Origin of the sequence: Streptomyces sp. NPDC059499, from assembly GCF_042749285.1 — a bacterium.
Lineage (GTDB): Bacteria > Actinomycetota > Actinomycetes > Streptomycetales > Streptomycetaceae > Streptomyces.
Genome location: NZ_JBHYTT010000013.1, coordinates 1 through 45,538, shown reverse-complemented (window position 1 = coordinate 45,538; position 45,538 = coordinate 1). Strand labels below are relative to the sequence as shown.

Below are 45,538 nucleotides of genomic sequence, written 5' to 3'. Positions count from 1 at the left end.
CCGCGCCCGCCCCCCCGTCCCCCCGCCCACTACTCCCTCGGCTCGCCATCCTAGCTGCTCCCCGTCGTGCGGGGTTGTGGTTCCACGGGGGGGGCCCCCGCCGTGCAACCGGCCGTCATCAGAGGTGCCGCACCGGCCTCAGGTGCCGACGATGCTGGTGATGCCGTTCACCGAGTAGACGGCGTTGAACGTCGGGACCATGCCGACGGCGATGAGACCCGTGCACCCTGCGGTCACGGTGGTCACCTTCAGCCCCTGCGTCGCCTGGGACGAGAGGATCTTGGTGCTCGTGGCGGTGAGCTTCTTGGTGCTGTTCACGTAGGACGCGTAGACCGAGCCCTCCACGGTGAACTCGCAGGTGAGGACCTTGAGCTTCGCCTTGATGTTCTTGATGTGGCCGACGGTCTTGCCCGCGGCGGTGTCGTAGTCCTCCGCCCAGATACCCCAGGGCATCGTGGTGACCGGCGTGACGGGCCCGACGCTGCTCGTGCAGGGGGAGGAGGTGGTTCCGAAGGTCGCCGCGGTGATGCTGGCGATGTTGGCCGGGTTGCCCGTGGCGGTGAACGCGCTGCCGCTCGCGGCCGCTGTCGTACACGTCATGGGAATGCTGTTCACCGAGAGGATCACGCTGGTCGACGAGGCCGTGAACGCGGCGGGGTTGGACGTGACCGTCCATGTGGTGGCGGGGAAGGCCATGGCCTGAGTCGCGCCGAGCGCGAGGGCGGCGGAAGCGACGCCGGTGGTGACGGCAAGCTTCTTGAGGGTGTTACGCACAGTTAGTTCCTCCGATTCGACAATGCGAGTGCACTGTTGCGGGGATTCGCGCGACAGATCCTGCATAGGCACAGGAAGCGCGGCGGTGAACCGAGTTGCGTGGGGGGCCGTGCTGTTGAGTCAGCCACATACATTCTGTGACAGGGCGTGACGTTACTTGCGGGAAACTTAGAACACAATCCCGGCGCCGAAATTGCCTCGGGCCATTCTTTTTCCTCGTCCGCAGGTCACTAATCGGCATGGACCGCTTATCACTTGGTGCGCAATATCCGCCGCCGGGGGACGGGGTACAGCCGTGGCCCTCCCGCCGGCGACCGCTCCGGCGGGCACGTACAGGGCGGCACATAACCCTCACCGGGCGTCGTCGGCGCTATCAACTCCCGCCGCGCAGCCTCCATTGCCGCTCGTTACCCAGGGTTACTTTTCTGTCCTCGGGAGAGTACGCGTCCGAAAATATTGTCCGGAAGTGAGCAATGCCGCCCCCACCTGCACCGCAGCACCACAATGAGGCGAAAGTAAGTGCCCCTTGCACGACGATCCCGTTCAAGTGGTGTGCACGTCGGCTTACTTGGTCTAACTTCGTCGCCGACGTCGGTATACACCGGTTCGGTTCCGTGGGAGCGCTTCCCCCATTGCCCCGCCCACGCGTGCACCGGAGAGCAAGGGGACAGCCATGCCGAGACTCATACAGCCGTCGGACACCGGTGATCCGCTGGGACCGCTCCCTCAGGAGTTCGCCGCGATCATGCGACCCGAACTGCCCAGCCTGATCAAGGAGATAGGCATGGAGGTCACGCGGGCATATCCCGAGTACGCGCGACTGCTGAACGGACCCAACGGCAAGACGATCCGGGTCGGAGTGGAACAGAGCCTGTCCTCGTTCGTCGACCTGGTCGCCGAGCCCTCCTCCCCGACGACGCTCCGCGACGACATGTGCCGAAGGTTCGGGCGGTTCGAGGCGTACGAGGGCCGCACGATGGACACCCTCCAGGGCGCCTACCGGCTGGGCGCGCGGATCGCTCTGCGCCGGGCGAAGAAGGTCGGCCGGAGCTACAACTTCTCCCCGAGCCTGATGCTCAGCTTCGCCGACGCGCTGTTCGCCTACGTCGACGAGTTGGAGTCGTTGTCCCGCGAGGGCTACGTGGAGGTGCAGGCCCAGTCCGACCAGCAGAGCGAAGCCATGCGCCGCCGGCTCCTGCACCTGATCCTGGCCGGCCGCCCGGTGCCGCGGACCGCCATCTCGGAGCTGTGCGAGCAGACCGGCTGGGCGCTGCCCGAACAGGTGACGCTGATCGCCGTACGCGCGCCAACCGGCGTGGACCCGGCCGACCTCGCCCGCGACGTACTGGCCGATCTCGGTGACCCACAACCGCACTTACTGGTCCCGGGGCCGATGGACGACGCGCGGCGGCACATGCTCGAACGCGCGCTGATCGGCGCCCGCGCCGTCATCGGGCTGACCGTGCCGACGGCTTTCGCCTCCGACTCGATCCGGTGGGCCCGCCGCGTCGTCGAACTCATCGACTCGGGCGTCATCGACGACACACCGGTCGTCCCCTGCGAGGACCACCTCATCACCCTGTGGCTCCTGTCCGACCCGGCTCTCCTCGACCAGCTCGCACGGCGCGAACTGGCCCCGGTCTCCGGGATCAGCTCAGCCCGGCGCGAACGGCTGGTCGAGACCCTGCGGATCTGGCTCGACACCCGGGGCACCGCTGCGCAGATGGGCGAGCTCCTGGACGTCCATCCCCAGACGGTCCGCTACCGCATGCGCAATCTGGAGTCCATCTTCGGCGAGCAGCTGACCGACCCCCGGAGCAGGTTCTCCACCGAAGCCGTCCTGCGGGCACTCCAGTTGCGCTCACGCGGCGAGGAGTCGCTCACCTGACGTGGCGAAGGATCCTGATCACAGCCTTCCGTACGCGTCAACTTACCTGCAGGTAAAGCGAAATAGACGGTCAGTCCCAAACGGTTGCTACACGGAGACGTTCTCAACGAGAAACCCGGAACTGCGTCCCGTACATATGGAGGAGTAGGCAGCCCACCCGGCAGCCGCCGCGCACCGCCTCCTGGCCAACCATCCGAGAGGGAACCCCCAATGACCGCCTCACACCTGCTCGTCCCCGTACCGATCCCGGACCGGGTCGCCGCGCTGATCGGGTCCTGCATCCCGCCGCACATCCTGCAGGCGGAGTTCGACGCCGACTGCGCGGCCCGCGAGGTCCGCAGGTTCCGTGGACCGCGCCTGGGGATCGAGGACCAGGCCGACCGTGAGCAGGCACTGTCCGAACTGGCGCGGGCCAACAAGATGCTCGCCGCCCATCACCCCCGGCTCGCGGTACTGCCGGGCGGCGCCTGGTAGTGCCTTGCGGAGAGGCGACGACACCCTTACCTTACTCAGAAGTAAGTTTACTTCGGAGTAAGGAACTGGCGTGCCCGACGACACCAGCGGCAACCTCACCGACGACCTGGCCGGGCTCGACTTCGCGGCCGTCTCCCCCGAGGAGTTCGCGCGGATCATCAAGGGCCTGTCCGCCGAGCAGCTCGGCGAGGTCATGCGCGGAGAACTGCGCACCCGTGTACTGCGCGAGGTCTTCGGCCGGATGCGGCAGCAGTTCCGGCCCGAGACGGCCGGTGGGCTCAAGGCCCTGATCCGCTGGAAGATCACCGGTGAGACCGACGAGGTGTACGAGACCTCCGTGGCCGACGGCCGGTGCACCGTGAGCGAGGGCCGCTCCGACGGCGAGCCCCGTACGACGCTGGTGCTGGGCGATGCGGCATTCCTCAGACTCGTCTCCGGCAACGCCAACCCCGTGACGATGTTCATGACGCGCAAACTGAAGATCGCCGGTGACGTCGGTCTGGCTTCGGGGCTCACCCGCTACTTCGACATCCCGAAGGCCTGAGCCCGTGAGCTACTTCTCCCTCGCCCTCACCGAGGAACAGCAGGATCTCCGCAACTGGGTGCACGGCTTCGCCGCCCAGGTGGTGCGCCCGGCAGCCGCCGAATGGGATGCCCGGGAGGAGACCCCGTGGCCCGTCATCCAGGAGGCGGCCCGGATCGGTCTGTACGGATTCGAATCGCTGGCGGACATGTACGGGGACCCCAGCGGACTCTCCCTCCAGATCGCCAACGAGGAGCTGTTCTGGGGCGATGCCGGAATAGGCATGGCGCTCTTCGGCACCTCGCTCGCGGTCGCCGGGATCTTCGCTTCCGGCACTCCTGACCAGCTCGCCGAGTGGGTCCCGCAGTGCTTCGGCGACGAGGACGACCCGAAGGTCGCGGCCTTCTGCGTCTCCGAGCCGCAGGCCGGATCGGACGTCTCCGCCATGGCCACGAAGGCCCGTTACGACGAGGCCAAGGACGAGTGGGTGCTCTCCGGCCAGAAGGCGTGGATCACCAACGGCGGGATCGCCGAGGTCCATGTGGTCGTCGCCTCGGTCGACCCCTCGCTCGGAGCCCGCGGACAGGCGGCGTTCATCGTGCCGCCCGGCACCGCGGGCCTGGAGGCGGGCCGCACCGTCAAGAAGCTCGGCCTGCGCGCCTCGCACACCGCGGACGTCTTCCTCGACGACGTCCGCGTGCCGGGCCACTGTCTGCTGGGCGGCAAGGAGAAGCTCGACGCCCGCCTCGCCCGCGCCCGCGAGGGCGGCAACGCCAAGGGGCAGGCGGCGATGGCGACCTTCGAGGTCAGCCGTCCCACCGTGGGCGCCCAGGCGCTGGGCATCGCGCGGGCCGCGTACGAGTACGCGCTGGAGTACGCGGGACAGCGGGAGGCGTTCGGCCGGCCGATCATCGAGAACCAGTCGATCGCGTTCGCGCTCGCCGACATCCGTACCGAGATCGAGTCCGTACGTCTGCTGATCTGGCAGGCAGCCTGGATGGCCCGCAACGACCGGACCTTCGATGCGGGCCAGGGCTCCATGTCGAAGCTGCGCGCGGGTGAACTCGCCGTCTCCGCGACGGAGAAGGCCGTCCAGATCCTCGGTGGCGCCGGGTACAGCAGGGAGCACCCCGTGGAGCGGATGTACCGCGATGCCAAGATCTACACGATCTTCGAGGGGACCAGCGAGATCCAGCGCCTGGTCATCGCACGGGCCATCTCCGGGCGCCACATCCGCTGAGCGCCTGCCGCTCAGTCACCGACCGGGGTGAACCGCACCGGGAGCGATCCCGGGCCCCTGGTGAACACTCCCTGCTCGGCCGGTACGAAGCCGTCGGCGAGCCGGAGGTCCGGCATCGCGTCGAGCAGCTGGTTCACCCCGGTCTCCACCTCCGCCCTGGCCAGCAGCGCGCCCACGCAGAAGTGCCGGCCGAGTGCGAACGCCAGGTGGTCGGCCGCGGCGGAGAACGCGGTGGTGCTGGTCAGGTCGGTGCGGAAGATGTCGAAGCGGTCCGGGTCGCGGTAGCGGTCGGCGTCGCGGTTGGCCGAGCCGATCAGGCAGGTGACGGTGGCTCCTGCGGGAACGGTGCCGCCGGTCAGCTTCACCTCGCGCGCCGTCTGCCGCATGATCATGTGGACCGGCGGGGTGTGGCGCAGGGTCTCGGCGAAGGCCCGGTCGATCAGTGACCGGTCCGCCCGGACTGCGGCAAGCTGCTCCGGGTGGGCCAGCAGATTGGCGAAGATCGAGGCGATGGCCTTGTCGGTGGTCTCCCCGCCCGCCGCGAGGAGCAGGCTGCAGAAGGCCTTGATGTCCTCGTCGCTCATCCGGACGCCGTCGACCTCGGCGGCGCAGAGCGCGGAGAGCAGATCGTCGCCGGGTGCCCGCCTGCGCTCCTGGATGACCGGGATCATGTAGGCGGCGAACTCCTGGCGGGTCCGTTCGCCGGCCGCCGCGACGTCGGGGTCGCCCGCGAGGTTGCCTAGGAAGGCGATGACGGTGGTGTACCAGCCGTGGAAGCGTTCGTGGTCGGTCCGGTCCAGGCCGAGCATGTCGGCGATCACCAGGACCGGGAAACGGGTGGCGAAGGACTCCACGAGGTCGGTCTCGCCGCGGTCCCGGAACGCGTCGATCAGCTCGCGTGCGTTGCGCTCGATGACGGGCAGGAACTTCTCCTGGAGGTCCGCGCCACGGAAGGCGGGGGCGACCAGGGCCCGGCGCACGGCGTGCTCCCGGCCGCTGAGCTGGAGGATCGTCCGGCCGTGGACGGGTTCGAGCTGCCAGTCGTAGTTGTCCGTGGTGAACTCCTGGGCCTTGTCCTTGAAGATCCGCTCGACGTCCTCGTACCGGGAGACGAGGTAACTGTCGGTGGCCTCGTGCCGGAGGAGCGGAGCGCTCTCGCGCATCGTGCGGTAAGCCCCGTAGGGGTCGGCGGCGAAGGCGGGAGAGAGAATATCGGGCAGTGGCAACGCTTGGGACACGTGTGACTCCTGTGGGGCAGACATCAGTACGTTCCGGGGTTGTGAACGAGCTTTCCCTACAAGGCTATTGACCGGCTGTCCGATCCACACCCCCCGGGGGAACGTCATGCACACCTCATCCAGCCGGCCACGCGCGTCCGTGCTGTTCGTCACCGATCTCGCCTACGAGGCGCGCGGCCGCCGCTACTGCGACGAGGACATCTTCCTGACGTCCAGGCTGCGCGAGGAGTTCGACGTCGCGCTCTGTCACCCCCGGGACGCGGAGGCGCTGCTGGACGGGTTCGACGCGGTGGTCGTGCGCAACAGCGGCCCGGTGCTGCACTACCAGGAGGCGTACGACGCTTTCTGCGCGCGGGCTCGGGAGCGCGGGACCCTTGTCTACAACACGCTGGACGGCCGCGGGGACATGGGCGGCAAGCAGTATCTGGTCGATCTGAGCCGTGCCGGATTCCCGGTGATCCCCACCGTGGACCGTGCGGCGGATCTCGGGCTGCTGCCCGAGGCCTCCGAGTACGTGGTCAAGCCGAAGCTCGGGGCGGACTCGGTGGGCCTGCGGTTCACCCGGGACCCGGAGCTGCCTGCGGGAACCGACGGCACCCTGCTCGTCCAGCCGAGGATCGACTTCCGCTACGAGGTGTCCTTCTACTTCGTCGACCGGGACTTCCAGTACGCGCTCAACGCGCCGCACCCCGATCGGCGCTGGGTACTGGAGCCGTACACCCCGAGCCCGGCGGATCTGGCCTTCGCGCGTCGCTTCGTGGAGTGGAACAGCCTCACGCACGGCATCCAGCGCGTCGACGCCTGCCGGACGGCGGAGGGCGAGCTGCTGCTCGTCGAGCTGGAGGACCTCAATCCGTACCTCTCGCTCGACCGTGTCACGGAGCCTGTCCGGGAGGCGTTCGTGGCCCGGATGAAGGCCTCCGTGCAGGAGCTGCTCGCCTGACCCGTCCGGCCTTCGCCCGCATGCGTGGGGCGGGCACCGGTGTGAGGGTGCAAGCGTGACCACTGCCAGCGAGACCGCCCCCGCCGCGCAGAGTGCCGCCGCTCCGCCCGTGCTCGACCCCCGCCGCAGGAACATCGTCTTCGCCACGATCGTGCTCGGGATCCTGCTGGCGGCCCTGGACCAGACGATCGTGGGGACGGCACTGCCCACCATCGTCTCGGACCTCGGCGGAGCGGCCCACATGTCATGGGTCGTCACCGCGTATCTGCTGGCGGAGACCGTGGCGACGGTCCTGGTCGGCAAGTTCGGTGACATGTTCGGCCGGAAACTGATCTTCCAGATCTCGGCGATCATCTTCATCACCGGCTCGTTCCTCTGCGGCCTGGCGTCGAACATGCTGCTGCTGATCATCTGGCGGGGCCTGCAGGGGATCGGCGCGGGCGGCCTCATGGTCACGTCGATGGCGCTGATCGCCGATGTCATCCCGCTGCGCGACCGGGGCAAGTACCAGGGCGCGATCGGCGCTGTCTTCGGTGTGGCCACGGTGGTCGGGCCGTTGCTGGGAGGGCTGTTCACCGACCATCTGACCTGGCGCTGGGCGTTCTACGTCAATGTGCCGATCGCGATCGTGGTCGTCATCGCCGCCGCCCGCAACATCCCGGCGGTGAGGGCGGCCGGACGGCCCGTCATCGACTACCTGGGCATCGCGCTGGTCGCGGTCGGTGCCAGCGCGCTGATCCTGGCGACGAGCTGGGGCGGCAACGAGTACGCCTGGGGTTCCCCGGCCATCATCGGCCTGTTCGTCTGCGGTCTCGTCGCGCTGGCCCTGTTCTGTGTGGTGGAGGCGCGGGCGAAGGAGCCGATGCTGCCGATGCGGCTGTTCCGGAACCCGGTGTTCACGGTCTGCTCCATCCTGAGCTTCATCGTGGGCTTCGCGATGCTCGGCGCGATGATCTTCCTGCCGACGTATCTGCAGTACGTGGACGGCGACTCGGCCACGCTGTCCGGGGTGCGGACCCTGCCCATGGTGATCGGGCTGCTGGTGGCCTCGATCTTCAGCGGCAACGTGGTCAGCAAGACCGGCCACTACCGGATCTTCCCCATCGTGGGTTCGCTCGTGATGGCGGTCGGTCTCTTCCTGCTCTCCCGGATGGGCCCGGACAGCGGGGTCTGGCTCGAGTCGCTGTACATGCTGGTGCTGGGCGCGGGCATCGGCCTGTCGATGCAGGTGCTGACGATCGCGGTGCAGAACACCGTCGACTACGCGGACCTGGGCACGGCGACCTCCGGCGTCACCTTCTTCCGTACCCTCGGCAGCTCGTTCGGCACGGCGGTGTTCGGCACGATCTACGCCAACGCGCTGACGCCGAACCTGACGGAGGGGATCGCCGAGGCCGTGCGGGCCGGCGGTGACCCCGCTGTACTGGCGCGGGCGGCCGAGAGCCCCCAGGCCCTGCACGCGCTGCCCGCCGAACAGTCGGCTCCACTGGCACAGGCGTACGCGGACACGCTGCACACGGTCTTCCTGTGGACGGTCCCGGTCGCCCTCATCGGATTCGTCGTGTCGCTCTTCCTGAAGCAGGTGAAGCTCCGCGACACCGCGCGGGCGAACTCGACCGACATGGGCGACGGCTTCGCCCAGCCGAGCTCCGGGGACTCGGCGAAGGTGCTCGAGTTCGCCGTGGCCAGGATCCTGCACGCGGCGGGTCCCGACACGGCCCGGCGGATCGTCGCCGACTCCGACACACGCCTCGACATGGCGGGGGCCTGGGCGGTGATGCAGGTCGACCTCTTCACCCGGATGGTCGGCCACGCCAGCCTGAGTCTGATCGCCACCCGGCACCGGATCCCGCCGGAGGTGCTGGTGCCTGTCTTCGACCGGATGATCGAGGAGGGCTACCTGACCGGGAACGGCCACCTCTTCACCCACACGGCGGCAGGCCGGCGGGAGGCCGCAACGATCTCCGACGCGTGGGGGCGCTGGCTCAACGAACGTCTGGCCGAGGACGGCGCCCGGCCCGACGACGGGCAGCTGCGGGCGGCGGTCGATGTGATCGCCAAGCGGATGCTCGCGGAGGACCTGGCGCAGGAGCTGGCACCGGGACAGCGCGCGGTGGCGACGGTCTGATCCGGGCGAGGACCTGGCACCGGGACAGCGCGCGGTGGCGACGGTCTGATCCGGGCGAGGACCTGGTCAGAGCTCCCAGGACCGCAGGCGCTCGCCGGCCTCCCACTCGGGGCGGAGCAGCGCGAGGGCCGCCAGGTCGTGGCGGCGGCCGCGGTGCAGGCAGGCCGAGCGGCGTACGCCCTCGTGGACGAAGCCCGCAGCGGTGAGCACGGAGAGGGCCCGGGTGTTGTCCGTGTGGGTGAACGCTTCGACCCGGTGCATCGGCAGTTCGCCGAAGGCCAGGTCGGTGAGCGCGTCGAGGGCGGCCACGCCGTGGCCCTTGGCCCGGTGTTCGGGGGCCAGCATCAGGTAGACCTCGGCGGTGCTGTCGGCGGGCTGCTGGTCGTGCAGCGCTATGAGGCCGATCGGGGTGCCGTCCGGGAGGAGAACCAGGAAGTCGTCGCGTGAGTCGTCGTCGAGGTTGCGCTCGATGCGCTCACGGAGCCCGTACAGCGAAGTGGGCCAGGCCCCCGTCTCATGTGCGGCCGACGGGTCGGAGCGCCAGTGCTGGACCAGCTCGGCGTCCTCGATCTCCAGTGGGGTGAAGGCGAGGCCCCGGCCGCGCCAGCAGCGTGCTCGTTCGTCGTCCGGGTCCGGCGTGCTGTCGCTCATGCGCGGATCGTACGGGCGGCGGCGCGGCCGGGTACAACGGGTTTCTCAGTCGACGAAGACCGCCTCCGAGTAGACCCACAGCCCCTCGTGGCGGACGAATCGGCTCTGCTCGTGGAGCGAGTCGGGAGTGCCGTCGTAGGTGTAGCGGGCGCGGAAGGTGACCGTGCCCGTGGAGTGGAAGGCGCTGCCCTCGGTCGTGTCCAGGATGTCCAGGCCCGCCCAGCGCATCGCCGGGTCGAAGTCGACGGCGGGCGGACGGGTGTCGGGGTGCCAGGTGCGCAGCAGGTACGCGGCGTCCCGGACGACGAACGCCGCGTACCGGCTGCGCATCAGTTCCTCGCAGGACCGCGCCTTGGCCGTGCCTGCGTGCAGGCGGCCGCAGCAGTCCCCGTAGGTGGCCGGCAGGCCGCACGGGCACGGGGACGCGGGGGTGATCTCCGGGGCGCTCGCTCCGGGGGCGACCGTTCGCCGCGGGCGTGAGGGGCGTCGTGACATGTCTCCATTGTGACCCGCGTTCCGGAGTCCTTCGCGGACCGGGCGGCGGGTCCGGCCGTCAGGGCTTGCGTGCCACGCCCGCGTAGCCGGGGATCGGCTCGTCGCCCGGGACGTCGATGACCTCGCCGAGTTCCGGATGCCAGTCGGCGGAGAGCGAGACGCCCGGCTCGACGAGCTCGAGCCCGTGGAAGAACTCCGTGAGTTCGGCGCGCGAGCGGGGCCGCAGGGTCATGCCGCGCGCCTTGTACATGGCACGGGCCTGGGCGGCGCCCTCCGGGTTGAAGTCGCCGGTGGTGTGTGACAGCACCAGGTAGCTGCCGGAGGGGAGCTGTTCCACCAGCCGGTCGACGAGTTCGGCGGCGCCGTCCCCGTCGTCCAGGAAGTGGAGCAGTGCGAGCAGGGACAGGGCGACCGGCTCGGTGAAGTCGAGGACCTTGCCGGCCGCTTCCAGGATGGACTCGGGCCGGCGGGCGTCGGCCTGGATGTATTCGGTGGCGCCCTCGGGGGTGGAGCGCAGCAGGGCAGCCGCGTGCGCGAGCACGATCGGGTCGTTGTCGCAGTAGACGACGCGCGCGGCCGGGACGGCCTGCTGGGCGATCTGGTGGAGGTTCGGCTCGGTGGGTATGCCCGATCCGATGTCGAGGAACTGGTGGACGCCGTTCTCGGCGAGCCATCGGGTGGCGCGGTGCATGAAGGCCCGGTTGACCCTGGCCATGTCGCGGCCGCGGGAGTCCAGCGCGAGCAGTTGCTCGGCCATCTGTTCGTCGACCGGGTAGTTGTCCTTGCCGCCGAGGAACCAGTCGTACATTCGCGCGGGATGCGGCTTGCTGGTGTCGATCTCGACGGCTGAGGGGTCAATCCCGGTCATGGCGCGCTCCGTTGGTCGGCGGTAACGGCGAACAGCGTGTCCTGCGAGCATATATGGCGCTATGTCAGGTGAGGAGGAAGTCGGCCTGACCTGCCTTGGCCCCCTGGATGAAGGCGGCGATCTCGCCGTTGGAGTAGATCAGGGCGGGGCCGTCGGGATCCGCGGACTGGCGGACCGCCACTCTGCCGTCGGCCAGCTTCATGGCCTCGATGCAGTTGCCCCCGTTACCACCGCTCCACGGCTTGTACCAGCCTTCGGAGCCGAGATCGGCGGCCGGCATGCCGTTGTATATATGGTTCATCACAGCTCCTTGCGGAAGTCCCTGAGGATTTCCTTCGTGCGTTGTGCAGTTGCGGCCTGAGCCGCCATACGGTCCATGACCTCGAGGTAGGAAGCCACCTCGGGGCGCGCGTCGAAGTACACGGCGCCGGTCAGGTACTCGCTGTACACCATGTCGGGCAGTTCGGGGACGGCGAAGCGGAAGAGGACGAACGGCCCGTAGGTGCCCGGGTGGTGGCCGGTCGCGAACTCCGCGATCTGCAGCGTCACGTTGGGCAGGGCCGTCGCCTCGAGCAGCCGGTCGACCTGATCCCGCATGGCGTCGGGACTGCCGACGGGACGGCGCAGGACGGTCTCGTCCATGACCACCCACAGCTTCGGCGCGTCCTCCCTGGTGAGCAGCGACTGCCGCTCCATCCGCAGCGCCACATGGCGCTCGATGTCCTCGGGCCTGGTCTGGCCGACAGCCCCGGTACGCATCACGGAGCGCGCGTAGTCCTCGGTCTGGAGCAGACCGGGAACGAAGTGCGGCTCGTAGGTACGCAGGAGGCTCGCGGCGCCCTCCAGGCTGACGTACATGCTGAACCAGTCGGGCAGCACGTCGTGGAAGCGCTGCCACCAGCCCGGCTTGTTGGCCTCCTCCGCGAGTTCGACGAAGGCGTCGGCCTCCTCGTCCGAGATCCCGTAGGCCTTCAGGAGGAGCTGGACGTAGGGGATCTTCAGACCGACCTCGGCCGTCTCCATCCTGCGTATCGTCCCGGGAGCGACACGAAGCACCTTGGCAGCCTGGTCGCGGCTCAGACCGACGCGCTCCCGCAGGTCCTGCAGACGCTTGCCGAGAACGACCTGGCCCACGGTCGGGGCGGACCGCGGTTCGCTCACTTCAGACCTCCCGATGCGCTGTTTGCGAGCAGTGTGCCATGCGCTCGGCTCCATGGACACAGCCACTCTGAATTTTTCAGAGTGCCTCTTGCCAAGTGTTCATGTCAGAGGGAGAGTTGGGGGGTGAACCAGTTCACGTAGTCGCGCCCGACCTCCTTTCACCACGGTGCGAAGCGTGACGCAGCCCCCACTGTGAGGAATTGGTCGTGGCACCTGGCAGTGCGCTCATCCCCCGGCTCATGGACCTCAGCCCCGGGACGGAAGCGCTCCGTTACTGCTTCGCGCTGTCGGCGCACCCCGAATCGGTGGCGGGTGCGCGGCGGCTGACACGGGCCCGGCTGGCCGAGTGGCGGCTGCACGGCGACGCCTACGACGCGGCGGTCCTGATCGTCTCCGAGCTGGTCACCAACGCCGTGGTGCACACCGCCAGCGCGCGCGTGGTGTGCGAGCTCCGCTGCTCCGACGGCCGGTTGCGCATATCCGTGCAGGACCAGGGACACCAGCCGGGCGGACCACGGCTGTCCCTGCAGGCCGACGACGAGCACGGGCGAGGGCTGCTGCTGGTCGATTCCATGAGCTCCGCCTGGGGTTCGTGCGACACAGGGAACGCATCGGGCCGCATCGTCTGGGCGGAACTGCAGCACAGCTCGGAGCAGCCATGCTGAAGAACGCCCTGTCCCAGCTGCTCGGAGCGCGTAGGTCCCGGACGGGTGGCAACGCCGACGGTCGTGTGAAGCTGCCGCTGCCGCCCGCGCTCTCGGCGAGCCTCGGCTACGACGCCGTGGGCGTGCCCGCTCGGTACGGATTCCGGTTGATGTCACATCTGCCGCGTGCCGGATGCGTGTTCGCGGATGCGGACCAGTGGTGGTGGATCGTTCCGTCGGGTTCGGATCTCGATCTGGACTGGCCGGAACAGGCCTCGTACGCCACCGGCGCCTACGTCCCGGCCGGCCGCCCCCGGCTGATCCACGCGCCGGACAGCCGCACCCCCTATACGCCGCCCATTCCGCTTTTCCTCATGGTGTGCCAGGTCACCGGGGTCGCACCGTCCTGGGCGGCGGCCGGCCGGCCGAGGGCCGTACCCGCTCCCTGAGGCCTGGAGTCCTCGGAAGCGGGCGGGGCCGGACGGTCAGGGGCGGTCGAGGTACGCGAGACCCGGGTGGACCTGGGTGTATCCGTCGACGAGGCGGCGGGCCACCGATACGGAGTCGACCAGCGGATGCAGGGCGAACGCCCTCACGGCCGCGGCGCGCGAACCGGTCTCCGCCGCCTCGAGGACCGCGCGTTCCACGGCCTTGACCGCGGTGACCAGGCCGACCGCGTGGTACGGGAGCGGGTCGACGGAGACGGGGTGTGCGCCGTTGGCATCGACCAGGCAGGGCACCTCGATGACGGCGTCCGCGTCGAGCACCGAAAGGGTCCCGCGGTTGCGGACGTCGAGGATCAGTGAGGTCCGTTCGTTACGGGCGACGGCCCGCATGAGGGCGAGCGCGACCTGTTCGTAGCCGCCGGACTCCAGATCGCTCTCCTCGCGTTCACCGGCCCCGGCCACGTCCCGGTTCTCCGCCATGTACGTCGCCTCGCGTTCGGCGCGCGTGCGGTCCCAGGTGGTCAGCGCCGGTGCGTCCGGGTCCTTCATCCGCGCGTAGAAGCCCTCCTGCTGGTCGCGGAGGAACGCGCCGCGGGTCTGTTCGGCGTCCTGATAGGCGCGAACCGCTTCCCGGTTGAAGTAGTAGTAGTGCAGGTACTCGTTGGGAACGGCGCCGAGGGAGCGCAGCCAGTCCGCGCCGAAGAGCCTGCCCTCCTCGAACGAACCGAGCAGCGCCGGATCGGCGAGCAGCCGGGGGAGCTCGTCGCGGCCCTCGATGTGCAGCCCGCGGACCCACCCGAGGTGGTTGAGCCCCACGTAGTCGATCCACGCCCGGTCCGGGTCGGCGCCGAGGACGCGGGCGATCCGGCGGCCGAGGCCCACCGGCGAGTCGCAGATCCCGATGACCCGGTCGCCGAGGTGCCGTGCCATGGCCTCGGTGACCAGGCCCGCCGGATTGGTGAAGTTGATGACCCACGCGTGCGGCGCGAGCCGGGCGATGCGCCGGGCGAGCTCGACCGCGACGGGGACGGTGCGGAGCCCGTACGCGATGCCGCCGGCTCCGACCGTCTCCTGGCCCAGAACGCCCTCGTCGAGCGCGACGCGTTCGTCGGCTGCGCGGCCTTCGAGGCCACCGACCCGGATGGCCGAGAAGACGAAGTCCGCGCCGCGCAGGGCCTCGTCGAGGTCGTCGGTCGCGACGACCGCGGGTGCGTCATGGATGCCGCGGGCCTGTTCGGCGAGGACCCTGGCGACGGCGGTGAGCCGGCCGGTGTCCGTGTCGTACAGGGTCACCCGGGACACGCGGCCCTCGGCGTGATCGCCGAGCAGCGCCCCGTACACGAGAGGCACCCGGAATCCGCCACCGCCAAGAATTGTCAGCTTCACGCTGCTCGATGGTACGGGGGTGGATGCCTGCCGGGGCGCGACGCCCCGGGCCCGGAGGCCCGGGGCGCCCGATGCGTCAGTAGCCGTTCCACCAGCGGGTCACGGCCTGCCAGATCCTCGCGGGCCCGCTCCGCTGTGCGGGAATCGTGGGGGCGGCGACCGGTGCGGGCGACGGATCCACCCGGTGCGCGGCGGCCGGTTCGGCAACCGGGCCCGCGCCGGGGGCGTAGCCGGGTCGCGGTCCCGGTCCGCCGGCCGTCGCGGGCCTCGGTACGGCCGGCGACGACACCTCCCAGTCGGTGCGGGGCCGCGGCCGTGCCGACATCGATGTCTGCGGGTCCGCGTCGACCTCCTGTTGCGGGCTCGGCGCGAACTTCACCGGCAGGTGCACCAGATGGCGGCCCATGATGTTGCCGACCCAGTCCAGCTCGCTCTCGTCGACGGCGAGTTCGAGGTCCGGCAGCCGCATCAGCAGGGCGTCGACCCCGACATCCGCGATGGCACGCCCGATGTCCTGGCCGGGGCATTCGTGCGGGCCGCCACTGAAGGCGAGGTGGGCGCGGTTGCCCTCCATGTTCGCGGTGAGGTCGGGCCGTACCGACGGATCGGTGTTGGCCGGCGCGATCCCGACGAGGAGCGCGTCACCCGCCTTGATCTGCTGGCCTCCGAGCTCCGTGTCGCCCACGGCCCAGCGGCCGAAGACGGCGGTGAACGGCGGCTCGTCCCAGAGGGTCTGCTCCACCGCTTCGGGCACGGTCATGTGCCCACCGCTGAGCCGGGCGCGGAAGCGTGGGTCGGTCAGCACCATGCGTACGACGTTGGCGATCAGGTTCGCGGTCGATTCGTAGGCGGCGATGAGGATGAGCCGCAGGTGTTCCGCGACCTCCACGTCGGTGAGCCCCGCGGGATGCTCGACGAGCCAGCCCGCGAAGTCGTGGGCGGGGGCGGCACGCCGTCGCTCGACGAGCCTCGTGAGCGCGGAGAGCACGTAGGCGTTGCTCTCCACGGCCGTGGCGGTGCCCCGGGTCATGTCGCGGGCGGCCTGCACCAGCCGGTCGTTGTACTCCTCGGGCATGCCGAAGATCGCGCACATCACCATCATCGGCAGATGGTCGGCGAACTGGCCGACGAGCTCGGCGGAGCCCTTCTGGCAGAAGTCGTTGACGAGGCGGTTACTGAAGCGGTTGACGTGCCGACGGACGCCGCGGGTGTCGATCCGCGCCATGCTGTCCGTGACCGCACCGCGCAGTCGCTCATGGGCGTCGCCGTCGGCGAACACGCAGACCGGCTGCCAGGTGAAGATCGGGGCGAGCGGGTGGTCCGGAGCGACACTGCCGTCCTGCAGTGCGCTCCAGCGGCGTGAGTCCCGGGAGAACTGCGAGGGGGTCCTGGTCATGTGGAGGTTCTCGCTGTGGCCGAGCACGAGCCAGGCGGGTACGTCTCCGTGCAGCAGCACCGGTGCCACCGTGCCGTGTTCGGCACGCAGCTTGCCGTAGAGGCCCGCGGGGTCGTTCTCCGCCTCGGGCCCGTAGAACCGGCGCAGTCCGCCAGGGCCTCGGCCCGTCCCGTGGGCCGGGCACTCCGGCGGCGGCACCGGCCCCGTGGCCGCTCCGGGTTCGTGGTGGAAGGGGGTTGTCACAGTCGCTCCAGGGATCGGGCTTCCAAGGTCGGGCGCGGGGGGTGCGGGGCGGGGTGCGCGCAGGTGGGGGCCTGGGGCAGCCGCGTCCCGCCGTCAGGCGAGAGGAACGGCCAGGCTGTGCAGATAGCGCATCAGGGTCATCAGCACATCGCGGCTGGAGGCACGCAGGCGGGCGTCGCAGTCGATCATCGGGACCTCGTCCGGCAGGTCGAGGGCGTTGCGCAGCGCCTCGACCGGGTGGTGGGGCGCGTCGGGGAAGGTGTTGACGGCCACGACGAAGGGCACACCGCGCTCCTCCAGCCGGCCGATCACGTCGAAGCTGACCTGGAGCCTGCGGGTGTCGATCAGGACGACGGCTCCGAGGGCTCCTTCGAACAGTCCGTTCCACAGGAACCAGAAGCGCTCCTGGCCGGGGGTGCCGAACAGATAGAGGATCAGTTCCTCGCTGAGGCTGATCCGTCCGAAGTCCATGGCGACGGTCGTCGCGGTCTTGCTCTCCACGCCGACGTTGTCGTCCACTCCGACGCCGGCCTGGGTCATGGTCTCTTCGGTCGTCAGGGGCCGGATCTCGCTCACCGAGCCGACCATGGTCGTCTTGCCGACCCCGAAGCCGCCGACGATGACGACCTTCACCGCGGCCGTGGCCGTGGTGGGAAGGACGTCCTCGCTGCGGGGGCCCGTGATCGTGTCAGAGCTTCTGAAGTCCATGCATCACCGCTTCGAGGAGGGACCGGTCCGGAAGTGCGGCGCGGACGATGGGCGCGCGCGATTCGATCAGTTCGGTCGCCAGGAGTTCCGTCAGGAGGGAGGTGACCACGCTGAAGGGCAGGCTCAGATAGGCCGAGATCTCGGCGACGGACAACGGCGCCCTGCAGAGCCGCAGGATCGCGGCCTGCTCGGGCTGGACCGTGGGTGACGGTTCGGCCTGCGCGACGACCATGGTGACCAGGTCGAGCGCCGCCCTTTCACCGTCGGTCTCACCGGTGATCACATACAGCCGTTCCGGGTCGTTCAGTGCCGGATCGACCTTTCGGCGTTCTCGTCGGGGAGCACTCATCCGGCCTGCCCGTCATGTCGGGGCGGGCTCGTCAGATGGGCTCCGATCCGGACGACCATGTCCCGCATACGGGCTCCGACCAGTCCGGCATCGACGGTCTCGCCGGCCAGCACCGCGAGGTAGGCGCCGGTGCCGGCGGCCATCAGGTAGAAGAACCCACCGGTGACCTCGATGACGACGAGCTTCATCAGACCGTCGCTGTAGGGGATTTCGGTGGCGACCGCGGCGGCCAGACTCTGCAGTCCGGCGCAGGCCGCCGCGAGGCGGTCGGCGACGTCGGGGTCACCGCCGTGCCGGGCGATGCGCAGGCCGTCCGAGGAGAGCACCACGATCTGATGGATGCTCGGTACGTCGTCGGCCAGTTCCTTGAGCATCCAGTCCATGTTTCCCCGCTGCTGGATCACTTCAGGTCTCCCTTGTCCCACGCATCGTCAGAGTCTTCGCCGGTCTTCGGTTCCTGAGGCACGCCGTTGACGGCCTGGGTGAAGGCCTCCAGCCAGAGACCGGGCGGCGGTTCCTGGCCGCCCGGCCGTCCGCCGCCGTGACCGTTCGATCCGTTGTGCGCTCCTGCGGCGGGCTCCGCGGCCGGGGCCGCATGCTGCTGCGGGAGGTTGTGCGAGCCGAGCGGGGCGCGACCGCGGCTGCGGCGTTGGGGAAGCCCGCCCTCGGTCCACTCGGTGACCACGATCTCGTCGTCACCCATCGCGGACGCCGTGGCGGCGGGACGCGACGAGGACGCGGAGGAGGTTCCGGGTACGGGCGCGGACGCGGATCCCGCCAGGGGTGCGCCGACCGACGGTACGGGTCCGGTGGCCGCGGAGCGTGCCCTGCGCTTGCCGGGCGGCGGTACGACGTGCTGGAGCTGCGACATGTCCAGCGAGCTCTGGGGCCGGGAGGTGGCGCCGATGCCGTGCGCGATGCCGGGAGCGGGCCCGGTGGTGATCATGTCGCGCGGAACGATGAGGACGGCGCGGACACCGCCGTACGCGGACTGCCGCAGGGAGACCTGGAGTTGGTACATCCTGGAGAGTCGGCCGACGACGGCCATGCCCAGTCGGGGGGACTCCCCCAGGTCGTTCATGTTGATGCCGGCCTGGGCCTGGGCGAGCATGTTCTCGGCCCTGGCGCGGGCCTCCTCGCTGAGGCTGACGCCGCCGTCCTCGATCTCGATGGCGATGCCGGTCTGCACCTCGACCGCGGTGACGTGCACCCGGGTCTGGGGCGGCGAGTAGCGGGTCGCGTTGTCGAGGAGTTCGGCACAGGCGTGGATGAGCGGTTCGACCGACGTGCCGACGATGGCGACCTTGGCGATCGAGTGCAGGTCGACGCGCTGGTACTCGAGGATCCGGGACATCGCTCCGCGCAGCACGCTGAACAGCGGTACGGGCTTGGGCCACTGGCGGCTGGGGCGGGCGCCGCCGAGCACGGCGATGGAGTCGGCGAGACGCCCGATCAGCGCGGTGCCGTGGTCGATGCGGAGCAGGTCGTCGAAGACCTCGGGGTTGCGCCCGTGATGGTCCTCCATCTCCCGCAGCTCGCTCGCCTGGCGATGGACGATCGCCTGGACACGGCGGGCGACACTGACGAAGGCGCGCTGCGCGGAGTCACGCATCGCCTCCTCGTTGTCGATGATGTCGAGGACCTGGAGGACCAGGGCGCGTTGCGCCTTGGGGAGGTTGCGGTAGGCGTCGTCGGCGTCGACGACGTCGCGCATCACCTCCTGCGGCGAGTTGCTCGCGCGCAGCCGGCGGATCGCGGCGGGCAGGAGTTCCTTGGTCAGCTGTACGGTCTCCTGGTCGTGGGCCGCGAGGCGGTGTTCCAGGAACGCGATGCGCTGTTCGTACTCCGCGCGCTGGACGCGCATGGCGCGGCGGCGGCGGTTGAGCTGGACGGCGAGCACGGCGACCACGACCGTGGCGGCCGCACCGCACCAGACGACTGCCGTCCGCGCGCCCCCGGTCAGCGGCACCGCACCGGCGGCGGTGGCGCAGGCCATCAGCAGTACGGGCAACAGCGCGGCGCGGACAACGGGAATGTCTCTGTTTGTCGGCGGTTCTTCAACACGAACCATCTAAACCCTCTGGCGGTTGATTCGGCAGGTATACGCACTTGTGCGGACAGTTATGAACAAGTGCTCGAATTCATATCAACTCGACTTCACTGAGCGTGAGCCTAGCCAGATCAGAACAGCGCTTCGGCATATTCGCCCAACCCCCTGCACGAGCACTCCGGCGGTAATACACTCACCAGGTTTTGCACTCAACGCCGTCGCGCGTGTGCAGGGAGTAATGGAATACAGAAATCGGCCGAAACCAGACCCGCTTGTCCTTCTGTGCGGGACAAGCAGCGGACCGGCCGATCGCGTGAGGGACACCGGAAAGCTCAAGTTCCCCATGTGAAACGCACACTTGGGCGAATATTCGAGACGCACACGAAACCCTGAGCACCGCAGGGCGGGACAAAGGCACATGCGATCGAATCGGATCGAAAGGAGCAGATTCGTGATCGACGGACGGATGTACGGGGAGGTCTCCGCTGCAGTACCGACGGCACGGGGCTACACCATCGAATCGCTGGACACCGGCCTCCGGCTGATGCAGCTGTTCCTCACGCAGGACTGCCTCACCGTGTCCGAGGCCGCCCGCCGCCTGGGCGTCGGCAGGTCCACCGCGCACCGCGTGCTCTGCACCCTGGAGGGCCGCGGCTTCACGGTCCGCGACCCGTCGGGGCGGGGGTACGAGGCAGGGCCCGAGCTGCTCCGTCTGGGGCTGCCGGCCGGCTTCGGCAGGGAGGTGCGCGCCCACCTCGGAGCCGTACTCGACGAAGCCGTACGGCGCACCGGGGAGACCGTGCAGAGCGCCGCTCTGATCGGGGATCAGGTGATCGTCACCGACGGCCGCGAGTCCCCGCACCCGGTGCGCGTGATGCTGGAGACGGGGCGGGCCCACCCCGCGCACGCCACCGCGGCCGGGAAGGTGCTGCTCTCCCGGATGACCGTCGACCAGGTCTGCGCCCTCTACCCGCAGGAGCGGCTGCCCGCGCTCACCGCGCACACCCTCGTCTCCCGGACCGGGCTGCTGGAAGAACTGGCGGAGGTCCGTGAGCTCGGCAGGGCCTTCAGCCGGGGCGAGTCGGTCCCGGGCCTGACTGCCGTCGCGGTTCCCCTGGCCGTAACGGGTCGGCGCGACCGGCTCGCCCTGAGCGCGTCCGCACCCGCCGACCGCGGCGACGACGCGGCACTCGCCGAACGGGCGGCGCAGCTCCGGCAGTCGGTCGCGCTGACGGTGGAGACGACCTGACGGGCCCAGGCGCGGTCGGTGGCGATCACCGGTGCGGCTGTCGCGCCCGGGTCAGCGGCGGGATCCGCCGATGCGGCCTTCCAGCTGCACGAGCAGCTCGCTGAGCTGCCCGCTGAGCCGTGTACGGGTCCGTTCGTCGAGGCCGGACAGGACGGTACGTTCGTAGGCGAGCTGCTGGGGCAGCACCCGGTCGACCAGCTCACGGCCCTCGCCGGTCAGCCGGACGTGTGCGACCCGGCGGTCCCGGTCGTCGCCGCGGCGGTCGACCAGGCCGCCCTCCTGCAGGGCGCGGAGCCTCTTGGTCACCGCGGCGCCGGAGGAGAAGGTCTCGCGGGCCAGGTCACCGGGGGTGAGCTCGCGGTCGGTGCGGCGCAGCGCGCCCAGCAGGTCGAATTCGGCGCGGGTCAGGCCCGCGGCGCGCAACGGCGCGTCCTCCGCCTGCTGGAGGAGGGCGGCACATCGGTTGATGCGGCCGATGAGTTCCATCGGCCCGGTGTCGAGCTCCGGATTGACGGCGTGCCACTGCCGTACCACCGAGGCCACGATGTCGTCGGTCACACCGCTCCGTTCTCCGGGGGCGGGATACTGCGTCCCCGCCGTTGTGCTGTGGCCGCGAGCGTACGGTGTCCCGCGTGCTCCGCCGCCAGCATCTCCTCCTCGGGCAGGGCGCGCTGCCACCATTCCCCTGCCGCGATGTCACCGGCGTCGCGCAGTTCGACGAGGGAGGACGTCAGCCGCCTGCGGGCCAGGTCGAGCGAGAGGGCGTCGGAGTCCGGGTCGGCGATCAGGTCCTCGGCACGGCCGCGCGCCTCCGCGGTTGCGGTGAGGGCCTGTTCGACGCGGCCCCCGGCACGGCGGTTGGGGACGGCGATCGCGACGAGCAGTCCGACCGCCGCTCCCACGAGCGTGTCCAGGGCGCGGTCGGCGATGAGCCCTCCGGCCGGGTGGGTGTCCGCGAATTCCATGACGAGCAGGGCCATCGGAGTGACAGCGACGGAACCGAGCCAGTAGTTCCGGGTGATCAGGGCCTCGGCGGCGAAGTTGAACGCCAGGACGCACAGGATGAGGGCGAGCGGGCCGATTCTTGCGACCGGGATGACGGCGGCGAGGACGAGGACGCCGACGAGGTTCCCCACGGTGCGCTGCACGGCCCGGCTCCAGGTGAGCGTCACGTTGGACTGGTACACGGAGGCCGCGGTGACGATGGCCCAGTACGGGTGGCCCACGCCGAGGGCCGAGGACGCGTAGCCGGCGAGTGCGCAGCCGATCAGCGTGCGGAGGGCGATCGGCAGGACCGGGGAGCCGGGGGCGAGTGCGCGCAGAAGTGCGCGCCGGGCCTCGCGCCTCCCCCGTCGGGTCCGCCGCCCCGCCCGTTCGGCGTCGATCCCGAAGAGGTGCCCGACGGCGCCGGGGGCGGGCGGAGGGTTCGGCACCGGCCCGCGTGCCCGCGTCGCCGCCGCCCATGCGCCCAGTTGCCCCGGGCCGGGTACGGGGCAGCGGGCGTCAGCGGTGGTTCCGGCGAGGGTCCGCTCCGCGTGGACCACGAGGCGTTCGAGTTCCTGTCGTACGGGGGTGGGGCGCCCGGCGGCGAGCAGCGACTGCCAGGCGGCGTGGACGGCGGCGACCGCGGCATGACGGGTGCGCGGGCCGGGCTCGGCCGCGTAGGCCGCGGCAGCGTCGAGTGCGCGGGCGGTGGCGCGCCGCTCCGGGCCTTCCCTGCGCCACAGGGCGGGCCCGGCGGTGACCAGCCAGGAGAACGCTCCCGCCGCCAGGGCCAGGGCGAGGTGCCCGGGGATCTGTCCGGGCTGTTGCGGAGCGAAGAGCGCGGCCGAGGTGACGAAGGTGAAGATCAGGTTGCCGGGCGGGCCGATGCGCGAGGCGTCGCAGAAGCTCTTCTGTACGGCCGCGAGCAGTGCGCCGACGGTGATCAGCACGGCGGTCGAGTCGGTGGCCGAGGCGGCGAGCAGGGCCACGGCGAGGCCGGCGACCATGCCGAGGACCACGCGAACGACGGTGTGCGCCCTGCGCGCGTACGGCAGGTTGTGCCCGTACAGCGCACAGAGCGAGCCGGCCATCGTGTACATCACGAGGTCGAGGCGGTCCATCGCGTACAGCAGCAGATTCGGCGCCGCGGAGGCGACGACCACGCTCAGCGCGGGCTTGAACCAGATCTCCGCCGGGCTGTTCAGCCGCAGCGTGCCGGTCACCGGCAGCCTGCGGACGGACGGCTTCCGGGGGCGCACTGCTGTATCACTCACCTAAATACGTTAACAGGTATTACACCAGTAAACGAAAATCCTCCGGTAGCCCCGCCACCCGTGCGGACATAGCGTTCCGCACAGCAGCTGTGAACGCGCCCTGGCGCTCGCCCCTGGAGGAATGCGCATGACGCTCGTCGAGCCGGTCCCCGGTCGCCCCTGCTGGGTCGAGCTGAGCACTTCGGACGTTCCTGCCGCCCGGACGTTCTACGCGGCGCTGTTCGGCTGGCGGTCCGAGACCGACCCGCGTCCCGAGGCGGGCGGGTACACGATGGCGCGCCTCGGCGAGGACGCCGTCGCCGCGTTCACCCCCTCCTACCAGCCGGACCAGACGCCCACCTGGACCGTGTCCTTCGCGACCGCGGACGCCGACGCCACGGTCGACGCCGTGCGCTCGGCCGGCGGCACACTGCTTGTCGGGCCGATGGACGTGTTCGAGCAGGGCAGGTTCGCGGTGGTCGCCGATCCCTCGGGAGCGGTGTTCTCGCTCTGGCAGGCACGCGCCTTCGCCGGCACGCCCCGCTTCGGCGAGCCGGGCACGCTGGGCTGGGCGGAGCTCCGCACTCCCGATCCGGCCGGAGCGCTCGCCTTCTACACGACTGTGTTCGGCTGGACGGTCAACGCGTCGGAGCACTACACGCATTGGGGTGTGGAGGGTGACGACTTCGGCGGCATGACGACGATGAGCGGGGAAGAGGCGCCCCCGCGATGGCTGCCCTACTTCGTGGTCCCGGACGCCGAGAAGACGGCCGCCACCGCCCTGGGCGCGCGCGGCGACCAGCTCATGCCGCCGAGGCGCCTGCCGAGCGGGCGATGGATCGCCGTGCTCCGCGATCCGCAGGAGGCGGCGTTCGGCATCCACACGCCGTAACCGCGTACCGCCGGCCGGCCGGCACGCGACCTCAGCGGCCGGCGGCCCGGACGTCCTCCGGCGCCCGCAGGCTCTCCGCCGCGTCCGACACCCTCCGCATCAGGTCGAAGAGCACCTGCTGCTCATCGGCGGAGAGCGGGCCGAGGAAGACCTGGTTCATCCGCGCGGTGCGCACCGCGAGTCTCCGGTGCGTACGGACGCCGTCGTCGGTGAGCCGCAGGAGGAAGCGCCGCCCGTCGTGCGGGTCGCGGACCTTGTCCAGCAGTTCCCGGCGCAGCAGCCTAGTGATCACCTCGGCGACGGTGGACCGGTCGAGCCCGACGCGCTCCCCCACCGTCCGCTGGTCCAGCCCCGGCTCGGCGGTCAGAGCGTTGAGCACCGCGAACTGGGGAGACGTGGTCTCCTCCGAGACGATGGTGTTCCACAGCAGATGGTGCGCCTGCTGAAGTCGCCGGGCCAGATGCCCGGGATGGCTGCTCAGGTCGACCGCGGACACGGCACCGTCCTCTTCTGCGCTTCTGTTCTTCACGGAAACAAGCAGTGTACTGAGCCTCTTGACCTCAGCAACATGCCATGAGTAGCTTCACCCCCATCGCATATTACTCAGTGCACTGAGCATTGTCGGCCAAGCCGCAACTCTCACGGAGCCGTGACATGACCGCACGTGACACCACCCACCCGCTGCCCGACGGGCTGAGCCAGCAACAGATCGACTCCGAGGTGGCCGGGGTCCAGGCCGCCGCCCCGGCGGGGGCGCACCATCCGCCGCGCGACTACCCCCCGTACCGCAGCAGCCACTACCGCCATCCGCACCGCTCTCCGGTCCCCGTACGCGACCCCGAGGCGGTCGAGCTGTCCGGACCCGCCTTCGGCGTCACCGACGTGACCGCGCTGGACCGCGATCTGACCGCGCAGCACCTGGGCGAACCGCTCGGCGAGCGCATCACCGTCCAGGGCCGGGTCCTGGACCGGGCGGGGCGCCCCGTGCGCGGGCAGCTCGTCGAGCTGTGGCAGGCCAACGCCTCCGGGAGGTACGCCCACCAGCTCGACCGGCACCCTGCTCCGCTCGACCCCCACTTCACCGGCTTCGGACGCTGTCTGACCGATGACGAGGGCGGCTACGCGTTCACGACGATCAAGCCGGGCGCCTACCCCTGGCGCAACCACGTCAACGCCTGGCGCCCCGCGCACATCCATTTCTCGCTGTTCGGCACGGCGTTCAGCCAGCGGCTGATCACCCAGATGTACTTCCCGGGCGATCCGCTCCTCCCGTACGACCCGGTACTCCGCTCGGTCACGGACCCCGATGCCCGTGAGCGGCTCGTCGCGTCGTACGACCACGATCTGTCCGTCCCCGAGTGGTCGCTCGGCTACCGCTGGGACATCGTCCTCGACGGTCCGGCCGCCACCTGGACCGAGGAAGGCCGCGCCTGATGACGTACCTCCCCCCGACACCGTCCCAGACCGTGGGCCCCTTCTACGGATACGCGCTGCCCTTCACCGGGGGCGGCGAGATCGCACCGGCCGGCCACCCGGACACGGTCACCGTGCACGGGGTCGTACGGGACGGCAGCGGGGCCCCCGTTCCCGACGCCGTCGTGGAGACGTGGCAGCCCGCTCCGGACGGATCGCGTACCGGGAGCCCCGGGTCGCTCCGCCGTGACGCGGCCACGGGCCGGGTCATCGGGCGCAACGGTGTGGACTTCACCGGTTTCGGCCGTGTGCCGACCGACGCGGACGGGCACTGGGCCGTGCGGACCCTGCCGCCCGGCGGCGTCCCGTACCTCTGTGTCGCGCTCTTCGCCCGTGGTCTGCTGCACCACCTCCACACCCGCGTCTACCTCCCGGACCTGCTCGAACGGGACACCGGGACCGCGGACCCGCTGCTGGAGTCGCTGGAGCCCGAGCGCCGGGCCACACTGATCGCGACACACACGGACCCGCGTACCTACCGCTTCGACATCCGTCTCCAGGGCGAGGGCGAGACGGTCTTCCTGGAGTTCAGCTGATGTACGAGAGCGATGCCGGGCTCCTCGCCCCCGGCCGGGCCGGCTCCCCCGCCGAGACCGCAACCGGCGACCGCGCCTTCCTGCAGGCGATGCTGGATGCCGAGGCGGCGCTCACCCGCGCCCAGTCGGTCTGCGGCCTAGCTCCTGCCGGAGTGGGCCGGGCGGTGACCGCCGCCGCCGACGCGGACCGCTTCGACGTACGGGATCTGGCGCTGCGGGCCCGGTCCGGCGGCAACCCGGTGATCCCTCTGGTCGCCGATCTCACCGCGGCGGTCGAGGAGGACGTCCGGCCGTACGTGCACCGGGGCGCGACCAGTCAGGACATCCTCGACACGGCCGCGATGCTGGTGGCGGTCCGGACGCTGACGCTCGTCGTCGACGACCTGCGGCGTACGGCCGACGCGCTGGAGGAGCTGTCCGCCGCGCACCGCGACACCCCCATGCCGGGCCGCACCCTGACCCAGCACGCCGTGCCCACGACGTTCGGCCTCAAGGCGGCGGGCTGGCGGTCGCTGGTGCTCGACGCCCGGGACCGGCTGACAGCGGTGCGCGACTCCCTGCCCGTCCAACTCGGTGGCGCGGCAGGCACCCTGGCCGCCTTCGGGGCCTTCTCCCCGGAGGTCCACGGCGATGCGGGGCTGCCGCTCGTCGCCGCGTACGCACGGGAACTGTGCCTGGCCGAACCGCTGTTGCCCTGGCACACGCTCCGCACCCCGATCGCCGATCTCGCGGGCGCGCTCGCTTTCACCGCGGGCGCTCTCGGCAAGGCGGCAGCCGATGTCCTCGTTCTGTCCCGTACCGAGATCGGTGAGGTCGCGGAAGGACGGGGCGGGGGCTCGTCCGCCATGCCGCACAAGGCCAACCCGGTCCGGGCCACCCTGATCGCCGCCGCGGCCCGGCGCGCCCCAGGACCGGCCGCCACCCTCTACGGTTCGCTCGCCGCGGAGGACGAACGGCCGGCCGGCGCCTGGCACGCCGAGTGGGAACCGTTGCGGGACCTGCTGCGGCTGGTCGGCGGTGCCGCCCGCGATGCCGTGGCACTCGCCGAAGGGCTCAGGGTCCTCCCCGCCGTGATGCGGGACCATCTGCCGGTCACCGGCGGGCTGATCGTCTCGGAGCGGCTGGCCGCGGTCGCCGCCGGCCGGGTGGGCCGGGCCCGCGCCGGAGAGATCCTGGCCGGAGCGGCCCGGCGCGCGAGGGACGAGGGAAGATCGCTCGCGGACGTGCTGGCCGACGAGCCCGCGTTCGCGGGTCTGGACCTCACCGCACTCACCGACCCCGCCCGGTACACCGGCGCCGCCGGCCCGCTCACCGATCGCGCCCTGGAGCGCCGATGACCACGACTCCCGCCCGCCTTCCGCACCACCGCGCCGAGGGGCCCGCCTCGGCTCCCCCGCTCCTGCTCGGCCCGTCCCTCGGCACCTCCACGGCGCTCTGGGACGGGGTGGCGCCGGAACTCTCCGCGAGCCACCGCGTCGTGCGGTGGGACCTGCCCGGACACGGCGGGTCGCCCGCCGGGCTGATCGGCCCCGGCGCCGACGTCGCGGATCTGGCCGGACTGGTCCTCGCCCTCGCCGACTCGCTGTCCCTGGACCGCTTCTCGTACGCCGGGGTCTCGCTCGGCGGCGCCGTGGGGCTCTGGCTCGCCGTACACCGCCCTGAGCGGATCGACCGGCTGGCCGTGGTCTGCTCCTCCGCCCGCTTCGGCGACCCCGGCGGCTGGCGTGAGCGGGCCGCTCGCGTGCGCGCCGAGGGCATCGGCCCGGTCGCGGAGGGCGCCGCGGCCCGGTGGTTCACCCCCGGGTTCACCGCGCCGGAGCTGCTCGACGACCTCCTGGGCACCGACCCGGCCGCGTACGCCGCGTGCTGCGACGCGCTCGCCTCGTACGATCTGCGCTCCCGGCTCTCGCAGGTGCGGGCGCCGACGCTGGTGATCGCGGGCCGCGAGGACCCCGCGACCCCGCCTGCGCATGCCCGGGAGATCGCCGACGCCGTTGCGGGGGCGACGCTCGTCGAGCTGCCGCACGCCTCGCACCTGGCGCCGGCCGAGCGCCCCCAGGCCGTACGGGAGGCCCTGCGCGCCCACTTCGCTCCCGCGGAGCGCGGGAGCGGGACGGAGGTGCGGCGCGAGGTGCTCGGTGATGCGCACGTCGACCGGGCACAGGCCGCCACGACGCCGTTCACCGCCCGGTTCCAGGACTTCATCACCCGCTACGCGTGGGGCGAGATCTGGACCGACCCAACACTGTCCCGGCGCGAGCGCAGCCTGATCACGCTCACGGCACTCGTCGCGCACGGGCACCACGACGAGCTGGCGATGCACGTCCGCGCGGCGGTGCGCAACGGGCTCGGCCCGGAGGAGATCGGTGCGGCGCTCCTGCAGACCGCGGTCTACTGCGGGGTTCCCGCGGCGAATTCGGCGTTCGCCGTCGCCAAGCGGGTGCTGGAGGACATGGAGGGCCCGGACGACGTCCGGGCCTGACCCGACACGGCGGAACGCCCCGCCCCGCACCGGGTGTGCGCGGCGGGGCGTTCCGTGCCTGCTCAGCCGAAGCCGCGGGCGTCCTGCTTGAGTGCGGTGTCGACGGTCAGGGCGGTCGCCACGACGAGGCTCAGCAGCGGCTCGGGCAGCTGGTAGTGGATCTGCAGCACGTAGTTGTCCGCGGTGGTGAACATCGTCTTCGCGAGGCCTTCCCAGGTCTTGGTGATCCGGGCGATCTCGGCGTCGTTGTGGTCGACGATGGCGAAGTTCCAGGCGCGCCAGTTCTCCGCCTTGATGGCGCCGACCTTCTGGCCGTTGACCATCATGGCGAAGTTGATCTTGCCGATGGCGTTCTGCTGGACGATCTCGCCGACGGGCTGTCCGTCCGGACGCTGCACGACGACCCGGGACTTGATGAACTTCGCCGGCCGGGTCAGGAGCAGCTGCGGCTGACCGTAGGCGTCGCGGATCTCCAGCCGGTGCGTCAGGTACTGGTCGATGCTGGAGACGAACCTGAGCACCTTGCGGAACGCGCTCTGCCCGACCTGGACGACGGAACCGACGGTGTTGCCCTGCTGGTCGAAGACGCGGTATTCGTTCGTGACCTCGATCAGCTTGGCCTTCTGGTTCACGACCAGGACCTGCTGGTTGAACAGCGACCCGGCGCCGGGAGCACCCTGCTGGGGAGCCGCCTGCTGCTGGGGGACCTGCTGCTGCGGGACCATCTGCTGCTGGGGGGCCGCCTGCTGCTGCGGCACCGCGGCCTGGGGCTGCACGGGGGCCTGGCCGGCCGCAGGGGCCTGGCCGGCGGCGGGAGCCTGGGCCGGATGCGTGTGCTCGGTCCACTGCGAGCCGTCCCAGTAGCGCAGCAGTTGGGGTGCGCCATGGGGATCCGGATGCCAACCCGCAGGTATGTTCGATTGCGTCGTCACCGGGGCACACTATCCTGCCAAGCTGTGGGCCACACTCATTGAAATTTCACGCACCGTACGATGGCGGCGATGACCAGGCGGACTGAGCGGACGGACCGGCGACGGGGCGGGGTCACCCCGTCCGTCGTGCTGGGCTGGGTGCTCGTCCTCATGGCCGTCTTCTTCTGCTGCTCGCCGTCCGTCACGGCCGCGCCCCGCGCCGACGCACCTGCCGCGTCCGCCGTCCGGGCCTTCACCCCGGTGCCTGCCGCGTCCCTGTCGGTCGTCACGGCCGACGCCCCGGGTGAGCGCGGGCTCGGCAGCTCCTGCCACGGTGTGACGGACCACTCGACGGCCGTCGTGCTTCCGGGCCCCGGCGCTCCCGCCGCTCTCCCCTGCACCTCGGCCCTGCCCCCGGCCGGTCCCCTCACCGGCGCCGCGGTCATCCGGGGACCCTCCAACGACGGTGCGGGCGCCGTCGATCATCTCCGTCTGCAGGTCCAACGGATCTAGGAGCCCGGCCTCCTCCCGGCCCCGCGTACGGCGCCGAGGGGGCCGCCCATGCCTCGTTCCCCCGCATCGCGCGCTTCCCGCGTCTGCGTTCCGTTCCCCGTGAATCCGATGAACCCGAGGACCCGAGATGGCTTCCGCCAAGAACCAGAACAGCCCTGCCTCCGCCCGCCGCGCCAAGCTCGAGGAGGCCCGCCGCAAGGAGCGGGCCCGCGAGCGCCGCAGCCGCATCATCACCATCAGCGCCGCCGTCGCCGTGGTCGCCGCACTCGTGGCGGGTGGCGGGTATCTGATGTCCGCCGCCGACGAGCAGGACAAGGCCGAGGAACAGGCCAGGACCTCCCCCGTCACGGGTGAGCGGTCCTGGGACAAGCTGAAGCAGAACCACGTCGAGAAGCCTGTCGACTACCCGATGAACCCGCCGGTCGGCGGCGACCACAACCCGGTCTGGATGAACTGCGACGCCGACGTCTACACCGAGGCGATACCGAAGGAGAACGCGGTCCACTCCCTGGAGCACGGCGCCGTCTGGGTCACGTACAACGAGAAGGCGAAGGACGCGGACGTCGAGGCGCTCGCCGAGCGCGTGTCCAAGACCCCGTACTCCCTGATGAGCCCGGTGGCCGACCAGAAGGATCCGCTGGTTCTCAGCGCCTGGGGCAAGCAGGTCACGGTGAAGAGCGCCACCGACGCGCGCGTCGGACAGTTCTTCACCAAGTACGTCCAGGGTGCGCAGACCCCGGAGCCGGGTGCCGCCTGCAGCGGCGGGATCGCGAAGTGACCTCACCCGTGCGCGCCCCCCGCTCGCTGGTGGCGGCGGGCGCCGTGGTGTTCCTGGTGGCCGTGGGGCTGGTGCTGCTGATGGTCGTACGGCCGTCCTCGGCGTCCCCGTCGGGGCAGCCCTCGTCGGGCTCCGGGACGTCCGCCCCCGCGGAGGGATCAGCCGATGTGGGATTCGCCCGGGACATGTCGATCCACCATCAGCAGGCGGTGGAGATGGGATTCATCGTCCGGGACCGCACGGACGACGAGGACGTACGCCGGCTCGCGTACGACATCATCAACACGCAGGCCAACCAGCGCGGCATGATGCTCGGCTGGCTGGAGACCTGGGGCCGGCCCAAGAGCTCGGAACGGCCGCCGATGGGGTGGATGGGGCACACCTCCGCACCCGCGGCCGACGGCGCCCTGATGCCCGGCATGGCCACCGACACCGAGCTCGACCGGCTGCGCGCGGCCGAAGGCAGGGACGCCGAAGTGCTGTTCCTCCGGCTGATGACCGTCCACCACCGTGCGGGCGCCGAGATGGCCCAGGCCGCGGCGGACACGGCGGGCACGGAGGAGATCAGGAACCTGGCGGCGGGCATGGCCCGCGCCCAGGAGTCGGAGATCGCGCTCATGGCGGACATGCTGAAGGCCAGGGGCGCACGGCCCTGAGCCCGCGGGCGGCGACGGCCGGGGCCCGGTGGCGCACCACCACCGGGCCCCGGCCGTCGCACGACCCGGCGCGAATTCACCTCCTGCCCATGCCCCGCTCATCAACCCGACACCGGAGCACCGCCCCGTCACCCGACACTTCCTGACGAGTCATGGACATGTCCCTCTCACGACAGGAAGCATCCGTGCGCATGCACCGCTCCTCGCGTCTGACCGTCACCGCCCTCCTGGGTACGGCCCTGATCACCCTCGCCCCGCTGTCCCCCGCACAGGCACGGTCGCTGCCGGCCGTCGGGGCGACGTCGGAGACGCCGGCGCTGTACGACGACGAGGCGGGCGGCAACGCCAACGCCGACGACCCGGCGATCTGGCGCAACCCGGCCGACCCGGGGCGCAGTCTGGTCGTCGCCACCGCCAAGGAGGGCGGGCTCCGGGTCTACGGGCTCGACGCCGCCCTGGTCCAGTCGATTCCGGCGCCGTCGCCCGCGACCGAGGACGACGCACCGGGCCGGTTCAACAACGTCGACCTCGTCACCGGGCTGCGCACCCCGGCCGGCCGTGCCGACGTGGCCGTGGTGAGCGACCGGGGCAACGACCGCCTCCGCATCTACCGCATCGACCCCTCGCGCCCCGGCAAGCCGCTGACCGACATCACGGACCCGGCCGCCGCTCCGGTCTTCTCGGCGGACCAGGCCGAGATCAACGACCAGCGCACCACGTACGGTCTGGCCGCCTGGCAGGACCGCGGCACGGGCCGTTCGTACGCCGTCGTCAGCCGGCGCAACGCCACCGAGCTCGCGCTGCTGGAACTGCGGCCGACGGCCGCGGGCACGGTCGGCTACCGCACGGTGCGCACCCTCACTCTCCCGTCGTCCTTCCGGCTGCCCGACGGCACGTCGTGGACCCCGTGCGGTGAGCCGGGCGAACTGCCGCAGGTGGAGGGCATGGTCGTCGACCCGGCGAACGGTGTCCTCTACGCCGGCCAGGAGGACGTCGGCATCTGGCGTGTCCCGGCCGGTCTCGACGGGCGCCCGGTCCTGGTCGACAAGGTCCGGGAGTACGGCGTCCCCGGGACGTACGACCCCGCGACCGAGGAGTGCGCGCCCGGAACCGACCCCGGTTTCGGCGGCAAGCGGCTGGCCGCGGACGTGGAGGGGCTGACCCTCTTCCGGGAGGCGGACGGCGACGGCTACCTCATGGCGTCCAGCCAGGGCGACAACACCTTCGCCCTGTACGACCGCGAGGTCTCCGAGCACAACGAGTACGAGGGCGGGTTCCGCATCACCTCCGTGTCGGCCGACCTCGACGGCAGTGAGGAGTGCGACGGTGCCGCGGTGCTGAACGAGCCGCTGGGCGCCCGCTACCCGCGCGGCCTGCTGGTGGTCCAGGACGGGCACGAGACGTCCGGGTCGGGCGGCGAGGATGACCGGGAGACCACGGGGTTCAAGTTCGTCGACCTCGGTGCGGTGACCGACGCGGCGGACATGTAGGACCGCCCGGCATCACGGGTGGGACGCGGCGGCGGGAGCCGTCGCGTCCCACGTCGCCGCCCGGCCCGCAGGGAACCGGGGGCCTCAGGTCTCCCCCCGCTTCGCCGCCTGGATCTGCTCGTACACATGGGTGCGCAGCTCCGCGAAGCGGGGCAGTACACGCGTGGTCAACTGGTCCCGCTCGTCCGGGAGATCGATCTTCACCTGTTCCCGCACCACGGTCGGTGCCCCGGAGAGGACCAGCACCCGCTGCCCCAGGTACACCGCCTCGTCGATGTCGTGCGTGACGAAGAGGACGGTGATCCCGAGCTCCTGCCACAGCCCACGCACCAGGTCCTCCAGATCGGCGCGGGTCTGGGCGTCCACGGCGGCGAACGGCTCGTCCATCAGCAGGACTTCCGGCTCGTAGGCGATGGCTCGAGCGATCGCCACGCGCTGCTGCATACCGCCGGAGAGCTGCCAGGGATAGGCGCCGCCCGCATCCGCGAGACCGACGGCGGCGAGGGAGCGCTCGACGAGCTCGTGCCGCCGGGACCTGTCCAGGGTTCTCTTCTGCCGCAGCGGGAGGCCGACGTTGTCCCGTACCCGCATCCACGGGAACAGGCTGCGCCCGTACTCCTGGAAGACCACGGCCATTCCGGGCGGCGGCCCCGTCACGCGGGTGCCGTTCAGGTGGATCTCACCGGACGTGGGCGTGAGCAGCCCGCCGACGCATTTGAGCAGGGTCGTCTTGCCGCAGCCGGACGGGCCCACCAGGCAGGCCAGTTCGCCCGGTGCGAGGGTGAAGGTCAGGTCGCGCACGGCTTCCACGCGGCGGCCCTGGCCTTCGTAGACCTTGTGCAGGCCCCGTACGTCGAGCATGTGCTGCGGTCCCTTCACGACGGGGTCCTTCACGGGGTCCTTCACCGGTTCGTTCACGGCTGCCTCCTGGACGCGCGCAGACCGTGGTACCAGGCCAGCGCGCGGCGTTCGACGAGTTGGAAGAGCACGGAGAGCAGAAAGCCCAGAAGTCCGAGCAGGAGGATGCCGCTCCACATCTCGGGGATGGCGAAGCTGCGCTGGAACTGCACGATGGCGAAGCCGAGTCCGTTGCTGGCCGCGAACATCTCGCTGATCACCATCAGGATGATCCCGATCGAGAGCGCCTGGCGAAGTCCCGTGAAGATCTGGGGACTTGCCGAGCGCAACAGCAGGTGGCGCAGGCGGACGCCGCCCCGCAGGCCGTACGCGCGGGCGGTCTCGCTCAGGACGGGGTCGACCGCCCGTACGCCCTCGACCGTGTTGAGCAGGACGGGCCAGACGCAGCCGCTCGCGATGACGAAGATCTTCATCGTGTCCCCGATCCCGGCGAACAGCATGATGACGGGGACGAGGACCGGCGGGGGTACGGCACGGAGGAACTCGAGCACGGGCTCGGTCGCGGCCCGCACCCGCCGGTACGAGCCGATGACGATCCCCGCGGCCACGCCCAGGGCGGCCGCGACGGAGAATCCGGCGAGCAGGCGCAGGACGCTGGGCAGGACGTCGGCGGTGATCCTGTCCCCCGTCCAGACGTCCCCGAAGGCCGTGAGGATGGTGCGCAACGGCGGCGAGTAGACCTGGGTGCTCGCGTCGGAGGCCACCCACCAGACGGTCAGCAGAACGGCCGGCAGCCCGAGGGCGAACAGCACCTGTACGAGGGCGCGCCTCACAGGGCCGCCTCGCCGCGGACCGACTGGTGCCAGGCGAGCGCACGGCGCTCGACGGCGCGCGCGCCGACGTTGACGACGAGGCCGAGCAGGCCGGTGACGACCACCAGGGCGTACATCTCTGGGACGGCCTGCGAGGTCTGCGCGACCGCGATCCGGGCGCCCAGCCCCGGTGACCCGATGACGAGTTCGGCGGTGACCGCGAGGATCAGCGCGACGGAGGCCGCGAGCCGGACGCCGGTCATGACGTACGGCAGGGCGGTGGGCCACACGACGTGGCGGATCCGGGCACGTGCGGAGAGGCCGTAGCTGCGGGCCGTCTCGTCGGCGACCGGGTCGACGTCCTGCGCTCCGTACAGCACCTGCACGAGGATCTGCCAGAAGGCCGCGTAGACGACCAGGAGCAGGGTGGAGCGCAGGTCGGTGCCGTAGAGCAGGACGGCGAGGGGAATCAGGGCCACCGAGGGTATGGGGCGCAGGAATTCGACCGTGGACGCGGTGACGCGGCGCAGGTGGGGGACGCCGCTGATGACGGTTCCGGCGGCGACGCCCAGCACCGTGGCGATCAGCAGACCGACGGACCAGCCGGTGAGGGTGTCGCCGAGCGCCGTCCAGAACGCGGCGTCGGCCAGTTCGCCCGCGAGCGCTCCGGCGATCCGGCTGGTGGGCGGCAGGTAGTCGGGCGAGACCAGGCCGGTGCGCGGGACGACTTCGACGAGGGCGAGGAAGCCGGCCAGTCCGGCGAGGCCGAGCGCGGCGTCGACCGGCCCCTGCCGGACGTTCCGGCCGCGTGCCGCGGGGGTTTTCGGTGGTGTGGCGGTCGTCATGGCAGGAGTGCGTCCAGGTCCGGGGTGCCGGAGAGGAGGCCGTCGCGCTCACCGAGCCGGCCGAGGGTTTCGAGGGATGCCCGGTTCGGTTCGGCCGGCCACTTGGGCAGGGTCATCGCCTGGAGCGTCGACTCGGGGATCTTGGTGTAGGTGGTGAGGATCTTGCGGACCTCGTCGGGGTGGCTGTCGGCGTAGGCCAGGGACTCCCGGGTCGCTTCCTGGAACTTCTTCACCAGCTCCGGGTTCTTCTGGGCGTACTGCTGGGAGGTGAAGTAGAGGGCGACGGTCAGGTCCGGCGCGAGGTCGACGAAGTTGGACGCGATGACACGGCCGCCCTTGCCCTTGACGGTGGCGAGCGCGGGTTCGACGACCCAGGCGGCGTCGACCTGTCCGCCGTCGAGCGCGGCCGCCATCTGGTCGAAGGGAAGCTCCACGAACCCGACCTTCGAGGGGTCTCCGCCCGCCTTGCGGACCGACTCGCGCACGGAGGTGTCACCGATGTTCTTGAGGGTGTTGACGGCGACCTTCTTCCCCTCGAGGTCCTTGGCGGTCTTCAGCGGGCTGTTCCCCTTCACGACGATGCCCGCGAAGTCCTTGCCGTCCTCGCCGGTGGAGGCGACACCGTTGGCGACGGCCTCGACGGGGACGTTCTTGTCGGCGGCGATCATCAGCGAAGTGACGTTGGAGAAGCCGAACTGGAACTGGCCGCTGACCACGCCGGGCACGATCGCGGCGCCTCCCTGGGCGCCCACGAGCGTCAGATCGATGCCGCGCTCGCTGTAGAAGCCCTTCTCCTTGCCCAGGTAGACGGGTGCGACATCGACGATGGGGATGACTCCGACCTTGAGGGCGGTCTTCCCGTCCTTCGACGAGGTGGACGGTTCCGACGATCCACAGGCCGCTGTCGTGGAGACGAGGAGCGCGGCGGTGAACCCGACAAGCAGACGACGCATGGTGCCCCCGGAGTGGTGGTGGCGCTCGACATGGCGTGCGGGGAACGAACAGTGGTTCCCGGTGGGAACATAGGGCTGCCCTCCGAGGGGGGTCAACCACCGTGCACGGAACCGTTTTCCGTGAATCCACTGCTTCCTGAGGGAGCGTCAGGTCCGTTGACGCCTCGTCGGCCGCCCCCTACCGTGCACCTGGCGCACACTTGTGCGCACTCTCGCGACAGAGGGGCGACCGATGGACGGACAGGCGCGTGAGCCGTACTTCGTGCAGTCGTTCGAGCGTGGCCTCGCCGTCATCCGTGCCTTCGACGCGGACCGCCCGGAGCTCACCCTGAGCGAGGTGGCGCGGGTCTGCGACATCACGCGGGCCACTGCACGCCGGTTCCTGCTGACACTCGTCGACCTCGGTTACATGCACACCGACGGGCGGCTCTTCCGGCTCACCCCGCGCGTCCTCGAACTGGGCTACGCCTACATATCCAGCTATTCCTTGCCCCATGTGGCCGAGCCCCATCTGGAGAGGCTCGTCTCGGAGGTCCGCGAGTCCTCGTCGCTCTGCGTGCTGGACGGGGACGACATCGTGTACCTGGTACGGGTGCCGACCACCCGGATCATGACGGCGTCCATCACGGTCGGCACCCGGTTCCCCGCCCTCGTCACGTCGGTCGGCAGGGTACTCGTCGCGCACCTGCCGGAGAGCGAGATCGGGCCCCGGGTGCGGCGCGCGCAGATCGAGCCGTTCACGGAGCGGACGGTCCTCGGACCCGAGCCGCTGCTCGACGAGCTGCGCCGGGTCCGCAGACAGGGCCACGCCATCGTCGACCAGGAGCTGGAGGAAGGCCTCCGTTCGGTGGCGGCTCCCGTCAGGGACCGGGAGGGGACCGTCGTCGCGGCGGTGAACATCCCCGTGCACGCGAGCCGGAACTCGGTCGAATCGATCCGTCGTGACCTGCTGCCGCCGCTCCTGGCCACGGCCGCCCGGATCGAGGCGGACCTCCGAGTCGTACCGCAGGGTGCCGCGCGCGCACGCTGACCGGCGGCCCCCACCCGCGGGCCGGACGGGCCCTCCTGAGGTCCGTACACGCGTACGCCATCGCATAGGCTCGTCAACGATATGAAGAGCTACCTCACACCGCTGGGGTCCAAGGCGGACAAGGACACGGTGCGACGGCACAACCTGAGCCTCGTGCTGCGCGCGGTACGGGACGAGGGCGAGGCCGGCGAGGCGACCAGGGCCGGGGTGTCGGCCCGGGTGGGGCTCACCAGGGCCGCGGTGTCCTCCCTCGTCGAGCAGCTGCTGGACAGCGGTTTCGTCACCGAGTCCGGCAAGACGTTCAGCGGGCAGGCGGGACGCCCCGGCACCGCGCTGAAGGTGGCCCGAACCGGCCCCGCGGGCCTCGGCGTGGAGATCAACATCGACTATGTGTCGGTGTGCGTCGTGGATCTCGCGGGAACGGGCCGGGTCCGGCAGACCGAGCACCTCGACAACCGCGGCGCCCCGCCCGGCGAGGTGCTGGCCAGGGCCGCCGCGATCGCCGCGCGCACCCTGGACTCGGCGCGGGAGCAGGATCTGTACCCGGTCGGGGCGACGCTCGCGCTGCCCGGACTCGTCTCGGGCGGTTCGGTCCGCCAGGCACCCAACCTGGGCTGGAACCGGGTCGCGGCGGAGGACCTGTTCGCCGAGGCCCTGGGCGAGCTGCGCCCCGGTGCGCCCGAGCTGCCGGTGCGCTCGGAGAACGAGGCGAACCTGGCGGCGCTGGCGGAGCTGTGGTTCGGCGGGCTCGGTTCGGTCCGCACCTTCCTTTATCTGACCGGCGAGATCGGTGTCGGTGGCGCCCTCGTACTCGACGGCGAACTCCTGCGCGGTGCGCACGGGTTCGCCGGGGAGATCGGGCATGTGGTCCTGGACCCGACCGGTCCGGAGTGCCGGTGCGGCTCGCGCGGCTGCCTCGAGCAGTACGCCGGGCAGACGGCGCTGCTCCGCTCGGCAGGGATCGAGGAGGCCGTCGGTGGGGCCGCCGGGGTGATGGAGCTGGAGCGCCGCGCGCAGGCCGGCGAGGCCCGGGCGCTCGCCGCCATCGCCGAGGCGGGCCGGATGCTGGGCCGCGTCCTGTCGGGCGCGGTGAATCTCTTCGACCCGGACGCCGTGGTGCTCGGCGGGATCTACCGGGGCCTGATGCCGTGGCTCTCGCCGCCGGCCGACGAGGAGCTCACGGGCCGCGTGGTGTCGGGCCTCTGGTCGCGGGGCAGCGGCCGGCTGCGCGCGTCGTCCGTGGCGGGTGACGCGGCGCGGGGCGCGGCGGCACTGGTGGTGCAGGACGTGCTGGCGGATCCGGTGGCGTACGCGGGGCCCGCCCGGCTGGAGGCCTGACCCGCCGTACGGGGCCGGGCCCCCGTACAGGATCGGTTCACCCTGTACGGGGTCGGAGCGGCCCCCGTCCGGCTGGGCCCGCTCCGCGACAGGACGCGCCCGCCCCCGTGTCCGGCATCCGTCAGCGCACGCCCAGCAGGTGGTCCATCGCGAGCTGGTCCAGGGCCTCGAACGCCATGCCCCGCTCGGCCGCGGCGGTGACGTCGAACGCCTCGTACGCCGAGCGGTCCGCGAGCAGCCCCGCGACGCCGTCGGCGGCGGTGGGCAGGGCCAGCTCGTCCAGGCGGGAGGCGGTCAGGGCCTCCTGCACGGCCGGGTCGGCGCGGAAGGCCGCGGCGCGCTCCTTGAGGATCAGGTAGTTGCGCATGCAGCCCGCGGCGGAGGCCCAGACACCGTCGTAGTCCTCGGTGCGCGGCGGCTTGAAGTCGAAGTGGCGCGGACCCTCGTAGCCGCTCTCCAGCAGGTCGACGAGCCAGAACGCCTGGCGCAGGTCACCCGCGCCGAAGCGCAGGTCCTGGTCGTACTTGATGCCGGACTGGCCGTTGAGGTCGATGTGGAAGAGCTTGCCCGCCCACATCGCCTGGGCGATGCCGTGCGGGAAGTTGAGGCCCGCCATCTGCTCGTGGCCGGTCTCCGGGTTGACGCCGACCAGCTCGGGGCGCTCCAGGCGCTCGATGAAGGCCAGGGCGTGCCCGATGGTCGGCAGGAGGATGTCGCCGCGGGGCTCGTTCGGCTTCGGCTCGATCGCGAAGCGGAGGTTGAAGCCCTGCTCGGTGACGTAGTCGCCCAGCAGGTCGAAGGCCTCCTTCATGCGGTCCAGCGCCACGCGGACGTCCTTGGCGGCACCGGACTCGGCGCCCTCGCGGCCGCCCCAGGCCACATACGTCTCGGCGCCCAGCTCGACGGCGAGGTCGATGTTGCGGATGACCTTGCGCAGCGCGTAACGGCGCACGTCGCGGTCGTTCGCGGTGAACGCGCCGTCCTTGAACACGGGGTGTTTGAAGAGGTCGGTGGTGGCCATCGGCACGATGAGTCCGGTGGCGTCCAGAGCCTGGCGGAACCTCTTGACGTGGCCCTCGCGCTCCGTGTCCGTGGAGCCGAACGGGATGAGGTCGTCGTCGTGGAAGGTCACACCGTAGGCGCCGAGCTCCGCCAGTCGCTGGACGGATTCGACCGGGTCGAGCGCGGCCCGGGTGGCGTCACCGAACGGGTCGCGGCCCTGCCAGCCCACGGTCCACAGGCCGAAGCTGAACTTGTCCGCAGGGGTGGGCGTGAAGCGTTCCGTCATCGTCTGTCCGCCTTCGCGTGCGTCGGTCCGGCACCGGCCTCCCCGGCCGGATCAATTTGTTCAGTCGCATGACTAATCATGCACGGGGCACCCCGTCGACGTAACCCCTCGGACGGCGAAACGGGGGCCGCCTCTGTTCCCCACAGCTTCGATCACGTAATTTGTTTGTCGCACAACCAAAATCTGCGCGACCCCCTGCGTACGACCGAAACCCCTGCACGAGAAGAGGTAGCCCATGCCGCCGCGTACCGTCGTCATCGGCGTGGACAGCTCCACCCAGTCCACCAAGGCGGCCGTCACCGACGCCGAGACGGGCGAGCTGCTCGCCGTCGGCCGCGCCCCGCACGTGGTCACCGGCGAGGGCGGGGCGCGTGAGAGCGACCCCGAGGTCTGGTGGCGGGCACTGTGCGACGCCGTCGCCGCAGGGCTCAAGGAGTCCGGGCTCTCCGCGTCCGCCGTCACCGGCATCGCCGTGGCCGGACAGCAGCACGGCCTGGTCGTGCTCGACGAGACCGGCCGCCCGCTCCGTCCGGCCCTGCTGTGGAACGACACCCGCTCCGCCCCGCAGGCCACCGCCCTCACCGCCGCACTCGGCGGACCCGAGGCCTGGACCGCCCGCACCGGTTCCGTGCCGGTCGCGGCGATGACCGCCTCCAAGTGGCAGTGGCTGCGCGAGAACGATCCGGCGAACGCCGCAGCGGCCGCGGCCGTGCGGCTGCCGCACGACTTCCTGACCGAGCGGCTCGCGGGCACGGCGGCGACGGACCCGGGCGACGCATCGGGCACCCTCTGGTACTCGACCGCCACCGGCGCCTACGACGCCGAGCTGCTCGACCTGCTCGGCCTGGACGCATCGCTGCTGCCCCCGGTCGCCGCCACCGGCGCGACCCGGATCGGCTCGCTGACCGCTGCCGCCGCCGAGTCCCTGGGCCTGCCGGCGGGGATCGCCGTCGCGGCCGGTACCGGTGACAACATGGCCGCCGCGGTCGGCCTCGGCCTCGGCGGCGCCGGCCTCCTGGACCACCCCGTCCTCAGCCTCGGCACCTCCGGGACGGTCTTCGCCGCGTCCCGGGCCAGGCCCGCCTCCACGGCCCTCTCCGGGTTCGCCGCGGCGGACGGCACGTACCTCCCACTGGCCTGCACGCTCAACTGCACCCTCGCCGTCGACAAGGTCGCCACCCTGCTCGGCCTGCACCGCGACGACGCGACGCCGGGCGGCGCGGCCGTGCTCCTCCCCTATCTGGACGGCGAACGCACACCGGACCTGCCCACCGCGTCCGGTCTCCTCACGGGGCTCCGCCACGACACCACCCCGCAGCAGCTGCTGGGCGCCGCCTACGAGGGTGCGGCCTTCACCGTGCTGCGCGCGCTCGACGAGCTGTTGCGGTCCTGCGGTCTGGACCCGGCCGACCCCGATGTCGCCGGCCGGCCGCTGCGCCTGATCGGCGGCGGCGCCCAGGGCCGCACCTGGGTGGAGACCGTGCGCCGCCTCTCCGGGCGGCCCCTGATCGTGCCGGGCAGCGGCGAACTGGTCGCGCTCGGCGCCGCGGCCCTCGCCGCGTCTGCGGCCGGCGGCGGGGACCCGGTCGCGGTGGCGACCCGCTGGAACGAGAAGGCCGAGGACACGCAACTCCCGCCCGTGGAACGGGACACGGAGACATGGGAGCGGGTCGGCTCGGTGCTGGAACGAGCGTCCGGGCCGCTGCTCGGCGGCTGAGCCCGGAAGGTGAACAGGCGTCCCGCGGACTGCTTTTGGGGATGACTGCGGATCTTCAATAGGATCCGGCGATGATCACAAGAAAACGGCTGACGGCCGGGGTGTGCGTACTGCTCGCCACCCTGGCCGCCGGGCTCGGCACCGCGCTCCCGGCCGCCGCCGACGAACCCTCCTCCTCCGCATCGCCCAAGGTCGAACTGGTCCTTGACGTCAGCGGTTCCATGCGCGCCCGTGACATCGACGGCCAGTCCCGGATATCCGCCGCCAAGCAGGCGTTCAACGATGTGCTCGACGCGGTTCCCGAGGAGGTGCAGCTCGGCATCCGGACGCTCGGCGCCGACTACCCGGGCGACGACCGGAAGACCGGCTGCAAGGACACCAAGCAGCTCTACCCGGTCGGGCCCCTGGACCGCACCGAGGCCAAGGCCGCGGTCGCCACACTGGCGCCGACCGGCTGGACGCCGATCGGACCCGCCCTGCTCGGCGCGGCCGACGACCTCGAAGGCGGTGACTCCACCCGGCGGATCGTCCTGATCACCGACGGCGAGGACACCTGCGGCCCGCTCGACCCCTGCGAGGTCGCGCGCGACATCGCGGCCCGTGGGATCCACCTGGTCATCGACACGCTGGGCCTGGTGCCCGACGCCAAGATCAGGCAGCAGCTGACCTGCATCGCCGAGGCCACCGGCGGAACCTACACAGCCGTTCAGCACACCGACGAACTCTCAGGCCGCGTCAAACAGTTGGTGGACCGGGCCGCCGAGCCCGTCGTCGTCCCGGTGGCGACCGAGGGCGCGGGCAGCTGCTCCGAGGCACCCCGGCTGAAGGCCGGTCTGTACACGGATCGCCAGGAGTTCGGGAAGCACCGCTGGTACCGGGTGGACGTACTGCCCGGTGAGGAGCTGCGCGCCTCGGTGAGCGTGGCCGCGGACCGTGCCGTCAACAACGACTACGGCGTGCTGCTGCGGGCGGTGACCGCGCACGGGCGCGAGATCGTCCGGGGCGCGGAGTCCGGCACCGGACGTACGGATGTGATCTCTTCCGGCCTGCGCTACCCGAAGGCCGAACAGGACGACACGGACGGCGACACGAAGCCCGCCGCCGAGACCGTCTGCCTCCAGCTCAGCAACTCCTTCTCGGCGCCCGCGTCCGTGAAGACCACCCCCGGCATGCCCGTCGAGCTGACCGTCGACCTGGTGGCCGCGCCCGACGGCAGCGCCGACGCGGCCGCGTTCGGACTCGGCCGTGGCTGGTGGCTGCTGGGCGTCCTGGTCCTGACCGGGCTGGTCGCCGGCCTGCTGACCGGCTGGATCTCACGCTGGCGCGTCGCCGTATGGAGGACCAACTGATGCGTACCACCCGCAGGAACACCGTGATGCGCGCCTGTGCGGTCGCACTGCTCGCCGGAGTCACCCTGTTCACCTCGACGGGCGGTGCTGCCGCGGACGATCCGTCGGCGAGCGCGAGCCCCGACGAGGAGGGCAAGGCCGGACCGACCGAGGCGGGCACCACCTTCCGTACCGCCACCGCGATCCAGCAGGACATGACCGCCACCGCGGACGCCTCCACGGGTGACTACCTGTACTGGGTGTTTCCCGCCGACACCGGTCAACGCCCCACCGTCCGGGCGAAGGTCACCCTCCCCGAGAGCGCCGCCAGGCACGGTGCGTCGACCTGGCAGGTCGATGTGTACGACGGGCTGCGCCGCCGCCAGGCCTGCATGTACGGCCACCAGACCAGGAAGGCGGCGGCGGACGCGGCGTCCGTCGAGCTCTCCTGTGTGCTGCGGACGGTGCGGGCCTGGTCCGAGCCGTGGGCGAACGACCCGCTGCCCGGCAGCTACTACGTACGGCTCACGGTCGTCGACGCGGCCGAGGATGACCTGGGCCTGCCGGTCCACGCCGAGACCGAGGTGACCTCCGTCGACAGCGGCGGCGCCCACGACGTGGGCGGCGAGCTCGCCGAGCCTCTCGTACCGGGTGCGTCCTCGGTGGAACAGGCCGCCGACACGGGCGACGGCACGGACGAGCCCAGGGTCTCGCTCGGCAGCGAGCCGGAGGACGGCTGGGCCTCCGGCTGGTGGACCGACCGCTGGCTGTGGACGGTGGGCGGCGGCGTACTCGCCGCACTGGCAGCCGTGTTCGGCTACGGCCTGACCCGCGGCAGCGGTCGTCCGTCCCGGGTCCCGCCGGGCGTCTGACCCTCGCCGCACCGCCGGAGGGCTGCCGGCCGGGCTCTGTGCCCCGGTCGGCAGCCCTCCGACGTGTCCATGATCGAGTCCGCCCGGGCATGCCGGCGAGCGATCGCCGAGGCACGCCTGGTCGCGCTGGTCAGCTCCGGTGCGAGGTTCAAGGACGGCGCCCCCCAGCCGAACGCACCGAGGCAGCCACCGCAACCTGCTCACATCGGCCGATCCACCACTCTTGACAACTTCCCATGCTCCTGACAGCAGTGGCACTGCACCACTCCCACGAACGGCACCGCACCACGGAAGGGGCGATCAGAGCATGACCAGGCCTGAGAGCGCGGGATACGACTACGACGTCGTCATCAGTGGAGCCAGCCTCGCCGGCAGCGCCGCGGCGATCCTGCTCGCTCGACGCGGTGTCCGCGTCGCACTGCTGGAACGCCGCTCGGACCCCGAAGCGTACAAGGTGCTGTGCACCCACTCCATCCAGGCCAGCGCCTACCCGGTACTGGACGAACTCGGCCTGGTCCCCTCTCTGGAGAAGGCGGGAGCTGTCCGCAACGAGGCCCGCTGGTACACCCGCTGGGGATGGATCGAGCCGAGAGCAGCGCCGACGGGCCCCGAACTGCCGTACGCGTACAACATTCGGCGCAGCACCCTCGACCCGTTGATCAGGTCCCGTGCGGCACAGGCCCCCGGCGTCGATCTGCTGCTCGGTCACCGTGTGACCGGACTGGTCCGGGAAGCCGGGCGAACCCTGGGGGTGCGCGCGTCGACACCTCAGGGTGAGCGCGAGATCCGGGCCCGTCTGGTGGTCGGCGCCGATGGCAAGGACTCGGCCGTGGCGAAGTTCGCCGGGGTACCTGCGCGGCCGTACGAGAACGCGCGGTTCGGCTATCTCGCGCACTTCCGCAATCTTCCGCTCGACGGCGGGATCAACCACGTCTGGTTCCTGGAGCCCGACATGGCGTACGCGTTTCCGAACGACGACGGGGTGACGGTCCTTGCCGTGGTCCCGGACAAGAAGTGGCTGCCGGCCTTCCGCGACGACCTGGAGGGCAGCTTCTTCGAGTTCGTCCGCGCCCTGCCCGAGGCCCCGCCCATCGACTCCGCCGAACGCATCACGAAGATCATCGGAACTGTCGACTACCCGCTTCAGAGCCGCAGGCCGACGGCACCGGGTGTCGCGTTCGTCGGCGACGCCGCCCTGACCGGCGATCCTCTGTGGGGAGTGGGATGCGGGTGGGCCCTGCAGTCCGCGCAATGGCTGGCAGAGGCGGTCGCGTCGGCCGCAACCGGTCGGGGCGACCTCGACAGGTCGCTCGCGGCATACGCACGCACACACCGCCGCCGGCTGCGAGGTCACCAGTACCTGGCAGCCGACTTCGCCACGGCCCGTCCGTTCAATCCGATGGAACGGCTGATGTTCTCGGCAGCGGCACGGGACGATTCGCTGGCGCGGCACATGCATCTGTTCGCATCCCGCCTGATCGGTCCGCTGCGATTCCTGAACCCCGTAGCGCTGGCGAAGGCTTCGGCCGTCAACATCAGACATCGCGGGGCGGCTGTGCCACCGGCGCACCTGTCACACACAGGGGCATGACCGGCCCCACTCCACTCGCTCTCCCGGCCCATGGGCGGCGGGGGGGGGGGGCGCCCCCCGGGGCCCCCCCCCCCCCCGCCCCCC

At 71.1% G+C, this 45,538-nt stretch carries 46 protein-coding genes; 24 read left to right on the top strand and 22 right to left on the bottom strand.

The annotated features are described in order from the left end of the window. Window positions 1-138 precede the first annotated feature (138 nt). Window positions 139-774 (bottom strand): hypothetical protein, encoded by a 636-nt coding sequence (locus tag ACFW9O_RS26695; protein ID WP_384612768.1) that lies wholly within the window; start codon window positions 772-774, stop codon window positions 139-141. A gap of 673 nt (window positions 775-1,447) precedes the next feature. Between ACFW9O_RS26695 and ACFW9O_RS26690 the strand changes: the two genes are divergently transcribed. The 4 genes from ACFW9O_RS26690 to ACFW9O_RS26675 all read left to right on the top strand — a co-directional run bounded on the left by ACFW9O_RS26690 (window position 1,448) and on the right by ACFW9O_RS26675 (window position 4,899). Then, on the top strand, window positions 1,448-2,662 hold the full coding sequence (locus tag ACFW9O_RS26690) for a helix-turn-helix domain-containing protein (protein ID WP_384612766.1): 1,215 nt from the start codon (window positions 1,448-1,450) through the stop codon (window positions 2,660-2,662). 210 nt (window positions 2,663-2,872) lie between these two features. Continuing rightward, complete coding sequence (locus tag ACFW9O_RS26685) at window positions 2,873-3,136, top strand: hypothetical protein (RefSeq protein ID WP_384612764.1); 264 nt, start codon at window positions 2,873-2,875, stop codon at window positions 3,134-3,136. 70 nt (window positions 3,137-3,206) lie between these two features. Continuing rightward, window positions 3,207-3,680: an SCP2 sterol-binding domain-containing protein gene (locus ACFW9O_RS26680; RefSeq protein WP_351170866.1), complete on the top strand. Its 474-nt coding sequence runs from the start codon at window positions 3,207-3,209 to the stop codon at window positions 3,678-3,680. Window positions 3,681-3,684: 4 nt separating this feature from the next. Further along, entirely contained in the window at window positions 3,685-4,899 is a 1,215-nt protein-coding gene (locus tag ACFW9O_RS26675; protein ID WP_384612761.1) for an acyl-CoA dehydrogenase family protein, read from the top strand. An 11-nt stretch (window positions 4,900-4,910) separates the two neighbouring features. On the opposite strand, the gene ACFW9O_RS26670 is transcribed toward ACFW9O_RS26675, so the two are convergent. After that, window positions 4,911-6,137: a cytochrome P450 gene (locus ACFW9O_RS26670; protein WP_384612759.1), complete on the bottom strand. Its 1,227-nt coding sequence runs from the start codon at window positions 6,135-6,137 to the stop codon at window positions 4,911-4,913. A gap of 106 nt (window positions 6,138-6,243) precedes the next feature. On the opposite strand from ACFW9O_RS26670, the gene ACFW9O_RS26665 reads away from it, so the two are divergent. Both ACFW9O_RS26665 and ACFW9O_RS26660 read left to right on the top strand, forming a co-directional pair. After that, window positions 6,244-7,080 carry a hypothetical protein gene (locus ACFW9O_RS26665; protein WP_384612758.1) on the top strand — a complete coding sequence of 279 codons (837 nt, stop codon included), beginning with the start codon at window positions 6,244-6,246 and terminating at the stop codon, window positions 7,078-7,080. 55 nt (window positions 7,081-7,135) lie between these two features. Then, window positions 7,136-9,208 (top strand): MDR family MFS transporter, encoded by a 2,073-nt coding sequence (locus ACFW9O_RS26660; protein WP_384612756.1) that lies wholly within the window; start codon window positions 7,136-7,138, stop codon window positions 9,206-9,208. A gap of 66 nt (window positions 9,209-9,274) precedes the next feature. On the opposite strand, the gene ACFW9O_RS26655 is transcribed toward ACFW9O_RS26660, so the two are convergent. From ACFW9O_RS26655 to ACFW9O_RS26635, 5 genes are all read right to left on the bottom strand, one after another. After that, window positions 9,275-9,859, bottom strand: coding sequence for a GNAT family N-acetyltransferase (locus ACFW9O_RS26655; protein ID WP_384612755.1), 585 nt, complete (start codon window positions 9,857-9,859; stop codon window positions 9,275-9,277). Window positions 9,860-9,904: 45 nt separating this feature from the next. Next, window positions 9,905-10,354: a YchJ family protein gene (locus ACFW9O_RS26650; RefSeq protein ID WP_384612754.1), complete on the bottom strand. Its 450-nt coding sequence runs from the start codon at window positions 10,352-10,354 to the stop codon at window positions 9,905-9,907. 58 nt (window positions 10,355-10,412) lie between these two features. After that, complete coding sequence (locus tag ACFW9O_RS26645) at window positions 10,413-11,222, bottom strand: SAM-dependent methyltransferase (RefSeq protein ID WP_384612752.1); 810 nt, start codon at window positions 11,220-11,222, stop codon at window positions 10,413-10,415. A 64-nt stretch (window positions 11,223-11,286) separates the two neighbouring features. Next, entirely contained in the window at window positions 11,287-11,523 is a 237-nt protein-coding gene (locus ACFW9O_RS26640; protein WP_030573999.1) for a DUF397 domain-containing protein, read from the bottom strand. After that, entirely contained in the window at window positions 11,523-12,383 is an 861-nt protein-coding gene (locus ACFW9O_RS26635) for a helix-turn-helix transcriptional regulator (protein ID WP_351170891.1), read from the bottom strand. The genes ACFW9O_RS26640 and ACFW9O_RS26635 overlap by 1 nt, the downstream gene beginning before the upstream one ends. Before the next feature lie 206 nt (window positions 12,384-12,589). On the opposite strand from ACFW9O_RS26635, the gene ACFW9O_RS26630 reads away from it, so the two are divergent. After that, a complete protein-coding gene (locus tag ACFW9O_RS26630) occupies window positions 12,590-13,048 on the top strand; it encodes an ATP-binding protein (RefSeq protein ID WP_384612750.1) in 459 nt (152 codons plus the stop codon). Beyond that, a complete protein-coding gene (locus tag ACFW9O_RS26625) occupies window positions 13,042-13,476 on the top strand; it encodes a hypothetical protein (protein WP_351170897.1) in 435 nt (144 codons plus the stop codon). Before ACFW9O_RS26630 ends, ACFW9O_RS26625 begins: the two co-directional genes overlap by 7 nt. A 36-nt stretch (window positions 13,477-13,512) precedes the next feature. Here the strand turns inward: ACFW9O_RS26625 and ACFW9O_RS26620 are convergent, their stop codons facing one another. From ACFW9O_RS26620 to ACFW9O_RS26595, 6 genes are all read right to left on the bottom strand, one after another. Further along, window positions 13,513-14,859: a 6-phospho-beta-glucosidase gene (locus tag ACFW9O_RS26620; protein ID WP_384612748.1), complete on the bottom strand. Its 1,347-nt coding sequence runs from the start codon at window positions 14,857-14,859 to the stop codon at window positions 13,513-13,515. 76 nt (window positions 14,860-14,935) lie between these two features. Then, on the bottom strand, window positions 14,936-16,498 hold the full coding sequence (locus ACFW9O_RS26615) for a cytochrome P450 (RefSeq protein ID WP_384612746.1): 1,563 nt from the start codon (window positions 16,496-16,498) through the stop codon (window positions 14,936-14,938). 93 nt (window positions 16,499-16,591) lie between these two features. Next, the gene (locus ACFW9O_RS26610; RefSeq protein ID WP_356418209.1) at window positions 16,592-17,206 is read right to left on the bottom strand and encodes an ATP/GTP-binding protein; all 615 of its coding nucleotides are present in this window, start codon (window positions 17,204-17,206) and stop codon (window positions 16,592-16,594) included. Continuing rightward, window positions 17,187-17,555 (bottom strand): DUF742 domain-containing protein, encoded by a 369-nt coding sequence (locus ACFW9O_RS26605; protein WP_351170906.1) that lies wholly within the window; start codon window positions 17,553-17,555, stop codon window positions 17,187-17,189. Before ACFW9O_RS26605 ends, ACFW9O_RS26610 begins: the two co-directional genes overlap by 20 nt. Continuing rightward, entirely contained in the window at window positions 17,552-17,959 is a 408-nt protein-coding gene (locus ACFW9O_RS26600) for a roadblock/LC7 domain-containing protein (RefSeq protein WP_329205480.1), read from the bottom strand. The genes ACFW9O_RS26605 and ACFW9O_RS26600 overlap by 4 nt, the downstream gene beginning before the upstream one ends. Further along, window positions 17,956-19,626 (bottom strand): sensor histidine kinase, encoded by a 1,671-nt coding sequence (locus ACFW9O_RS26595; protein ID WP_384612743.1) that lies wholly within the window; start codon window positions 19,624-19,626, stop codon window positions 17,956-17,958. Before ACFW9O_RS26595 ends, ACFW9O_RS26600 begins: the two co-directional genes overlap by 4 nt. A 430-nt stretch (window positions 19,627-20,056) precedes the next feature. Between ACFW9O_RS26595 and ACFW9O_RS26590 the strand changes: the two genes are divergently transcribed. After that, window positions 20,057-20,854 carry an IclR family transcriptional regulator gene (locus ACFW9O_RS26590; protein ID WP_384612742.1) on the top strand — a complete coding sequence of 266 codons (798 nt, stop codon included), beginning with the start codon at window positions 20,057-20,059 and terminating at the stop codon, window positions 20,852-20,854. Window positions 20,855-20,905: 51 nt separating this feature from the next. Here the strand turns inward: ACFW9O_RS26590 and ACFW9O_RS26585 are convergent, their stop codons facing one another. Further along, window positions 20,906-21,412, bottom strand: a complete 507-nt coding sequence (locus ACFW9O_RS26585; RefSeq protein ID WP_351170915.1) for a MarR family transcriptional regulator — start codon at window positions 21,410-21,412, stop codon at window positions 20,906-20,908. After that, complete coding sequence (locus ACFW9O_RS26580; protein WP_384612740.1) at window positions 21,409-23,112, bottom strand: FUSC family protein; 1,704 nt, start codon at window positions 23,110-23,112, stop codon at window positions 21,409-21,411. The genes ACFW9O_RS26585 and ACFW9O_RS26580 overlap by 4 nt, the downstream gene beginning before the upstream one ends. 127 nt (window positions 23,113-23,239) lie before the next feature. Between ACFW9O_RS26580 and ACFW9O_RS26575 the strand changes: the two genes are divergently transcribed. Then, window positions 23,240-23,983: a VOC family protein gene (locus ACFW9O_RS26575; RefSeq protein WP_384612738.1), complete on the top strand. Its 744-nt coding sequence runs from the start codon at window positions 23,240-23,242 to the stop codon at window positions 23,981-23,983. Window positions 23,984-24,014: 31 nt separating this feature from the next. Here ACFW9O_RS26575 and ACFW9O_RS26570 read toward each other — a convergent pair whose 3' ends face one another. Beyond that, window positions 24,015-24,479, bottom strand: coding sequence for a MarR family winged helix-turn-helix transcriptional regulator (locus ACFW9O_RS26570; protein WP_384612985.1), 465 nt, complete (start codon window positions 24,477-24,479; stop codon window positions 24,015-24,017). Between the two features lie 158 nt (window positions 24,480-24,637). Between ACFW9O_RS26570 and pcaH the strand changes: the two genes are divergently transcribed. From pcaH to pcaD, 4 genes are read left to right on the top strand one after another with little or no spacing between them, the layout of a single operon-like run. Further along, the gene (pcaH, locus tag ACFW9O_RS26565; RefSeq protein WP_351170924.1) at window positions 24,638-25,417 is read left to right on the top strand and encodes a protocatechuate 3,4-dioxygenase subunit beta; all 780 of its coding nucleotides are present in this window, start codon (window positions 24,638-24,640) and stop codon (window positions 25,415-25,417) included. After that, window positions 25,417-25,992 carry a protocatechuate 3,4-dioxygenase subunit alpha gene (gene pcaG, locus ACFW9O_RS26560; protein ID WP_384612736.1) on the top strand — a complete coding sequence of 192 codons (576 nt, stop codon included), beginning with the start codon at window positions 25,417-25,419 and terminating at the stop codon, window positions 25,990-25,992. The genes pcaH and pcaG overlap by 1 nt, the downstream gene beginning before the upstream one ends. Further along, a complete protein-coding gene (gene pcaB, locus ACFW9O_RS26555; RefSeq protein ID WP_384612734.1) occupies window positions 25,992-27,329 on the top strand; it encodes a 3-carboxy-cis,cis-muconate cycloisomerase in 1,338 nt (445 codons plus the stop codon). The genes pcaG and pcaB overlap by 1 nt, the downstream gene beginning before the upstream one ends. Next, window positions 27,326-28,474 (top strand): 3-oxoadipate enol-lactonase, encoded by a 1,149-nt coding sequence (gene pcaD, locus ACFW9O_RS26550; protein WP_384612732.1) that lies wholly within the window; start codon window positions 27,326-27,328, stop codon window positions 28,472-28,474. Before pcaB ends, pcaD begins: the two co-directional genes overlap by 4 nt. 62 nt (window positions 28,475-28,536) lie before the next feature. On the opposite strand, the gene ACFW9O_RS26545 is transcribed toward pcaD, so the two are convergent. Then, entirely contained in the window at window positions 28,537-29,406 is an 870-nt protein-coding gene (locus ACFW9O_RS26545; RefSeq protein WP_384612730.1) for a phospholipid scramblase-related protein, read from the bottom strand. Between the two features lie 60 nt (window positions 29,407-29,466). Here ACFW9O_RS26545 and ACFW9O_RS26540 point away from each other — a divergent pair, with 60 nt between their 5' ends. The 4 genes from ACFW9O_RS26540 to ACFW9O_RS26525 all read left to right on the top strand — a co-directional run bounded on the left by ACFW9O_RS26540 (window position 29,467) and on the right by ACFW9O_RS26525 (window position 32,822). After that, complete coding sequence (locus ACFW9O_RS26540) at window positions 29,467-29,898, top strand: hypothetical protein (RefSeq protein WP_384612728.1); 432 nt, start codon at window positions 29,467-29,469, stop codon at window positions 29,896-29,898. Between the two features lie 127 nt (window positions 29,899-30,025). Continuing rightward, window positions 30,026-30,676, top strand: a complete 651-nt coding sequence (locus ACFW9O_RS26535) for a DUF3105 domain-containing protein (protein ID WP_384612726.1) — start codon at window positions 30,026-30,028, stop codon at window positions 30,674-30,676. Further along, window positions 30,673-31,332, top strand: a complete 660-nt coding sequence (locus ACFW9O_RS26530) for a DUF305 domain-containing protein (protein WP_384612724.1) — start codon at window positions 30,673-30,675, stop codon at window positions 31,330-31,332. Before ACFW9O_RS26535 ends, ACFW9O_RS26530 begins: the two co-directional genes overlap by 4 nt. A gap of 185 nt (window positions 31,333-31,517) precedes the next feature. After that, window positions 31,518-32,822 (top strand): phytase, encoded by a 1,305-nt coding sequence (locus ACFW9O_RS26525; protein WP_384612722.1) that lies wholly within the window; start codon window positions 31,518-31,520, stop codon window positions 32,820-32,822. 84 nt (window positions 32,823-32,906) lie between these two features. Here ACFW9O_RS26525 and ACFW9O_RS26520 read toward each other — a convergent pair whose 3' ends face one another. The 4 genes from ACFW9O_RS26520 to ACFW9O_RS26505 are packed head-to-tail and all read right to left on the bottom strand — an operon-like array spanning window position 32,907 to window position 36,290. After that, window positions 32,907-33,683 carry an ABC transporter ATP-binding protein gene (locus ACFW9O_RS26520; protein WP_384612983.1) on the bottom strand — a complete coding sequence of 259 codons (777 nt, stop codon included), beginning with the start codon at window positions 33,681-33,683 and terminating at the stop codon, window positions 32,907-32,909. Window positions 33,684-33,736: 53 nt separating this feature from the next. Then, window positions 33,737-34,513, bottom strand: a complete 777-nt coding sequence (locus tag ACFW9O_RS26515) for an ABC transporter permease (RefSeq protein ID WP_384612720.1) — start codon at window positions 34,511-34,513, stop codon at window positions 33,737-33,739. Beyond that, complete coding sequence (locus tag ACFW9O_RS26510) at window positions 34,510-35,337, bottom strand: ABC transporter permease (protein WP_384612718.1); 828 nt, start codon at window positions 35,335-35,337, stop codon at window positions 34,510-34,512. The genes ACFW9O_RS26515 and ACFW9O_RS26510 overlap by 4 nt, the downstream gene beginning before the upstream one ends. After that, window positions 35,334-36,290 carry an ABC transporter substrate-binding protein gene (locus ACFW9O_RS26505; protein WP_384612716.1) on the bottom strand — a complete coding sequence of 319 codons (957 nt, stop codon included), beginning with the start codon at window positions 36,288-36,290 and terminating at the stop codon, window positions 35,334-35,336. Before ACFW9O_RS26505 ends, ACFW9O_RS26510 begins: the two co-directional genes overlap by 4 nt. Before the next feature lie 232 nt (window positions 36,291-36,522). Here ACFW9O_RS26505 and ACFW9O_RS26500 point away from each other — a divergent pair, with 232 nt between their 5' ends. Together ACFW9O_RS26500 and ACFW9O_RS26495 are read left to right on the top strand one after the other, a co-directional pair. Continuing rightward, the gene (locus tag ACFW9O_RS26500; RefSeq protein ID WP_351170956.1) at window positions 36,523-37,320 is read left to right on the top strand and encodes an IclR family transcriptional regulator C-terminal domain-containing protein; all 798 of its coding nucleotides are present in this window, start codon (window positions 36,523-36,525) and stop codon (window positions 37,318-37,320) included. 81 nt (window positions 37,321-37,401) lie between these two features. After that, complete coding sequence (locus tag ACFW9O_RS26495; protein WP_384612714.1) at window positions 37,402-38,658, top strand: ROK family protein; 1,257 nt, start codon at window positions 37,402-37,404, stop codon at window positions 38,656-38,658. Window positions 38,659-38,779: 121 nt separating this feature from the next. On the opposite strand, the gene xylA is transcribed toward ACFW9O_RS26495, so the two are convergent. Next, window positions 38,780-39,946, bottom strand: a complete 1,167-nt coding sequence (gene xylA / locus ACFW9O_RS26490; protein ID WP_384612712.1) for a xylose isomerase — start codon at window positions 39,944-39,946, stop codon at window positions 38,780-38,782. A gap of 235 nt (window positions 39,947-40,181) precedes the next feature. On the opposite strand from xylA, the gene xylB reads away from it, so the two are divergent. The 4 genes from xylB to ACFW9O_RS26470 all read left to right on the top strand — a co-directional run bounded on the left by xylB (window position 40,182) and on the right by ACFW9O_RS26470 (window position 45,454). Further along, the gene (gene xylB, locus ACFW9O_RS26485; RefSeq protein ID WP_351179237.1) at window positions 40,182-41,663 is read left to right on the top strand and encodes a xylulokinase; all 1,482 of its coding nucleotides are present in this window, start codon (window positions 40,182-40,184) and stop codon (window positions 41,661-41,663) included. Between the two features lie 71 nt (window positions 41,664-41,734). After that, on the top strand, window positions 41,735-43,012 hold the full coding sequence (locus ACFW9O_RS26480) for a VWA domain-containing protein (RefSeq protein WP_384612710.1): 1,278 nt from the start codon (window positions 41,735-41,737) through the stop codon (window positions 43,010-43,012). Further along, window positions 43,012-43,863, top strand: coding sequence for a hypothetical protein (locus tag ACFW9O_RS26475; protein WP_384612708.1), 852 nt, complete (start codon window positions 43,012-43,014; stop codon window positions 43,861-43,863). Before ACFW9O_RS26480 ends, ACFW9O_RS26475 begins: the two co-directional genes overlap by 1 nt. Window positions 43,864-44,170: 307 nt before the next feature. Continuing rightward, entirely contained in the window at window positions 44,171-45,454 is a 1,284-nt protein-coding gene (locus ACFW9O_RS26470) for an NAD(P)/FAD-dependent oxidoreductase (RefSeq protein ID WP_384612706.1), read from the top strand. Window positions 45,455-45,538: the final 84 nt, after the last annotated feature.

Bases quoted from the DNA above. Each gene is read 5' to 3' on its own strand.
- ACFW9O_RS26475 (WP_384612708.1), top strand. From the start codon at position 43,012: ATGCGTACCACCCGCAGGAACACCGTGATGCGCGCCTGTGCGGTCGCA.
- ACFW9O_RS26655 (WP_384612755.1), bottom strand. From the start codon at position 9,859: ATGAGCGACAGCACGCCGGACCCGGACGACGAACGAGCACGCTGCTGG.
- ACFW9O_RS26520 (WP_384612983.1), bottom strand. From the start codon at position 33,683: ATGCTCGACGTACGGGGCCTGCACAAGGTCTACGAAGGCCAGGGCCGC.
- ACFW9O_RS26665 (WP_384612758.1), top strand. From the start codon at position 6,244: ATGCACACCTCATCCAGCCGGCCACGCGCGTCCGTGCTGTTCGTCACC.
- pcaG (WP_384612736.1), top strand. From the start codon at position 25,417: ATGACGTACCTCCCCCCGACACCGTCCCAGACCGTGGGCCCCTTCTAC.
- ACFW9O_RS26625 (WP_351170897.1), top strand. From the start codon at position 13,042: ATGCTGAAGAACGCCCTGTCCCAGCTGCTCGGAGCGCGTAGGTCCCGG.
- ACFW9O_RS26595 (WP_384612743.1), bottom strand. From the start codon at position 19,626: ATGGTTCGTGTTGAAGAACCGCCGACAAACAGAGACATTCCCGTTGTC.
- ACFW9O_RS26540 (WP_384612728.1), top strand. From the start codon at position 29,467: ATGGCGGCGATGACCAGGCGGACTGAGCGGACGGACCGGCGACGGGGC.
- ACFW9O_RS26505 (WP_384612716.1), bottom strand. From the start codon at position 36,290: ATGCGTCGTCTGCTTGTCGGGTTCACCGCCGCGCTCCTCGTCTCCACG.
- ACFW9O_RS26480 (WP_384612710.1), top strand. From the start codon at position 41,735: ATGATCACAAGAAAACGGCTGACGGCCGGGGTGTGCGTACTGCTCGCC.
- pcaH (WP_351170924.1), top strand. From the start codon at position 24,638: ATGACCGCACGTGACACCACCCACCCGCTGCCCGACGGGCTGAGCCAG.
- ACFW9O_RS26645 (WP_384612752.1), bottom strand. From the start codon at position 11,222: ATGACCGGGATTGACCCCTCAGCCGTCGAGATCGACACCAGCAAGCCG.
- ACFW9O_RS26500 (WP_351170956.1), top strand. From the start codon at position 36,523: ATGGACGGACAGGCGCGTGAGCCGTACTTCGTGCAGTCGTTCGAGCGT.
- ACFW9O_RS26605 (WP_351170906.1), bottom strand. From the start codon at position 17,555: ATGAGTGCTCCCCGACGAGAACGCCGAAAGGTCGATCCGGCACTGAAC.
- ACFW9O_RS26610 (WP_356418209.1), bottom strand. From the start codon at position 17,206: ATGGACTTCAGAAGCTCTGACACGATCACGGGCCCCCGCAGCGAGGAC.
- xylB (WP_351179237.1), top strand. From the start codon at position 40,182: ATGCCGCCGCGTACCGTCGTCATCGGCGTGGACAGCTCCACCCAGTCC.
- ACFW9O_RS26535 (WP_384612726.1), top strand. From the start codon at position 30,026: ATGGCTTCCGCCAAGAACCAGAACAGCCCTGCCTCCGCCCGCCGCGCC.
- ACFW9O_RS26510 (WP_384612718.1), bottom strand. From the start codon at position 35,337: ATGACGACCGCCACACCACCGAAAACCCCCGCGGCACGCGGCCGGAAC.
- pcaB (WP_384612734.1), top strand. From the start codon at position 25,992: ATGTACGAGAGCGATGCCGGGCTCCTCGCCCCCGGCCGGGCCGGCTCC.
- ACFW9O_RS26650 (WP_384612754.1), bottom strand. From the start codon at position 10,354: ATGTCACGACGCCCCTCACGCCCGCGGCGAACGGTCGCCCCCGGAGCG.
- pcaD (WP_384612732.1), top strand. From the start codon at position 27,326: ATGACCACGACTCCCGCCCGCCTTCCGCACCACCGCGCCGAGGGGCCC.
- ACFW9O_RS26495 (WP_384612714.1), top strand. From the start codon at position 37,402: ATGAAGAGCTACCTCACACCGCTGGGGTCCAAGGCGGACAAGGACACG.
- ACFW9O_RS26690 (WP_384612766.1), top strand. From the start codon at position 1,448: ATGCCGAGACTCATACAGCCGTCGGACACCGGTGATCCGCTGGGACCG.
- ACFW9O_RS26575 (WP_384612738.1), top strand. From the start codon at position 23,240: ATGACGCTCGTCGAGCCGGTCCCCGGTCGCCCCTGCTGGGTCGAGCTG.
- ACFW9O_RS26640 (WP_030573999.1), bottom strand. From the start codon at position 11,523: ATGAACCATATATACAACGGCATGCCGGCCGCCGATCTCGGCTCCGAA.
- ACFW9O_RS26685 (WP_384612764.1), top strand. From the start codon at position 2,873: ATGACCGCCTCACACCTGCTCGTCCCCGTACCGATCCCGGACCGGGTC.
- xylA (WP_384612712.1), bottom strand. From the start codon at position 39,946: ATGACGGAACGCTTCACGCCCACCCCTGCGGACAAGTTCAGCTTCGGC.
- ACFW9O_RS26470 (WP_384612706.1), top strand. From the start codon at position 44,171: ATGACCAGGCCTGAGAGCGCGGGATACGACTACGACGTCGTCATCAGT.